52 protein-coding genes, 1 tRNA gene, 1 other RNA gene and 1 pseudogene (2 of these 55 running past the window's edge) are annotated in these 57,501 nt (G+C 73.2%); 17 read left to right on the top strand and 38 right to left on the bottom strand.

The annotated features are described in order from the left end of the window. The 3 genes in view from B5D80_RS07170 to B5D80_RS07160 are tightly spaced (at most 51 nt apart) and all read right to left on the bottom strand, a layout consistent with a single transcriptional unit that may run on beyond the window. Positions 1–256 carry the 5' portion of an ABC transporter permease gene (locus B5D80_RS07170; protein WP_088642985.1) on the bottom strand. 587 nt of this gene lie to the left of the window's left edge, so 256 of the gene's 843 nt are visible here — the first part of the coding sequence; the start codon lies at positions 254–256; its stop codon lies beyond the left edge, outside the window. Next, a complete protein-coding gene (locus B5D80_RS07165; RefSeq protein WP_088642984.1) occupies positions 253–1,104 on the bottom strand; it encodes an ABC transporter permease in 852 nt (283 codons plus the stop codon). The genes B5D80_RS07170 and B5D80_RS07165 overlap by 4 nt, the downstream gene beginning before the upstream one ends. Before the next feature lie 51 nt (positions 1,105–1,155). Continuing rightward, positions 1,156–2,121 (bottom strand): ABC transporter substrate-binding protein, encoded by a 966-nt coding sequence (locus tag B5D80_RS07160; protein ID WP_158224146.1) that lies wholly within the window; start codon positions 2,119–2,121, stop codon positions 1,156–1,158. Between the two features lie 511 nt (positions 2,122–2,632). On the opposite strand from B5D80_RS07160, the gene B5D80_RS34755 reads away from it, so the two are divergent. After that, entirely contained in the window at positions 2,633–2,761 is a 129-nt protein-coding gene (locus B5D80_RS34755; protein WP_255553766.1) for a hypothetical protein, read from the top strand. A gap of 449 nt (positions 2,762–3,210) precedes the next feature. Here the strand turns inward: B5D80_RS34755 and B5D80_RS07155 are convergent. Further along, positions 3,211–3,283 (bottom strand) — tRNA-Ala (locus tag B5D80_RS07155). An 85-nt stretch (positions 3,284–3,368) separates the two neighbouring features. Further along, a complete protein-coding gene (locus B5D80_RS07150) occupies positions 3,369–3,968 on the bottom strand; it encodes a YqgE/AlgH family protein (protein WP_088642982.1) in 600 nt (199 codons plus the stop codon). A 141-nt stretch (positions 3,969–4,109) separates the two neighbouring features. Between B5D80_RS07150 and B5D80_RS07145 the strand changes: the two genes are divergently transcribed. Together B5D80_RS07145 and mdlC are read left to right on the top strand one after the other, a co-directional pair. Further along, positions 4,110–4,913: an S-methyl-5'-thioadenosine phosphorylase gene (locus B5D80_RS07145; RefSeq protein WP_088642981.1), complete on the top strand. Its 804-nt coding sequence runs from the start codon at positions 4,110–4,112 to the stop codon at positions 4,911–4,913. A gap of 169 nt (positions 4,914–5,082) precedes the next feature. Then, positions 5,083–6,678, top strand: coding sequence for a benzoylformate decarboxylase (mdlC, locus tag B5D80_RS07140; protein WP_088642980.1), 1,596 nt, complete (start codon positions 5,083–5,085; stop codon positions 6,676–6,678). A 184-nt stretch (positions 6,679–6,862) separates the two neighbouring features. Here the strand turns inward: mdlC and B5D80_RS07135 are convergent, their stop codons facing one another. The 8 genes from B5D80_RS07135 to pruA form a co-directional block, all read right to left on the bottom strand. Continuing rightward, positions 6,863–7,843 carry a hypothetical protein gene (locus B5D80_RS07135; RefSeq protein ID WP_088642979.1) on the bottom strand — a complete coding sequence of 327 codons (981 nt, stop codon included), beginning with the start codon at positions 7,841–7,843 and terminating at the stop codon, positions 6,863–6,865. Positions 7,844–8,205: 362 nt separating this feature from the next. Next, positions 8,206–8,581: a transfer-messenger RNA gene (ssrA, locus tag B5D80_RS07130) on the bottom strand. Positions 8,582–8,685: 104 nt separating this feature from the next. Next, the gene (gene smpB / locus B5D80_RS07125) at positions 8,686–9,165 is read right to left on the bottom strand and encodes an SsrA-binding protein SmpB (protein ID WP_067306250.1); all 480 of its coding nucleotides are present in this window, start codon (positions 9,163–9,165) and stop codon (positions 8,686–8,688) included. A 136-nt stretch (positions 9,166–9,301) separates the two neighbouring features. After that, a complete protein-coding gene (gene ftsX / locus B5D80_RS07120; RefSeq protein WP_088642978.1) occupies positions 9,302–10,177 on the bottom strand; it encodes a permease-like cell division protein FtsX in 876 nt (291 codons plus the stop codon). Positions 10,178–10,247: 70 nt separating this feature from the next. Then, complete coding sequence (gene ftsE, locus B5D80_RS07115) at positions 10,248–10,928, bottom strand: cell division ATP-binding protein FtsE (RefSeq protein ID WP_088642977.1); 681 nt, start codon at positions 10,926–10,928, stop codon at positions 10,248–10,250. A gap of 118 nt (positions 10,929–11,046) precedes the next feature. Further along, entirely contained in the window at positions 11,047–12,168 is a 1,122-nt protein-coding gene (prfB, locus tag B5D80_RS07110) for a peptide chain release factor 2 (protein WP_088642976.1), read from the bottom strand. Between the two features lie 64 nt (positions 12,169–12,232). Further along, positions 12,233–12,748, bottom strand: coding sequence for a PadR family transcriptional regulator (locus tag B5D80_RS07105; RefSeq protein ID WP_067306179.1), 516 nt, complete (start codon positions 12,746–12,748; stop codon positions 12,233–12,235). Positions 12,749–12,969: 221 nt separating this feature from the next. Next, complete coding sequence (gene pruA, locus B5D80_RS07100) at positions 12,970–14,598, bottom strand: L-glutamate gamma-semialdehyde dehydrogenase (RefSeq protein WP_088642975.1); 1,629 nt, start codon at positions 14,596–14,598, stop codon at positions 12,970–12,972. A 421-nt stretch (positions 14,599–15,019) separates the two neighbouring features. Between pruA and B5D80_RS07095 the strand changes: the two genes are divergently transcribed. Then, positions 15,020–16,006, top strand: coding sequence for a hypothetical protein (locus B5D80_RS07095; RefSeq protein WP_088642974.1), 987 nt, complete (start codon positions 15,020–15,022; stop codon positions 16,004–16,006). A gap of 11 nt (positions 16,007–16,017) precedes the next feature. Here the strand turns inward: B5D80_RS07095 and B5D80_RS07090 are convergent, their stop codons facing one another. Further along, the gene (locus B5D80_RS07090; protein WP_088642973.1) at positions 16,018–16,527 is read right to left on the bottom strand and encodes a DUF6912 family protein; all 510 of its coding nucleotides are present in this window, start codon (positions 16,525–16,527) and stop codon (positions 16,018–16,020) included. 196 nt (positions 16,528–16,723) lie between these two features. Between B5D80_RS07090 and B5D80_RS07085 the strand changes: the two genes are divergently transcribed. Beyond that, positions 16,724–16,951: a helix-turn-helix domain-containing protein gene (locus tag B5D80_RS07085; protein WP_088642972.1), complete on the top strand. Its 228-nt coding sequence runs from the start codon at positions 16,724–16,726 to the stop codon at positions 16,949–16,951. A 101-nt stretch (positions 16,952–17,052) separates the two neighbouring features. After that, positions 17,053–17,634 carry an Rv3235 family protein gene (locus B5D80_RS07080; protein ID WP_088642971.1) on the top strand — a complete coding sequence of 194 codons (582 nt, stop codon included), beginning with the start codon at positions 17,053–17,055 and terminating at the stop codon, positions 17,632–17,634. 275 nt (positions 17,635–17,909) lie between these two features. Here B5D80_RS07080 and secA read toward each other — a convergent pair whose 3' ends face one another. Then, positions 17,910–20,837 carry a preprotein translocase subunit SecA gene (gene secA, locus B5D80_RS07075; protein ID WP_088642970.1) on the bottom strand — a complete coding sequence of 976 codons (2,928 nt, stop codon included), beginning with the start codon at positions 20,835–20,837 and terminating at the stop codon, positions 17,910–17,912. A 170-nt stretch (positions 20,838–21,007) separates the two neighbouring features. On the opposite strand from secA, the gene B5D80_RS07070 reads away from it, so the two are divergent. Together B5D80_RS07070 and B5D80_RS07065 are read left to right on the top strand one after the other, a co-directional pair. Further along, positions 21,008–22,162 (top strand): GNAT family N-acetyltransferase, encoded by a 1,155-nt coding sequence (locus B5D80_RS07070; RefSeq protein ID WP_088642969.1) that lies wholly within the window; start codon positions 21,008–21,010, stop codon positions 22,160–22,162. Next, a complete protein-coding gene (locus B5D80_RS07065; RefSeq protein ID WP_088642968.1) occupies positions 22,159–23,292 on the top strand; it encodes a GNAT family N-acetyltransferase in 1,134 nt (377 codons plus the stop codon). Before B5D80_RS07070 ends, B5D80_RS07065 begins: the two co-directional genes overlap by 4 nt. Positions 23,293–23,388: 96 nt before the next feature. Here the strand turns inward: B5D80_RS07065 and hpf are convergent, their stop codons facing one another. From hpf to mtrA, 5 genes are all read right to left on the bottom strand, one after another. Further along, positions 23,389–24,009 carry a ribosome hibernation-promoting factor, HPF/YfiA family gene (hpf, locus tag B5D80_RS07060; RefSeq protein ID WP_088642967.1) on the bottom strand — a complete coding sequence of 207 codons (621 nt, stop codon included), beginning with the start codon at positions 24,007–24,009 and terminating at the stop codon, positions 23,389–23,391. Between the two features lie 256 nt (positions 24,010–24,265). Next, positions 24,266–24,967: a ComF family protein gene (locus B5D80_RS07055; protein ID WP_088642966.1), complete on the bottom strand. Its 702-nt coding sequence runs from the start codon at positions 24,965–24,967 to the stop codon at positions 24,266–24,268. Between the two features lie 7 nt (positions 24,968–24,974). Continuing rightward, complete coding sequence (locus B5D80_RS07050; RefSeq protein ID WP_245854299.1) at positions 24,975–26,798, bottom strand: LpqB family beta-propeller domain-containing protein; 1,824 nt, start codon at positions 26,796–26,798, stop codon at positions 24,975–24,977. Beyond that, the gene (gene mtrB, locus B5D80_RS07045; protein WP_425437173.1) at positions 26,795–28,483 is read right to left on the bottom strand and encodes an MtrAB system histidine kinase MtrB; all 1,689 of its coding nucleotides are present in this window, start codon (positions 28,481–28,483) and stop codon (positions 26,795–26,797) included. The genes B5D80_RS07050 and mtrB overlap by 4 nt, the downstream gene beginning before the upstream one ends. Positions 28,484–28,559: 76 nt before the next feature. Then, positions 28,560–29,249, bottom strand: coding sequence for an MtrAB system response regulator MtrA (mtrA, locus tag B5D80_RS07040; RefSeq protein ID WP_067306208.1), 690 nt, complete (start codon positions 29,247–29,249; stop codon positions 28,560–28,562). A gap of 215 nt (positions 29,250–29,464) precedes the next feature. Between mtrA and B5D80_RS07035 the strand changes: the two genes are divergently transcribed. The 5 genes from B5D80_RS07035 to B5D80_RS07015 are packed head-to-tail and all read left to right on the top strand — an operon-like array spanning position 29,465 to position 34,626. Continuing rightward, positions 29,465–30,310, top strand: coding sequence for a hypothetical protein (locus B5D80_RS07035; RefSeq protein ID WP_088642964.1), 846 nt, complete (start codon positions 29,465–29,467; stop codon positions 30,308–30,310). Next, on the top strand, positions 30,307–30,906 hold the full coding sequence (locus B5D80_RS07030; protein ID WP_088642963.1) for a DUF4129 domain-containing protein: 600 nt from the start codon (positions 30,307–30,309) through the stop codon (positions 30,904–30,906). The genes B5D80_RS07035 and B5D80_RS07030 overlap by 4 nt, the downstream gene beginning before the upstream one ends. Further along, positions 30,903–32,333: a DUF4350 domain-containing protein gene (locus B5D80_RS07025; RefSeq protein ID WP_245854296.1), complete on the top strand. Its 1,431-nt coding sequence runs from the start codon at positions 30,903–30,905 to the stop codon at positions 32,331–32,333. The genes B5D80_RS07030 and B5D80_RS07025 overlap by 4 nt, the downstream gene beginning before the upstream one ends. Next, positions 32,330–33,319, top strand: coding sequence for an AAA family ATPase (locus B5D80_RS07020; RefSeq protein WP_088642962.1), 990 nt, complete (start codon positions 32,330–32,332; stop codon positions 33,317–33,319). Before B5D80_RS07025 ends, B5D80_RS07020 begins: the two co-directional genes overlap by 4 nt. Next, positions 33,316–34,626 carry a DUF58 domain-containing protein gene (locus tag B5D80_RS07015; RefSeq protein ID WP_088642961.1) on the top strand — a complete coding sequence of 437 codons (1,311 nt, stop codon included), beginning with the start codon at positions 33,316–33,318 and terminating at the stop codon, positions 34,624–34,626. The genes B5D80_RS07020 and B5D80_RS07015 overlap by 4 nt, the downstream gene beginning before the upstream one ends. Here B5D80_RS07015 and B5D80_RS07010 read toward each other — a convergent pair. Next, a complete protein-coding gene (locus B5D80_RS07010) occupies positions 34,604–35,674 on the bottom strand; it encodes a stage II sporulation protein M (RefSeq protein ID WP_088642960.1) in 1,071 nt (356 codons plus the stop codon). The genes B5D80_RS07015 and B5D80_RS07010 overlap by 23 nt on opposite strands. A 41-nt stretch (positions 35,675–35,715) precedes the next feature. Here B5D80_RS07010 and B5D80_RS07005 point away from each other — a divergent pair, with 41 nt between their 5' ends. After that, positions 35,716–36,711: an RDD family protein gene (locus B5D80_RS07005; protein ID WP_245854295.1), complete on the top strand. Its 996-nt coding sequence runs from the start codon at positions 35,716–35,718 to the stop codon at positions 36,709–36,711. A gap of 12 nt (positions 36,712–36,723) precedes the next feature. Here B5D80_RS07005 and efeB read toward each other — a convergent pair whose 3' ends face one another. Genes efeB through efeU form a run of 3 tightly spaced genes read right to left on the bottom strand, consistent with a single transcriptional unit; the run spans position 36,724 to position 40,211 of the window. Then, a complete protein-coding gene (efeB, locus tag B5D80_RS07000) occupies positions 36,724–38,025 on the bottom strand; it encodes an iron uptake transporter deferrochelatase/peroxidase subunit (protein WP_088642958.1) in 1,302 nt (433 codons plus the stop codon). A 52-nt stretch (positions 38,026–38,077) separates the two neighbouring features. Then, positions 38,078–39,211: an iron uptake system protein EfeO gene (gene efeO / locus B5D80_RS06995; protein ID WP_088642957.1), complete on the bottom strand. Its 1,134-nt coding sequence runs from the start codon at positions 39,209–39,211 to the stop codon at positions 38,078–38,080. 31 nt (positions 39,212–39,242) lie between these two features. After that, positions 39,243–40,211: an iron uptake transporter permease EfeU gene (gene efeU / locus B5D80_RS06990; RefSeq protein WP_088642956.1), complete on the bottom strand. Its 969-nt coding sequence runs from the start codon at positions 40,209–40,211 to the stop codon at positions 39,243–39,245. A gap of 300 nt (positions 40,212–40,511) precedes the next feature. On the opposite strand from efeU, the gene B5D80_RS33635 reads away from it, so the two are divergent. Then, positions 40,512–40,670 (top strand): DUF4175 domain-containing protein, encoded by a 159-nt coding sequence (locus tag B5D80_RS33635; protein ID WP_144081603.1) that lies wholly within the window; start codon positions 40,512–40,514, stop codon positions 40,668–40,670. 106 nt (positions 40,671–40,776) lie between these two features. On the opposite strand, the gene ahcY is transcribed toward B5D80_RS33635, so the two are convergent. From ahcY to B5D80_RS06945, 10 genes are all read right to left on the bottom strand, one after another. Next, entirely contained in the window at positions 40,777–42,264 is a 1,488-nt protein-coding gene (gene ahcY, locus B5D80_RS06985) for an adenosylhomocysteinase (protein ID WP_088642955.1), read from the bottom strand. 288 nt (positions 42,265–42,552) lie between these two features. Further along, the gene (gene manA / locus B5D80_RS06980; protein ID WP_088642954.1) at positions 42,553–43,788 is read right to left on the bottom strand and encodes a mannose-6-phosphate isomerase, class I; all 1,236 of its coding nucleotides are present in this window, start codon (positions 43,786–43,788) and stop codon (positions 42,553–42,555) included. Positions 43,789–43,790: 2 nt separating this feature from the next. Next, positions 43,791–44,798, bottom strand: a complete 1,008-nt coding sequence (locus B5D80_RS06975; RefSeq protein WP_088642953.1) for a cation diffusion facilitator family transporter — start codon at positions 44,796–44,798, stop codon at positions 43,791–43,793. Then, complete coding sequence (locus tag B5D80_RS06970) at positions 44,795–45,991, bottom strand: SIS domain-containing protein (RefSeq protein ID WP_088642952.1); 1,197 nt, start codon at positions 45,989–45,991, stop codon at positions 44,795–44,797. The genes B5D80_RS06975 and B5D80_RS06970 overlap by 4 nt, the downstream gene beginning before the upstream one ends. Further along, complete coding sequence (locus B5D80_RS06965) at positions 45,988–46,173, bottom strand: Trm112 family protein (RefSeq protein ID WP_088642951.1); 186 nt, start codon at positions 46,171–46,173, stop codon at positions 45,988–45,990. Before B5D80_RS06965 ends, B5D80_RS06970 begins: the two co-directional genes overlap by 4 nt. A gap of 63 nt (positions 46,174–46,236) precedes the next feature. Continuing rightward, a complete protein-coding gene (locus tag B5D80_RS06960) occupies positions 46,237–47,619 on the bottom strand; it encodes a phosphomannomutase/phosphoglucomutase (RefSeq protein ID WP_088642950.1) in 1,383 nt (460 codons plus the stop codon). A 69-nt stretch (positions 47,620–47,688) separates the two neighbouring features. Next, the gene (locus tag B5D80_RS06955) at positions 47,689–48,891 is read right to left on the bottom strand and encodes a hypothetical protein (RefSeq protein WP_088642949.1); all 1,203 of its coding nucleotides are present in this window, start codon (positions 48,889–48,891) and stop codon (positions 47,689–47,691) included. Between the two features lie 137 nt (positions 48,892–49,028). After that, entirely contained in the window at positions 49,029–49,736 is a 708-nt protein-coding gene (locus B5D80_RS06950; RefSeq protein WP_088642998.1) for an endonuclease V, read from the bottom strand. Positions 49,737–49,746: 10 nt separating this feature from the next. After that, positions 49,747–49,944, bottom strand: a complete 198-nt coding sequence (locus B5D80_RS32810) for a hypothetical protein (RefSeq protein ID WP_144081602.1) — start codon at positions 49,942–49,944, stop codon at positions 49,747–49,749. 34 nt (positions 49,945–49,978) lie between these two features. Continuing rightward, positions 49,979–51,418, bottom strand: coding sequence for an aldehyde dehydrogenase family protein (locus B5D80_RS06945; protein ID WP_088642997.1), 1,440 nt, complete (start codon positions 51,416–51,418; stop codon positions 49,979–49,981). 142 nt (positions 51,419–51,560) lie between these two features. On the opposite strand from B5D80_RS06945, the gene B5D80_RS06940 reads away from it, so the two are divergent. Together B5D80_RS06940 and gabT are read left to right on the top strand one after the other, a co-directional pair. After that, the gene (locus B5D80_RS06940) at positions 51,561–52,997 is read left to right on the top strand and encodes a gamma-aminobutyraldehyde dehydrogenase (RefSeq protein WP_088642948.1); all 1,437 of its coding nucleotides are present in this window, start codon (positions 51,561–51,563) and stop codon (positions 52,995–52,997) included. A gap of 5 nt (positions 52,998–53,002) precedes the next feature. After that, positions 53,003–54,274 (top strand): 4-aminobutyrate--2-oxoglutarate transaminase, encoded by a 1,272-nt coding sequence (gene gabT / locus B5D80_RS06935; RefSeq protein ID WP_088642947.1) that lies wholly within the window; start codon positions 53,003–53,005, stop codon positions 54,272–54,274. A 55-nt stretch (positions 54,275–54,329) separates the two neighbouring features. On the opposite strand, the gene B5D80_RS06930 is transcribed toward gabT, so the two are convergent. From B5D80_RS06930 to B5D80_RS06920, 4 genes and pseudogenes are all read right to left on the bottom strand, one after another. Further along, on the bottom strand, positions 54,330–55,025 hold the full coding sequence (locus B5D80_RS06930; RefSeq protein ID WP_088642996.1) for an RlpA-like double-psi beta-barrel domain-containing protein: 696 nt from the start codon (positions 55,023–55,025) through the stop codon (positions 54,330–54,332). Positions 55,026–55,197: 172 nt separating this feature from the next. Further along, a complete protein-coding gene (locus B5D80_RS06925; protein WP_211291419.1) occupies positions 55,198–55,932 on the bottom strand; it encodes an endonuclease domain-containing protein in 735 nt (244 codons plus the stop codon). 141 nt (positions 55,933–56,073) lie between these two features. Continuing rightward, a pseudogene (locus B5D80_RS34975) lies at positions 56,074–56,175 on the bottom strand (type IV toxin-antitoxin system AbiEi family antitoxin domain-containing protein); the annotation flags it as partial. Between the two features lie 292 nt (positions 56,176–56,467). Further along, positions 56,468–57,501, bottom strand: partial view of a saccharopine dehydrogenase family protein gene (locus B5D80_RS06920; RefSeq protein WP_088642946.1) — the 3' portion only. Its footprint extends 241 nt past the window's final position; the window shows 1,034 of its 1,275 coding nt (coding positions 242–1,275); its start codon lies off the right edge, out of view — the gene reads right to left on this strand; its stop codon occupies positions 56,468–56,470.

The following is a 57,501-nucleotide window of genomic DNA, read 5'->3' as shown; positions in this document are numbered from 1 at the left end:
CGAGCCGGACGAGGCTCGGCAGGACGTCGGCCCGGAACTGGGAACTGAGGAACAGCGACGACGGCGAGGCGGACAGCCAGGTGTCGACGAACGCTCCGAAGATCTGCGACACCGGCGGTACGAACAGGGAGCCCACCATCCGGGCGGCGACCTCCCACACCACCAGCAGCAGGGCGAGCAGCCACAGCGACCGTACCCCGCGTCCCACCGCCAGCGCCGACGTGACCACCGGCCGGCCCAGTCCCTGCCCGCTCATCGCCCACCCTCCCGCTGTGCCTGGCCCCACGGCACCACCAGGCGTTCGACCAGGTTGAAGCCGTAGTAGAGGCCCATCCCGAGCAGGCCGACGAGCAGGATGCCCGCGTAGACGAAGTCGGGTCGCTGCGCCTGCTGGTACGTGGTGATCACCGTTCCCACCCCGTTGGTGGCGCCGAGCAGTTCGGCGGAGAGCACCACGATGAGCGCCGTCGAGCTGGCCACCCGCAGCCCGGTGGCGATGGACGGGGCCGCCGACGGCAGCACCACCCGGGTCAGCAGCCGGGTACGCGTCCAGCCCATGCTGCGCCCGGTGGCCAGCATCAGCGGTTCGGTGTCGCGGACGCCGTACATCGCGTTGAGCAGGATCGGCCAGAAGATCGCGTAGATCGCCAGGGACACCTTCATCTGGGTGCCCAGGCCGAACATCAGGATGGCGATCGGCAGGAACGCCGAGGAGGGGATCGACCGGCCGGCGTGCACCACCGAGGACGACGGCCGGTAGAGGGCGGAGAAGTAGCCAAGCGTCAGCCCCAGCGGGATGCCGACGGCGCTGGCGGCGAGCATGGCGAGCAGCCACGCCCACAGGGTCTGCGCCACCTCGGTCAGGAACGTCACGTCGACGAGCAGTTCGCCGGCCCGTCGCAGGGTGTCCACCGGGTACGGCAGGGAGTCCACCGAGACCGCCCCGGCCCGGACCACCAGGTCCCACAGCACGAACATGGTCACCACGCCCGCCACTCCCAGCACCCAGTCGGGTGTGGGGCCCCACCGGCGGGCCGCGACGGGCCCTCCGGTGGGCCGGGCGTCCGCCTCGACCTGGTCAATCACGTGGACGTCCGACGCCATGTCACGTCCTCTCCCCTCATGGTGGCCCGCCTACCGGGACGACAGGACAGGTCAGGACCGCGCGAAGTCGGTGACGAAGGGCCCCAGGTCGGGCTTCTTCGGGAGCATCTTCAGGTCGACCATCTGCTGGGCCATCCGGTCCAGCGCGGCGACGTCGACGTCCGCTTCGAGGGCGTTCTGCGGTTGGGCGGCGAGGGTCTCCGCCGGCACCTTCTGGCACTCGGAGAGCAACCGGAACGCCTCGTCGGTGTTGGCCGGGTCGCTGAGCTGCTGCGCGGTCTCGGTGATCGCCTCGTGGAAGCGCTTGGCGGCGTCGCCCTTGCCGACGAAGCTCTTGGCGGCGACGTAGGTCGCGATGTAGATCTTGTCGCTGCTGGCGAAGGGGTCGGCGAGGCTGCGTACCTTGTCGTTGTTGTTGCCCAGCAGCGAGTAGCCCAGTTGCGCGGCGTCGACCCGTCCACTGAGCACGGCGGGGACCTGCTCGGCGAAGGGCAGCGCCACGAAGCTGACGCTCTCCGGGGCGACGCCGTTGGCCTTCAGCCAGCTCGCGGTGACGATCTGGTTGATGCCGTTGATCTCGTTGACCGCGATCTTCTTGCCGGCGAGGTCGGCGGCCGCCTTGATCGGGGAGTCCTTGCCGACGAAGACGCCCTGCGCGGGCTTGGCCGGCGGCAGCGCGTTGACGTTCACTCCGGACACCATCTGGATCGGGAAGCCGGTGTTGTAGGCGTTGATCGCGGTGTAGCCGTTGACGTAGCCGAAGTCGGCCGCCCCGGACAGGACCGCGGCGACCGCCGCCGAGCCGCCCCCGGAGCGGACCAGTTCGACGTCGAGGCGGTGCTTGCCGTAGACGCCCTTCCCGATCGCCCAGGTGTTCCAGATTTCGCAGCCGAACGTCGTGACGGAGACCTTCGTGGTGCCGTCCGCGTTGTCCGCAGCGCCTTCGGCCCCGCCGCAGGCGCTCGTGAAGAGCAGCGCGGCGAGGGCGACCAGCGCACCGGTACGTCGTGTGTTCATCGTGATGCTCCTATGTGCTTCGCGCGTGCCCCCGACGTCTCCCACCGCCGGCGTGGCCGGTGACGGGGATGAGGGCGTTCGGTGGATACGAAGGGACGGCTCCGCCGCGACGGATACGGCCGCCTGGCTGCTGCGGCGCGGGTCCGACGCGAACTGCATCGACTGGTGATGGTGCTGAATGCCTGAATTGCCGGATCAAGGGGATCAATCAGGGCCGCGAGAACCGCAGACGGCGTCACGGCATGGCCGGGCAACGCTGGTCACGGTCGGTTCGGGCGGTCGGGCTGCACCCCAGCAGCACCCTGACGCCTCGCCGACTTGCAGCGAAGGTACGGGGCCCGAAAACCCCTGTCAAGATGCGGAATGTTATCTCGCATTGCGTCACCGGCTGACCGTCGGCACGCCGGTCGGCCCGGCGAACGCGCAGGTAACGATGCGTCTCCCCTGGTTGACCGGGCCGGAAGCGGCGGCTAGCTTCTCCACCAGATGCCGTCGGCCCCCGGGAGTGGACATGAGCGTGGAAGAGCCCGTCGCGGCCGTTCCCGCCATCACCCGCGCGCCGATCGGCCACTGGAAGGGACCGGAGTTCCCCGCCATCCGCCCCGGCACCGGCGCGGGCAAGGCCCTCGTTCCGTTCTGATCGGCAGCTCCGCGCCCCGGCGCACCCTGCCCAGATCCGGTTACACCGTCCGCGTCGGCCGCTCCTGTCCACCCCGTGGCGGAGCCGCCCGTCGGCGGTGACCCCAGCACCCCGGAAGCTGCGGCAGCCGTCGCCCGTACCCGTGACGGCCCCTCCGCCGTCGCAGCCGGCCCCGGCGCAGGAGACCCGCCCACCCCCGCAACCCCAGCCGGGCAGGTGGGCCGGTCCCCACACCCCAGCGCGCGGGCGGCCGGCCCGGTACGGACGGACTCAGCACGACACCGGCCACCCCGCGCCACCAACCCCAGCCGACGCCGGGGTGGGCCGAGGTCGTCAGCCTTACCGTCGACTCGGCGTGCCCGGCCGACGGCGTCGTTAGGGCCGGGGGCGGACACGGAAAAGCGGCCCGGTCGATGCTCGACCAGGCCGCTGATCTGTTTGCTCAAGGGTGGAGCCGAGGGGACTCGAACCCCTGACCCCCACACTGCCAGTGTGGTGCGCTACCAGCTGCGCCACGGCCCCTTGCGGTCGTCCCCGGTCTCCCGGGCACGGAGAGAACTATACACACGCGGCCGAGCATGGTCATCTCGCGGGGGTCCCCGGCGGATCAGTTCAACGCCACGTCCGGCGGGAAGTGCGCGACCGCCGCCATCATGCCGCCCTGCCGGCGCAGCACCATCGGCCACAGGTCGTCCGGGCGGTCGACGAAGGCGTCACCGGGCAGCGCGTCGAGCACGAACCAGGAGCCGTCCTCGATCTCCTGCTCGAGCTGCCCGGACCCCCAGCCGGAGTAGCCGGCGAACACCCGGATGCCGCCGATGCTGTCGCGCATCCGCTCCGGATCGGAGGACAGGTCGACGGTGCCGACCGCGCCGGAGATCGGCTGGAAACCCTTCAGCCGGCGCATCGGATGACGCATCCGGGCCAGACAGATCGCCGACTCCGGCTGCACCGGGCCGCCCTCGAAGAGCACCGCCGGGTGCCGGGCGAGATCGCTCCACTCGCCGAGGACGTCCGCGACGGCCACCTCGGTGGCCCGGTTGAGCACCACCCCGAGCGCCCCGTTGGCCTCGTGGGCGACCAGCAGCACCACCGTACGATCGAAGTTCGGGTCCTTGAGGGCCGGCGTCGCGACCAGCAGCCGCCCGGTCATCGACTCCACGGCACGACCGCTGATCGCCGGTCCCTCCCCCTGCGTCTCGGACATCGTCAGCCGCGCCCCGGGGCCGACAACCGGGCACCACCGACCATCTGTGCTGTCACCGCCATGCCTGGCACCATAGCCTGCACCCGGTGCGGTGGCTAAGGTCTGACCGACAGGTGATCGAGGGCGGTCGAGGGAGGATCGATGGGTCCGACGGCGGACATCGCGGTGATCGGCGGTTCGGGGCTGTACGCGCTCCTCGACGACGCCACAGAACACCAGGTCGAGACCCCCTACGGCGCTCCCTCGGACGTGCTCACCATCGCCACCGTGGGCGGCCGGTCGGTGGCCTTCCTGCCCCGGCACGGGCGTGATCACCGCCACCCCCCGCACCTGATCCCGTACCGGGCGAACCTGTGGGCGCTGCGGTCGCTCGGGGTACGCCAGGTGCTCGCCCCCTGTGCCGTCGGCGGGCTGCGCCCCGAGTTGGGCCCCGGCACGTTCGTGGTGCCCGACCAGCTCATCGACCGCACCAGCGGCCGGGTGCAGACCTACTACGACCAGGGCGCGGTGCACGTGGCGTTCGGCGACCCGTACTGCCCGGTGGGGCGGCGTACCCTGCTCGACGCGGCGGCCGGGCGCGACGTGCCGGCGGTCGACGGCGGCACGGTCGTGGTGGTCGAGGGGCCGCGCTTCTCCACCCGTGCGGAATCCCGCTGGTACGCCGCGATGGGCGGCACGGTGGTCAACATGACAGGCCACCCGGAGGCGGTGCTCGCCCGCGAACTGGCCCTCTGCTACACCTCCATCGCCCTGGTCACCGACCTGGACGCCGGGGTGGAGGCGGGCGACTCGGTCACCCAGGAGGAGGTGTTCCGGGTCTTCGGCGAGAACACCGACCGGCTGCGCGGCGTGCTGCTGGACGCGGTGGCCGCCCTGCCCACCGACCGCGACTGCCCCTGCGGGCACGCGCTGGACGGCATCCGCACCCCGTTCCCCCTGCCCTGACCCGTCGCCGTACGGCCCGGACCGGCGCGACGCGCGCCCGGCACGCCCCCGGACAGGGCAATCGCCGGCAAAGCGCGCGGAGCGCCGCCTGCCGCCCGATAGATTCGGCAGGTCAGGGGTCCGGTCCCGGTGGACACCGGACGGGCCGGGGACACGGAGGCGGGGGGCGATGGCGACCGTCCGGGAGACCACCTACGACCTGCTCCGCGCCCTCGGCCTGACCACGGTCTTCGGCAACCCCGGCTCGACCGAGGAGCCGTTCCTCCAGGACTTCCCGGCCGACTTCCACTACGTGCACGCCCTGCACGAGGCGTCGGCGGTCGCCATGGCCGACGGGTACGCCCAGGCCACCGGCCGGCCGGCGCACGTCAACCTGCACACCGCCCCGGGCACCGGCAACGGCATGGGCAACCTGGTCACCGCCTGGCACAACCGGACGCCGCTGATCGTCTCCGCCGGGCAGCAGAGCCGGGAGATGCTGCTGATGGAGCCCCGGCTGGCCAACCGGCACCCCACCGAACTGCCCCAGCCGTACGTGAAGTGGAGCCACGAGCCGGTGCGGGCGCAGGACGTCCCGGCGGCGTTCATGCGGGCGTACGCCACGGCGGCGCAACCGCCGAGCGGCCCGGTCTACCTCTCCCTCCCGCTGGACGACTGGCACCAGCCGGCGGACCCGCCGCCGCAGGTGCGGACGGTGGCCACCCGGTTCGCCCCCGACCCGCGTCGGCTGCGGGAGTTCGCCGCGCTGCTCGCCGCCGCCCGCAACCCGGTGCTGGTGCTCGGCGCGGCGGTGGACCGGGCCGCCGCCTGGCCGGTGGCGGCGGCGGTGGCCGAGCGGCTCGCCGCGCCGGTCTGGTCCGCGCCGGCGCCGGAGCGGGCCGCGTTCCCGGAGCACCACCCGCACTACCGGGGGGTGCTGCCGTACGCGATCGCCCCGCTGGCCGAGAAGCTCACCGGGCACGACGTGGTGCTGGTGGTCGGCGCGCCGGTGTTCCGCTACTACCCGCACGTGCCCGGCGACCACCTGCCGCCCGGGGCCCGGCTGCTGCACGTCACCGACGACGCGGACGAGGCCGCGCGGGCTCCGGTGGGCGACAGCCTGCTCGGTGACGCCGGGCTGACCCTGGCCGCGCTGCTGGACCTGCTGCCGGCGGCCGACCGGCCGACGCCGACGCCCCGCCCGACGCCGGAACCGCCAGGCACCGGCGACCCGCCCGACGCGGACGCGCTCTTCGCCGCGCTGGCCGCCTGCTGGCCGGCCGACGGGGTGCTGGTACAGGAGTCACCGTCGAACCTCGCCGCGCTGCGTCGTCGACTCCCGGTGACCCGCCCGGCGTCGTACTTCACCATGGCCAGCGGCGGGCTCGGCTACGGGCTGCCGGCCGCCGTGGGCATCGCCCTCGCCGAGCGGGACACCGGGCGGGGCCGGCCGGTGGTCGCGGTGATCGGGGACGGTTCCTTCCACTACTCCGTGCAGGCGTTGTGGACCGCCGCGCGGCTGCGGCTGCCGGTGGTCGTGCTGGTCCCGGTGAACCAGCAGTACGCCATCCTCAAGGCGTTCGCCGAGCTGAAGTCCACCCCGGGGGTGCCCGGACTGGACCTGCCGGGCCTGGACCTCACCGCCATCGCCCGGGGCTACGGCTGCGCCACCCGCGTCGTCGACGCGCTGCCCGACCTGGCTGACGCGCTCACCGAGGCGTTACGCGCCGACGTCCCCACCGTGCTCCCCACCCCGATCAGCACCACGATCCCCACCCTCCTCTGACCCCGCACCTCTTCCGTCCCCCGTCCGCGCCGCCTCCAGCCCCGCCCCGCGCGCCCGCTCCCGTCCGCGTTGATCAAGAGGTTTGCGTCATCTTCACCCGCGCGAGGTGACGCAAACCTCTTGATCACCGGCCAACGGGCGACGCTCCGACGGGGAGCCCGGGTATGGCGGAAGGCCGGGCGGGTCAGTGGGCGGCGAGGGTGAGCACCCGGCCGGTGGCGACGTCGAGCACCGGGCGTTTCCCGAGCGGGGCCGCCAACGTCACGGTGACCGGCTTGAGCACCGCCAGCTCGATGCACTCCCCGGTGCCCCGGACCACCCCGCCGCCGACCACCACCACGTCGTCGCTCTCCCGCACCAGGGCAGTGGGTCCGCTGTCGCAGGCCCCCATGCCGACCGTGTACGTCAGCCGGGCCCCGTCGACCCGGCGGAGCTGGTCGGCACCGGCCACCCCGGCCGGCAGGGGCCGGTTCGGGGTAACCGGCCCCGGGGCGGCGGTGACCGCCCGGGGCGCCACCGCCAGGCGGGCCACCGGGCTGGTCAGCTCCGCCACGGTGAAGATCCAGGCGGGTACGGCGGCGATCCCCCGGCTGGTACGCACCTCGGCGGTCCCCAGGGTGACCCCGGTGACCGTGAGCGGGATGCAGGCGGCCTGGGTGGAGACGGGATCGTCCGGCCGGGTGCCGGCAGTGGGTTCGGCGGGCCGTGGTCCCCGGGGCCGTCCCTCGCACGGCGGCGGGTCGCCCCGGTCCAGCTGCCGGTACGCCTCGGCGGCGCTGATCAGCGGGACGGTCAGGGCCCCGTCGGGGAACCGGATCGCCCCGGCGGCGGGTACGTCGGTCGGCAGCGCGATCTGGTCCCGGTACCAGCCGGCGCGGAAGGCCGCCTCGGTGCCGGCGTCGAAGCCGGGCTGACCGGTGAGCACCGTGGCGTCCTGCAACGGCAGGTACCCGCCCGACCATTCGGGGCCGGGCCGCCACGCCCCGGCGACCTCGGCGGCCCGCTCGTCGAACGCCTCCCGCTGCCGCCCCGGATCACCCCCGACCGCCCCGCCGTCCACCGCACTGCCGTCCACCGCGCTGCCGGGCACCGACCCGGCCGCCGCACACCCACCCACCGCCATCAGGAGTCCCAACCCCCACGTCAGCCCTACGAGTCGCCGCATCCCCCTGAGACGCCCACCCGCTCCTCCCGGTTCCCTCCCCTCCCAGCACCACACCCCGCCCGCCCCGTTGATCGAGACCATCTCCCCGGGCCCGCCCCGTTGATCAAGAAGTTTGCGTCAAGTTGATCTCCAACTCTGACGCAAACCTCTTGATCACCGCGCGCCACGCGTCAAGGCCGGGTGATCAAGAGGTTTGCGTCATCCGCCGCGCCGGGTCTGACGCGAACCTCTTGATCAACGAGGCAAGGCGGGGCGGAGCAAGGCAAGGCGGGGCGGGGCGCAAGGCGGGGCAAGGCACGGCGTGCCGGGAGGGGGAACAGTGATGCGCCCCGGTCCGCGGGGACCGGGGCGCATCATCGAGGTGGTGGAGGTGCCGGGAATCGAACCCGGGTCCTTCGCCGGTTTGTCAGGGCTTCTCCGAGCGCAGCTCGCTATGCCTCTACTCGGCCCCACCGCTCACGCGAGCAAGTTGGTGTGACGGGCCCAGTCGCTGATTGATCTCGCCGCACGGACCCCGCGACCGGGTCCGATTGGCCAGCCTTCTAGCTGATGCCGGCTAACTGGGACGAAGGCGTTCCCAGGCCGACAGACTCACTACTCGCCTCAGGCGGCGAGAGCGAAGTCAGCGCGATTTTGCTTGGCGCTTATTGGTTTCCGACGACCGATTCTCGAGACGACGTCGGCTTCCTCGGCTCGCTTCCCCTGTCGCTGCGTACGAAGTCGAAACCAGTCACCCCCTCGACGGGCCACCGATGTGGCGGCACTGTCCAGACTAACGCCTGCCGCAACGGGTTTCATCCCGAGCCCCGGCCCGGCGCGCCGAGCCGGACAGACGGGACGAATCAGTCGTCCATCCCCTTGCCGCGGCGACCGGACACCCGGGCGATCTCCCGGTCGGCGTCCCGCTTGGCGAGGTCCTGCCGCTTGTCGTACGACTTCTTGCCCTTGGCCAGGGCGATCTCCACCTTGGCCCAGCCGTCGGAGAAGTAGACCTGCAACGGGACCATGGTCAGGCCGCCCTCGCGGGTCTTGCCGATCAACTTGTCGATCTCCAGCCGCTTGAGCAGCAGCTTGCGGGTACGCCGGGGCTCGTGGTTGGTCCAGGTGCCCTGGGTGTACTCCGGAATGTGCATCCCGTGCAGGAACAGCTCGCCGTCGCGTTCCTGGGCGAAGGCGTCGACCAGCGACGCCCGCCCGGCACGCAGCGACTTGACCTCGGTGCCGGTCAACGCCATGCCCGCCTCGTACGTGTCGAGGATGGCGTAGTCGTGGCGGGCCTTCCGGTTGGAGGCGACCACCTTGCGGCCCTTCTCCCGTGGCATCCGGCGCCACCTCCCTTCCACTACGCGCACCGACCACCCGGCCGGTGAGCGGGGATCATGCTACCCGAACGACAAGGACCCTCCCGCGCCGTTTCTTCCCGGCCCGGGAGGGTCCTCACGGAGAGCCCTGCGGTGACTAGACCCGCAGGTAGAAGCGGAGCGTGACCCAGGCGGTGGCGGCGCTGATCAGGCCACCGACACCGGCCATCAGCGGGAACATCAGGAAGATGTCCGACCACTGGACGGGCGAGAGCAGCCCCTCCAGCGCCTTCAGCGAGCCGCTGAACAGCAGTTGCTTCGCCCCGATCAGCGCGATCAGGCCCAGCACCGAGCCGATCAGGCCGGCGACCACCGCCTCCAGCACGAACGGCGCCTGGATGAACCAGTTCGACGCGCCGACCAGCTTCATGACCGCGACCTCACGCCGCTTGCTGTACGCGGCCACCTGGATGGTGTTCGCGACCAGCAGCAGCGCGGCGATCGCCATCACCACGGCGGCGGCCAGCGCGATGTTCTGGATCGCGGTGAGCACGTTGAAGATCTTGTCCAGCAGCCGGCTCTGGTCGACGATCACGTCGACGCCCTCGGTGCCCTGGTACTGGTCGTAGATGTTCTTGTACTGCTCCGGGTTGACCAGCTTCAGCCGGAACGACTCGGGCAGCAGGTCCGGCTTCACGGCGTTCACCAGGTCGGGCGCGTCCTGGTACATCTCCTTGAAGGTCTTGTACGCCTCGTCCTTGTTGACGTAGAGGACCTCCTTGACCAGGGGGTCGCTCTTCAGCTTGGCGTCGAGGTCGGTGCGCTGCTGCTCGGTGACGTCGGTCTTGAGGAAGATCGAGACTTCGACGTTCTTGTAGTAGAGGTCCTTCATGTCGCCGACCTGCTTGTACATCAGGCCACTGGCGCCGAGCATGGTCAGCGAGACCGCCATCGTGATGATCATCGCGACGGTCATGGTGACGTTGCGCCACAGTCCGACCAGTACCTCGGACAGGACGTACTTCATCCGCATCGGGTGTTCCTCCGGCTCTCCGGCGTGAGGTGTTCGTCGTCAGGTCGTACGGCAGGGGTGGAGCGCCGGCTCACCCGTAGACGCCGCGGGCCTGGTCGCGCACGATGCGGCCGCTTTCGATCTCGACGACGCGACGGCGCATCTGGTTCACGATGTTGGAGTCGTGTGTGACCATCACGACGGTCGTGCCGGTGCGGTTGATCCGGTCCAGCAGGCGCATGATCTCGATCGAGGTGTCCGGGTCCAGGTTTCCGGTCGGCTCGTCCGCCAGCAGGATCAGCGGACGGTTCACGAACGCCCGCGCCACCGCGACCCGCTGCTGCTCACCACCCGACAGCTCGTGCGGGTACCGGTGCTCCTTGCCACCGAGACCGACCAGCTCCAACACCTCGGGCACGACCCGGCGGGCCACCGCCTTGGTCTTGCCGATCACCTCCAGGGCGAACGCCACGTTCTCGTAGGCGGTGCGGTTCGGCAGCAGCCGGAAGTCCTGGAAGACGCAGCCGATGGAGCGCCGGAAGTGGGGTCGCTTCCAGGAACGCATCGACGTGACGTCCTTGCCGTTGACGATGACCCGGCCCTTGTTGGGGGCGACCTCGTGCAGCAGCATCTTGATGATCGTGGACTTGCCGGAGCCGGATGGCCCGATGAAGAAGACGAACTCGCCCTTCTCGATCGAGACGGACACGTTGTCGAGCGAAGGCCGGGACGCCTTCGGGTACGTCTTCGTCACTTGCTCAAGCTGAATCACGGGTGGTGAGTCTACGCGGTGTAACCGCAGAGCCAAGTGGCACGCCCCGCCGATACGGGGCGCGTCATCGATTCGCCCGGTCAACCCGGCATCGACGACGCGCCCCGTTCACACTCGATCACGCAGCGTCGTTGGCGAGCTGCTGCTGCTTGCGCCAGCGGATACCGGCTTCGATGAAGCTGTCCAGCTCACCGTCGAAGACCGAGGACGGATTGCCGGTCTCCTGCTCGGTTCGCAGATCCTTCACCATCTGATAAGGATGCAGGACGTACGAGCGCATCTGGTCGCCCCAGGAGCTGGTGCTGCCGGTCTTCAGGCCGGCCAGCTTCGCCTCCTCCTCCTGCCGCTTGCGCTCCAGCAGCCGGGACTGGAGCACCCGCATCGCGGAGGCCTTGTTCTGTAGCTGGGACTTCTCGTTCTGGCAGGTCACCACGATGCCGGTGGGGATGTGGGTGAGCCGTACCGCCGAGTCGGTGGTGTTGACGCTCTGCCCACCCGGCCCGGAGGAGCGGTAGACGTCCACCCGGACCTCGTTCTCCGGAATGTCGATGTGGTCGGTCTGCTCGGTGACCGGCAGCACCTCCACCCCGGCGAAGCTGGTCTGCCGGCGGCCCTGGTTGTCGAACGGGCTGATCCGGACCAGCCGGTGGGTGCCCGACTCGACGCTGAGCGTGCCGTAGGCGTACGGCACCTTGACGGTGAAGGTGGCGGACTTGAGGCCCGCCTCCTCGGCGTACGAGGTCTCGTAGACCTCCGTCGGGTAGCCGTGCCGCTCCGCCCAGCGCAGGTACATCCGCAGCAGCATCTCGGCGAAGTCGGCCGCGTCCACCCCACCGGCGCCCGCCCGGATGGCGACCAGCGCCTCCCGGGAGTCGTACTCGCCGGAGAGCAGGGTGCGGACCTCCATCTCCTGGATGGCCTTGGTCAGCGTGGCGATCTCGGACTCGACCTCGCCCAGCGCCCCGGAGTCGGCCTCGTCCTCGGCCAGTTCCAGCAGCACCCGGGCGTCGTCGAGCCCGGAACGCAGGCTGCCCAGCTTGCTGATCTCGCCGTTGACGTACGACAACTGCGAGGTCACCTGCTGTGCCTTGGCCTGGTCGTCCCAGAGATCCGGCGCGGACGCCTGCTCCTCCAGCCGGGCCTTCTCCTCCCGCAGACGGTCGAGGTCGAGCACCGACTCGATGTTGCGCAGGGTCGCGTCGAGTTCCTTGAGCTGTTCGGCGTAATCGGCAGCGGTCACGACAGACAAGCGTACTGTGCGTGCGGCGGTCCGCTCACGTCACACCACCTACCAGGGCGGATGATCAGCCGACCGGGGCGGTCTTGAGCCAGGACAGCGCGGCCTTGTGGTAGGCGACGGCGAACTCGAGCGCGCTGGCATCGTACTCGTCGCCCTCCTTCTTGGCGGTCTTGACCTGTTCCCGGACGTAGGCGAGGGCCTCGGTGTGGTATTCGTTCGCCGAGGCGTAGAGGTTCTTGAGCTGACTGGCCGAGTGCAGGTTGCCGAACGCGATCCGCAGGGCGATCGGGTTGCGGATGGTGTCCCGACCGGGATTCTCCGCCAGCCAGCGGGAGAAGGTCCGCTTGCCGGCCGCGGTTATCGCGTAGGGTTGACTCATCCGCGGCCCGGGCTTGCCCAGCCGCACGAAACCACGCTCAGCCAGCACCGGCAACTCACGGTAGACCTGGCTGCGTGTCATCGACCAGTACGGCGCCAGTCGGCGCTCAGCGGCGGCCATCAGTTGGCCACCTGTCATCGGCCCCTCGTGCAACAGACCCAGCAGGGCCGCCGCGGTGGGGTTGACTCCGGAATCCGCCATGCCCTCTAAGCTGCCACTTTGCCGTCCCGGCGTCCAGGATTTCCGGATTTGCCACCCGGGAGGATTTCCAATGTGCACTGTCGGCCGACGACAGTGCTCCCAGGACCACCCCCGACCGCCGCCCCGGGCCCGACCGCCGGGGGTGCGCCGGCCCCGTCGCCGGGTCGGGCGGGCCCGGCCGGCGGGGACGTCGTCGCACGCCACCGCCGGCCGTCGCCGGTTCAGCCCATGTGCGGGTACGTGTGGTCGGTCGGCGGCACGAACGTCTCCTTGATGGTCCGGGGGGACATCCAGCGGACCAGGTTGTGCCACGAGCCGGCCTTGTCGTTGGTGCCGCTGGCCCGCGCACCCCCGAACGGCTGCTGCCCGACCACCGCCCCGGTCGGCTTGTCGTTGACATAGAAGTTGCCGGCCGCGTACCGCATCCGCTCGGCCACCGTGTCGATCACCCGGCGGTCGGTGGCGAAGACCGACCCGGTCAGCGCGTACGGGGCGATCGACTCGGCCTGGGCGACCACGTCGTCGAACCGGGCGTCGTCGAAGACGTGCACGCCGAGGATCGGACCGAAGTACTCGGTGGTGAACGTCTCGTGGGCCGGGTCGGCGCACTCGAACAGGGTCGGCCGGACGAACCACCCGACCGAGTCGTCGGCGGTGCCGCCGGCCAGCACCCGGCAGCTGTCGTCCCCGCCGATCAGCTCCAGCGCGGCGGTGTGCCTGTCGAACGCGCGGGCGTCGATCACCGCACCGCCGAAGTTGGCGAAATCGGTCACGTCGCCGTACGTCAACGCGTCGGCGGTGGCGGCCAGCCGGTCCCGCAGCCCGCCCTCCCACAGCGACCGGGGCACGTACGCCCGTGAGGCGGCCGAGCACTTCTGGCCCTGGTACTCGTAGGCGCCCCGGATCAGCGCGGTGTGCAGGGCGTCCACGTCGGCGCTGGTGTGCGCGACGACGAAGTCCTTGCCGCCGGTCTCGCCGACCAGCCGGGGGTAGCCCCGGTAGGAGGCGATGTTCTCGCCGACCGTGCGCCACAGCTGCTGGAAGACCTTGGTGGAGCCGGTGAAGTGGATGCCGGCCAGGTCGGGGTCGGCGAGCACCACGTCGGAGACCTCCTCGCCCCGCCCGGTGACCATGTTGATCACGCCGGGAGGCAGGCCGGCCGCCTCGAACAACCGCATGGTGAAGTGCGCCGCGAACTGCTGGGTGGGGCCCGGCTTCCAGACCACGGTGTTGCCGAGCAGGGCCGGCGCGGACGGCAGGTTGCCGGCGATCGCGGTGAAGTTGAACGGGGTCACCGCGTAGACGAAGCCCTCCAGCGGGCGGTGGTCGAACCGGTTCCACACCCCCGGCGACGAGTTCGGCTGGGCGGCCAGCAGCTCCCGGGCGAAGTGCACGTTGAACCGGAGGAAATCGATGAACTCGCAGGCCGCGTCGATCTCGGCCTGGACCGCGGTCTTGGACTGGCCGAGCATGGTGGCCGCGTTGAGGGTGTCCCGCCACGGCCCGGCCAGCAGCTCGGCGGCGCGCAGGAAGACCGCGGCACGTTCCTCGAACGGCAGCGCCCGCCACATCGGCGCGGCGTCCTTGGCGGCCCGCACGGCGGCGCGGGCGTCGTCGTGGGTGGCGTGACCGGTGACCCCGAGCACGTGCGCGTGCCGGTGCGGCTGGACGACGTCGATCGGGTCACCACCGGCCATCCGCTGCTCACCGGCGATGGTCATCGGCAGGTCGATCCGGTCGGCGGCCAGCTCGGTCAGCCGCCGCTCCAGCCGCTCCCGGTCGGCGCTGCCCGGCTCGTAGGTGCGTACCGGCTCGTTGCGCGGCTCGGGTACGGAGAACACGGCGTCCATCACAGGCTCCTGGGCGATCTCGACAGCGGCGGCGAAATCGGACCCGCAGGCACCGACCGGACGGCCGGACGCCGGACACCGCGCGGGGTAGCTGTTCGCGGCGGCGGGACCTCCGGCGATTCTCCCACGCCCGGCTCGGCAGGCCCACGCCCCGCCCGCCCCACGCCGTGGATCACGAGGCGGCCACCCCATTCCCGGCGACGATTCCCCACCGGAAGCGCGATCCGGACGAAGAAAAGCAGGGAGACCGATCCGGTCGGCCGCCCCCGGCACGCCCGGGCGTCGGTGCCGGCGGTGCCGCGTCCCCGGCCGGCCGGGGCCCTCCACGCCCAGCCCGGGGCGGTCCGGCCCGCCCGCGTACGCTGGTTCGCGCGAGGGGCCCGTCCCGGTGCCGGGGTGGCGCCGTGTCGAAGGGGAGACGATGAGCAACCAGCCCGGCAGCTCGACGGCCGAGTCCATCGACCGGTCGCCGGAGCAGCCGGCCGGGCGCACGGGGTACGCCCCGGGCACGCCAGTGCTGGCGGTGCTGGCCCTCGGCTGGCTGGCGGCGATGCTGTGGTCCACCCGGGAGGCGATCCACTCGGCGGCGGTCGGCCTCACCGCGATCACGCTGTCCGCGTTCGCCCTGCCCGGGGTGATCTCCGCCGCCCTGGTCGCCGGGGCGGCCGTCGCGCTGGCCGCGAGCGAGCTGACCGCCCGCCGGCTCGGCGACCGGGCCGCGCTGCGCTTCGCGGCGGCGATCGGGGCCGGCATGCTGGTCGGGCTGGGCACCGCGCTGGCGATCAACCTGACGTACGCCGACAACGCCACCACCAACACCATCGCCGGCACCAGCGCGGCGGCGGCCATCATCGGTGGGGCGCTCGCGGGTGCGCGTACCCCGGCCCCGGTCGGCGCGGTGGTCACCGCCACCCTGGGCACGCTGCTGTTCGTGGTGCTGTTCAGCCAGGCCCGGGACCCGCTGTTCGACCTGTTCGGGGCCGGTGACTCCCAGGCGTCGCTGGTCGGTGCCGCGAAGTGGGTCTCCCGCACCGAGTCGCTGCTCGGCGGGCTGGTGGCCGGGCTGCTCGCCTTCGGCTACCTCACCTGGGCCCGCCGCCGGGCCGTCCGGCACGCGCCGGACGCCACGGCCCCGCGCTGGCCCGCCTACCTGCTCGCCGGGGCCGGGCCCGGCCTGCTCCTGCTGCTCACCGAGGTGATCATCCGGATCGGCGGGCGGACCCTGCTGGACCTGGCGGGCGCGTTGAGCGAGGCGGACGCGGTGGCCCAGACGAGCATGGGCACCTCGCGGATCGACAACGGCATCTGGGTGCTGTTCGTGGGCGCGTTGACCACCGTCGTCCTCTTCGGCCGCACCCTCGGCCCTGCCCCGCGTGACGACGACCCGGAGGACCCCGCCGGGGACTGAACCGGCCCCGGTCAGGACGCGGTGCGCAGCAGCAACTCCCACTCGGACGGGTCGTACCACTCCAGCTCGTGATCCTCGGCCCCGTCGACCGTGAACTGGGCGTCCGGGTCACCGGCGAGCGCCTCGGCCACCACGTCCACGGCGGCGGCCACGTCCCCGACCGCTTCGGCCCCGTCCACGTGCAGCGCGGCCACCGCCGACGCCGGCAGCGGCCCGTCGAGGTCCACCACGCTGGAGCCCAGCTCGCCGTCACCCCGGCCGACGGCCCCGGCGGGCAGGTCCACCGACACGACCACCCGGCGGCGGGGTGCGTCGGCGTCCTCCCGCAGCAGTTGCAGGGCGTCCTGGGCGGCCCGGGTGAAGGCTACGTACTCCAGTTCCTCCTCGTCGCCCTCGGCGTACCACTCGCGCAGGGCGGGGGTGACCGCGTGGCCGCCGCTGGCCGGCAGTCCCCGCTCCCGCAGCAGGGCCAGCATCGGCACGGTCGCCGGCACGTACACCCGGACCAGCTCGTCGCCCACCGTCGTCTCCCCTGGTCGTCTCCGCTCACCGGGACGGCGGGTGGCCGCCCCGAACGCCGATCATGCCGTACGTCCAGACCGTCATACACCGCGCACCGCCCCGGGGGAAGCCGCCGCACCCGTCGGCGGGCGGTGCTGGGCGGGGAAGGCTGTCGGTGGCAAACTGGGCCGAACGACGCCAAGCCGAGGGGTTTCCGTGGAGCCGAGGTTTCTCCTGCTCTCCGACGTGGCCACCGAGCTGAACGTGTCGGACTCGCAGGTCTACCACATGGTACGCAGCGGGGAGCTGCCCGCCATCAAGATCGGTGGACGGGGACAGTGGCGGGTCGAGCGGGCCCGGCTGGAGGAGTACATCCAGCTCAAGTACGCCGAGACCGCCGAGTGGGTACGCGGCAACCCGCTCACCGACCGCGACCCGGAGTGACCGGACCATCCCGCTGAGCATTGACCCTGGGCGTTGCCGTGCCCGACAATCGACGCTGTCGTAAGCAAACGAAGGTAAACGCACACAACGAGGGGGCAGCGATGGCCGACTCCCGCCGTCCGGGGCCGACCCGACCGCCGATCCGGTTACGCCCGGCCCCCGTCGCCGACCCGCCGTACGTCGACGAGGTCCCGGATCTCTGGCCCCGGCCACCCGGACAGCTAGCCCTCGACCTGTTCGGCACGGGCCGGCCCGCCGTCGGCCGACCGACCGGCCGCCGACCCGACCCCCGACCCCGCCCCGGGCACCCGGCCGCCCCGCCCCTGCCGCCGCCCGCCACCACCACCCCCGAGGCGACGCGGGCCGCCCACCGTTTCGTCGGCACCTGCCTGGAGATCCTCAACGGCTACCGGCCACCCGGCCAGATCCGGGCCCTGGTCGAGCCGGGGCGTACGGTCGAGGTGACCGAGCAGCTCGCCCGCGCCGCCGCCCGCACCCCGCCGGTCCGCCGACGCTCCACCCGGCCCGCAGTCCACCTGCGCCGGCTACGGGTGTGCCAGCCGCGCCCGACGGCGGTCGAGGTGGCCGCCGTGGTCACCGGCGGCGGCCGGAGCTGGGCGATGGCCCTGCGCCTCGAACACCACCGGGGCAACTGGCTCTGCACCACCCTCCAGGTCATCTGACCCACCCGGGGCCGCCTGGCCCGGTGTGGCCGCCTGGCCATGGGGCCGCCTGGCCATGGGGCCGCCTGGCCGTGGGGTTGCCTGGCCGTGGGGTTGCCTGGCCGTGTTGATCAAGAGGTTTGCGTCATTTCGATCTTCAAAGTTGACGCAAACCTCTTGATCACCGCGCAAACGCGGGGGCGCAAAGGCGGGGGCGGGGCGGCAGCGGGACGGGAACGGGGACGCCCTCCCGCTCGACAGAGCGGGAGGGCGTGCCCGGATCAGGCTGGGGTGGGTCAGGCGCCGCCGTTGGGGGCGCCGTGGCAGCGCTTGTACTTGCGGCCGGAGCCGCACGGGCAGGGGGCGTTGCGGGACGGCCCACCCTCGGCGGCCCGGTCGACCGGGCCGGTGTTCCGCCGGGCGGTGCCGGCCGCGGCGGCCTGACCGCTCGCCCCGGCAGCAGCCGGCCGACGGGACCCACCGGCGGCCGGGCGGGCCTGCGACGGAGCCTGCGGCTGCCCACCGCCGATGCCGAGTGCCGGCGCGGACGGCTCGGGCTCGGGCCGCTCCACGGCCACCGCACCGGCGCCCGCCTCACCGTCGATCGTCGGGGCGGAGTATTGCAGCCCCTGCTGCTGCGGAGCCCGGTTGAGGCCCTTGGCCCGGATCTCGACCGGCTTCTCCAGCAGCTGGACCTCCTCGGCCTCCGGCTCCGGCTCCTGGACCTGCACCTCAAGGTTGTAGAGGAAGCCGACCGTCTCCTCCTTGATGCCCTCCATCATGGTGGCGAACATGTCGAAGCCCTCGCGCTGGTACTCGATGACCGGGTCGCGCTGGGCGTACGCCCGCAGGCTGATGCCCTCCTGGAGGTAGTCCATCTCGTAGAGGTGCTCGCGCCACTTGCGGTCGATGACCTGGAGCAGCACCATCCGCTCCAACTGGCGGGTGGCCTCCTCGCCGAGGCTCTCCTCCCGCCGGTCGTACGCGGCGTTCGCATCCTCCCGGAGGCGGGCGAGCAGGAAGTCCTGGTCGAGGCCGGCCCGGGAACCGACCTCCTCCTCCAGCTCCTCGACGGTGACACCCACCGGGTAGAGCTGCTTGAGGCTGGCCCAGAGCTGGTCGAGATCCCAGTCCTCGGCGTAACCGTCGCTGGTGGCACCCACCACGTACGCGCCGACGGTGTCGTCGATCATGTTGCGGACCTGGTCGGAGAGATCCTCGCCGTTGAGCACCCGCAGCCGCTCGGCGTAGATTACCTGGCGCTGCTTGTTGAGCACCTCGTCGTACTTGAGGACGTTCTTACGGATCTCGGCGTTCTGGCCCTCGATCTGGGCCTGGGCGTTCTTGATCTGCCGGGTGACCATCTTCGACTCGATGGGCACGTCCTCCGGGATGTTGAACCGCTCCATCACCGCCTCGACCGCGCCGGCCCGGAACCGCTTCATCAGCTCGTCCTGGAGGGAGAGGTAGAACCGGGACTCGCCCGGGTCGCCCTGCCGGCCGGCCCGACCGCGTAGCTGGTTGTCGATCCGGCGGGACTCGTGCCGCTCGGTGCCGAGCACGTAGAGCCCACCGGCGGCGGCGACCTCCTCGGCCTCCGCCTCGCACGCCTGCTTCCAGGTAGGCAGGACCTCCTCCATCGCCTTGGCGTACTCCTCCTCCTGCTCGGCCGGGTCGAGGCCGCGCTGGCGCAGCTCGCTGGCGGCGAGGAACTCGGCGTTGCCACCGAGCAGGATGTCGGTGCCCCGGCCGGCCATGTTGGTGGCGACGGTGACCGCGCCCTTGCGGCCGGCCTGGGCGACGATCTCGGCCTCGCGGGCGTGGAACTTCGCGTTCAGCACGGAGTGCGGGATGCCCCGGCGGCGCAGCAGCGTGGACAGGATCTCGGAGTTCTCCACCGAGACCGTGCCGACCAGCACCGGCTGGCCGGCCTGGTGCCGCTCGGCGATGTCCTCGATGACCGCATTGAACTTGGCCTTCTCGGTCTTGTAGATGACGTCGGCCTTGTCCTCGCGCACCATCGGCCGGTGCGTCGGGATGGTCACCACGCCGACCTTGTAGACCTTGTTGAACTCGCCCGCCTCGGTCTGGGCCGTACCGGTCATGCCGGAGAGCTTCTCGTAGAGGCGGAAGTAGTTCTGGAGGGTGATGGTGGCCAGGGTCTGGTTCTCCTGCTTGATCTCCACCCCCTCCTTGGCCTCGATCGCCTGGTGCATGCCCTCGTTGTAGCGGCGGCCGTGCAGGATGCGCCCGGTGAACTCGTCGACGATCAGGACCTCGCCGTCGCTGACGATGTAGTCCTTGTCGCGCTTGTACAGCTCCTTGGCCTTGATCGCGTTGTTGAGGTAGCCGACCAGCGGGGTGTTCACCGACTCGTAGAGGTTGTCGATGCCGAGCCGGTCCTCCACCTTGGCCACGCCGCGCTCGGTGACCGCGATGGTGCGCTTGGCGTAGTCGACCTCGTAGTCGCCCTCGCCGTCCTTGCCGGCCTGGAGCCGGCCCACCACGGCCGCGAACTCGCCGTACCAGCGGGCGGAGTGCTCGGCGGGGCCGGAGATGATCAGCGGGGTGCGGGCCTCGTCGATCAGGATCGAGTCGACCTCGTCGACCACGGCGAAGTTGTGCCCGCGCTGGACCAGCTCGTCGCGGGACCAGGCCATGTTGTCGCGCAGGTAGTCGAAACCGAACTCGTTGTTGGTGCCGTAGGTGATGTCGCACTCGTAGGCGGCGCGGTGCTCGGCGGCCGGCCGGTTGGGCAGCACCACGCCGACGGTCAGGCCGAGGAACTCGTGCACCTGACCCATCCAGGCGGCGTCACGCTGGGCCAGGTAGTCGTTGACCGTGACCACGTGCACGCCCTTGCCGGAGAGCGCGTTGAGGTAGACGGCCATGACCGAGGTCAGCGTCTTGCCCTCACCGGTCTTCATCTCGGCGATGTTGCCGAAGTGCAGCGCCGCGCCACCCATCACCTGGACGTCGTACGGCCGCTGGCCGAGCACCCGGGCGGCCGCCTCGCGCACCGTGGCGAACGCCTCGGGCAGCAGGTCGTCGAGGGTCTCACCGTCGGCGAGCCGCTCCCGGTACTGGTCGGTCAGTGACCGCAGCTCGTCGTCGGTGAGGTTGACGTAGTCGTCCTCGATCGAGTTGACGGCGGCGGCGATGGCCTTCAGCCGACGCACCATGCGGCCCTCGCCCGCGCGGAGGACCTTTTCCAGAATCGACACGGATCAACGCTCCCCTAGACAGTCTCGAACCATCGTAGGCGCTCAGTCGGCGCGATGGTCACTGGTGGCGGCGGTCCGACCCGACCAAACCGACATAACGCTCGGCTCAACCCGCCGCCCGGCGGTTATCCGGTTACGCCCACCGCGAACGATCCGGCACGATGACTCGGATGGAGCCTGTGGAGATCATCGAGGACGGCCTGCTGCTGCGTCCGTGGCTCGCCTCGGACGCGGACGACGTGCACCGGGCTTGCCAGGACCCGGACATCCAGCGCTGGACCACCGTACCGCGTCCGTACCGGCCTGAACACGCCCACGGCTTCGTCACCGGGATGAGCGCGCGCGCCTGGGCCGACGGCAGCGGCGCGCCGTTCGCGGTCTGCGACGCGGCCAGCGGGGAGCTGCTCGGCTCCTGCGGCCTGGTCACGATCGACCGGGCCCTCGACTCCGGCGAGATCGGCTACTGGACCGCCCCGTGGGCCCGGGGCCGGGGGGTCACCGTCCGCGCCGTTCGGGCCGTCGCCCGCTGGGCCTTCGACGCGTTGCCGCTGCACCGGCTGATCTGGCAGGCCGAGGTCGGCAACCACTTCTCCCGGCTGGTCGCCCTGCGGGCCGGCTTCCAGGTCTCCGGCGAGCTGCGGCTCGCCCACCCCGCCGGCGACGGTCGGGCCGAGGGCTGGGTCGGCTCGCTGCTGCCCGGCGAGGTGCCGGCGGTCGGCGCGGACGGTCCGGCCGGGCCGGGCACCCTGGACGCCCGCCGGGCCGCCGTCTTCGGCCGGCCGCAGCCCGTCCTGTTCGCCACCGCCGGCGACGTCGAACTCCGGCTGCGGCCGATGGAGGAACGCGACCTGGACGGGGTGGTCGCCACCTGCCAGGACCCGGACACCGTCCGGTGGACCGGCGTGCCGCACCCCTACCAGCGCACCGACGCCGAGGGCTACCTGACCTACGGCGGGCTGGCCTGGGCGCGGGGCACCAGCGCGTGCTTCGTGCTGGCCGACCCGGACGACGCCTTCGCCGGCACCGTCGACCTGCGGTTGAACCCCGTCGACCCGCTGCTGGCCGAGGTGGGTTTCATGACCGCGCCGCACGCCCGGGGCCGGGGCTGGATGCCGGCCGCGCTCGGCGCGCTCGCCGCCTGGGGCGTCACCGGCCTCGACCTGACCCGGGTCGAGTGGAAGGCCCACGTCGGCAACACCGCCTCCCGGCGGGCCGCCGAGAAGGCCGGCTTCACCGTCGAGGGCACCCTGCGGGGCGGGGTGTCGCAGCGGGGTCAACGCGTCGACGCCTGGGTCGGCGCGCTGCTCGCCGAAGACCTGACGTGACGCCGGAGGTCATCGGGGCAGGACCGGTGCGGCTGCGACCGTTCCGGCCGGACGACGCCGAGGACCTCGCCGCCGGCCGCGACGATCCGGTGAACCTGCGGTTCAACCCGGTGGGGATGCCGCATCCCTACACGGTCGCCGACGCGCACTGGTGGATCTCCGAGGGCGCCCCGGCGGCGTGGCGCAGCGGCGGGGCCGCGTACGCGATCGTCGATTCCGGGACCGACCGGCTGGTCGGCGGGGCCGGGCTCAGCCAGGTGGTGCCGGGCCGGGGGCAGGCGGAACTGGGCTACTGGGTGGCACCGCGGGCCCGGCGGCGCGGGATCGCCACCGCCACCACCCGGGCCCTGGCGGCGGCCGCGTTCCAGGCCGGCCTGGCCCGACTGGAGCTGCTGATCAGGGCCGAGAACCCGGCCAGCCAGCGGGTCGCGCTGGCCGCCGGCTTCCACCCCGAGGGGGTACGCCGGTCCGCCGGGCTGGACCGCGACGGCAGCCGGTACGACCTGCTCGCCTGGGTACGCCTCGCCGACGACCCGCCCGACCCGGTACCGCGCCTGCTGCCGGACCTGCCCGACGGGCGGCTCACCGACAAGGTGGTGACCCTGCGCCGGCTCGCGCCTGCCGACGCCGAGGCGCTGCACCGGTTGCACACCCGCCCCGAGGTGGTGGCGACCCGGGTCCGTCCGGTTCCACCGACCAGGGCGGACATCGACCGACGCTGCGCCGTCGCCGAGAGCGAGTGGCTGACCGGCCGGGCGGCCGACTTCGCGTTGTGCGACGCGGCGACCGGCACGATGGTCGGCGGTTGCGCCCTGGTCCACGACGAGCCGGCCACCGGCCAGGCGATGATCGGCTACAGCCTGCTGCCCGAGGCGCGGGGGCGGGGGCTGGCCACCCGGGCGGTCCGGCTGCTGGCCGGCTGGGCGTGCGGCCCGGTGGGCCTGGCCCGCGTCTGGGCCGGCACGGCCACCTGGAACACCGCCTCCCAGCGGGTGCTGGACCGGGCGGGCTTCCACCGGGAGGGCGTGATGCGCGCCCGCCTCCCCGCCCCGACCCCCGGCGCCCCCCGCCCCGACACCGTCCTCTGGTCCTTCCTCCCCACCGACCCCCACCCCCTCCCACCGCGGTGATCAAGAGGTTCGCGTCAACTGGATCTCCGAAATTGACGCGAACCTCTTGATCGACACCGCCAGGCGGGGGCGGGCGGGCAGAGCGGGGTGGGTGGGTCAGGTGTCGAGGGAGATGATGCCGTAGTCGTAGGCGTGGCGACGGTAGACGACGCTGGGGCGGCCGGACTCCTTGTCGTGGAACAGGTAGAAGTCGTGGCCGACGAGTTCCATCTGGAACAGGGCGTCGTCGACGGTCATCGGGTCGGCGGGGTGCACCTTGGCCCGCGCGATGTGCCAGGGCTGGTCGTCGTGCTCCTCCGGGCGCTCCTCGACGGCGGTGGCCGTGCCACCGGCGGACACCTTCGCGTCGTCCAGACCGGCCACCGGCAGACCGGCGGTGGCGGCGGCGACCGAGATCGGCGCGTGCCGACCCCGGTGTACGCGGCGGCGGTCGGCCGCCCGGCGCAGTCGGGTGTCCAGCTTGGCGATCGCGGCGTCCAGTGCGCTGTAGAAGTCGTTCGTGCAGGCCTCGGCCCGGATCACCGGGCCACGGGAGACGCAGGTGATCTCCACTCGCTGGCAGGTGTCGGACTGCCGGGGATTGCGTTCGTGGAACAGCTCCACATCGACCCGGATGAGCTTGTGATCGTAGCGTTCGATTTTTGCGAGTTTCTCCGCTACGTGTACCCGGTAATGGTCCGGCACTTCGACGTTTCGACCCTTGACCACGATGTCCACGTGACCTCCCTTTTCCGGATGGCCGGCTGATCTTCGAATCCGGCCGCGCGACCTCGGGAGGGCCCCTGGGAGCGTCGACCGGTCAGGTACGGCTACGCCTCCTTCCACCGTCGGGGGCGGGTGGGAAACCTTCCTACCCCCGACACGAAAACGCTAACTCCTGTTCGGTCGACAGTCACCCCCGGTTGCGGGAAACCCTCAGAGAATTAACAGCAAGCAACACCATGGGGTGAAACGGAAACACGAAGCGTCACCATCACCGCCGTTTTTGCGTTGCACCCAGCACGGCCGCGCCGTATGGCGTCATTCCCGCCGCGCGCAAAGTCCGACTCACCGCCGCCAGGGTCGCCCCGGTGGTGAGGATGTCGTCAAGCACCACCACCGCCCGGCCACCGGCACCCCGCCCGGCCCAACCGGGCCGCAGCCGGAACGCCGACTCGGCCGCCGCGGCCCGTCCCGCCCGGTCCAGCTCCACCGAATCCGGCCGGGGCAACGCCCGCACCGGCACCGCCGTCCGCACGTCCCAGCCGGCCCGCCGCAACCGGACCGCCGCGTGCCGGGCCAACCGGGTCAGGTGGTCGCCGTAGCGTTCCCGGGCCGCCGCCGCCCGGTCCGGCACCGGCACCAGCAGCACCGGCCGGGCCGCGCCCACCGAGGCCGCCACCACCTCCGCCAGCAACCCGCCCAGCGGCCGGGCCAGCCCGTGCCGACCCCGTTCCTTGTACGCCAGCAGCGCCTCCCGCAGCGGCCCCGCGTACGGGCCGAGGGCGTGGCACGGGGGCAGGTCGGGCGGGGCCGGGGTCGGACGCGCCGGCACCGGGCGCAGGGCGGCGAGCCCGCGTACGCACTGCGGGCAGCAGCCCTGCCGCAGGCGCGCGTCCCGCCGGCCGCACCCCGCGCACCCGGTCGGGAAGACCAGATCGGTCAGATCGGCCCAGAGCCCGCCCACGTCCGGCACGACCGGCTCAGAACAGGAAGAACGGCGCGGTCGGGCTGCCCGCCCGGCCACCGGCGGGCGGGGGCGGCACGTCCAGCACCTGTTCGCCCCGGATCGTCTCGGCCGACGACGAGCGGAAGCGGTAGGAGACCCCGTTGGCCTCGTACATCATCATCACCGTCGGCAGCACGTACGTCGGGTTGGCCGGGTACACCGCCAGGTGGGTCACCCGGGCGCCCACGTCGGTGACCAGCGGGGTCTGCAGCACCCCGTCCACGCCCACCTCGTACACGGCGGAACGGTTGGTGGAGCCGGCCACGGCCAGGGTGTTCTCCTGCGCCCAGTCCACCGCCGACAGGTCGGTCAGCGTGGTGGCGACCTGCCGCACCGGCCCGAGCGAGACCACCCCGCCGTCGAGGCTCGCCGCGCTGAGACAGAGCCGCCCACCGACGATCAACGCGATCCGGTGCCCGTCGAGCGAGGCGGCCACCGCGCTGACCGGACCCGCCGTGCCCACCGGCACCGGCACCATCCGCGCCCGGTCGTCGAACCGGTAGAGCCGCCCGTCGGCCACCACCAGCCCGTACGGCTGGGCCGCGCCCAGCGGACGCAGCCAGACCGGCCGGCCGATCGCCGCGAAGGTCTGCGGCCCCGGCGTCATCACCTGCACCGGCGCCACCCCCGACCCGGTGACCAGCCGCTGCCGGCCGCCACCGGCGGTGGTGACCAGGGCGGCGAGGGTCTTCTCGGCGGCCCGCCGCACCGCGGCCGAGACGATGTCGTGGTTGTCCTCGGTGCGGATCGGCACGGTGCCGATCGCCTCGGCCTCGAAGGCGAGCGGATGGATCGCCCCTGCGTAGACGGTGAACCGCTGCGGCCCCTCGGTGAGCGGGTAGACCGGGTTGGCGAGGCGGTGCGCGGCGAGGTCGTCGATGGTCACCCGGGACTGGTTGCGGGTGGTGAGCTGGAGCGGCCCGTCCAGGTCGGACAGCGACCAGGCCAACTGGATGCCCAGCTTCTCCAGCTTGCGCCGGTCGTCGCCGGGCAGGTCGAGGTTGACCTCCCACCGGCCGTCGGTCTTGACCGCGTTGTTGATCAGGGCGGTGCGGTCCGGCAGGCCGCTCACCCCCTGCCGCAGCCACTCCGACGGGCCACCGATCAGCCACTTGACCGCCTCGCTGACCAGCCGCTCGGACGGCACGGCCACCGGCAGGTAGCGCTGGTCGGCGACCAGCCGGGTGGCGTCGGAGTTCCAGAAGTAGACCGTCCGGGTCTGGTAGTACTCCCGCAGGGACAGCGTGTCCAGCAGCAGCACGCTGGGCGGATCGGTGACGTAGTAGCCACCGGCCTCGGTGCCCTCCTGGCCCGGCTCGGCGGAGCCGCGCAGCGAGAACCGGTATTCCGTGTCGGTCACCACCGGCGGGCCGAGCACCCCGTTGGCCCGCAGCACCCCCACCTGCTGCACCGGCACCCGGACGGTGAGCAGCCCACCGGCGTTCTCGGTGATCACCGGCTTCTCGGTCAGCCGGACCACGTTGATCGCGACCTCGCTGCCCTGCTTCTCGGCGAGCCGGTTGCGGTCCTCCCGGGCGATGAACTGCTTGACCCGGGCGTACGCCCGCTCGGGCTCGCCGGCCGCGGCGGCCAGGAAGTTGAGGACGAACGCCTCCCGGTCGGCACCGCTGGCGGTCCGGGTGGGAGGCTCGCCGCGCCCGAAGCTGGACGAGCCCGCCGACACGGCCGGCCCGGAGCCGTCCACCTGCACGTCGGTGCGGTCGGGGATGCCGCAGCCGGCCACGGCGGCCAGCAGCCCGGCGCAGAGCAGCCCGGCCAGGCCGCGCAGCCGGCTCACGACCGGACCTCCGCCCGCTCGTCGGCAGTGGGTCCGGGGCCGATGGCCAGCACACCCCCGCCGGCCGGACCGATGGCCAGCAGGTCGCCGTCGCGGGGGCCACCGAAGGGCAGGGTGGCGTCGGCGGGCACCAGCCGCAGCGGCGAGGTGGTGAGCCGGTCCCCGGAGCGGACCGGCAGGGTGAGCCGGAACTGTGCGCCCTGCCCGGGGGCGCCCCACGCCTCCAGCCAGCCGCCGTGCAGCCGGGCGTCCTCCAGGCTGATCGACAGGCCCAGCCCCGTGCCGCCGGTCTGCCGGGCCCGGGACGGGTCGGCCCGCCAGAACCGGTTGAAGACCAGCTTCTCCTCGCCCGGCTTGAGCCCGACGCCGTGGTCGCGGACGGTGACCGCGACGGCGGTCTGGTCGACGCCGAGGGTGATCACCACCGGCTTCGCCTCGCCGTGCTCCACGGCGTTGCCGACCAGGTTGCGCAGCACCCGCTCGACCCGGCGCGGGTCCACCTCGGCGATCACCGGGGTGGTCGGCACGGCCAGCTCGATGGTGACGCCGACCCGTTCGGCCAGCCCGGCGAGGCGGTCGGCGACCCGGTGCACCACCGGCACCAGGTCGGTCGGCTCGGAGTCGAGCATGGCGAAGCCGGCGTCGAAGCGGCTGATCTCCAGCAGGTCGGTGAGCAGTTCCTCGAACCGGTCCAGCTCCGCTTGGAGCAGCTCGGCGCTGCGCGCCACCGCCGGGTCGAACTCGTCGCGCTCGGCGAAGATCAGGTCGGCGGCCATCCGGACGGTGGTCAGCGGGGTCCGCAGCTCGTGCGACACGTCGGAGGTGAACCGGCGTTGCAGGCGGGACATCTCCTCCAGGCGGAGGATCTGCCGTTGCAGGTTGGTCGCCATCTGGTTGAACGAGGCGGCGAGCAGGGCGAGGTCGTCCTCGCCGTCGACCACCATCCGCTGGTCGAGCAGGCCGGCGGAGAGCCGTTGGGCGGTGCGTGCGGCGACCCGGACCGGGGTCACCACCAGCCGGGTGACCAGGGCGGCGAGCAGGCCCAGCAGCAGCACCAGGGCCACCCCGGTGGCCAGCACGGTGGCCCGCGCGTCGGCGGCGGTGGCGTCCTGCCGGTCGAGCGGGACGAGGTAGTACAGCTCGAGCTGGCCGAAGCGGGTCGGCACCGGGGAGCCGTAGACCAGGTACTTCGTCCGCTCGCCGGCGAGTCGTCCGGTGCGGATCTGGTGGGCCACCTTGCCGTCGGCGACGGCGGCCCGCAGCTCCCGGCTGACCAGCGGGCGGACGTCCGTCGCCGGTGAGGTGCGGGTCTCGATGATGCCGGCGTAGTTGTCGGCGGTGATCGCCACCACCACCCCGCTGGTCTGCTGCGGGTCACCCCCGGCCAGGTAGTTGACCGTGCCCTCGATGGTGTCCTGGAGCTGCGCCTCCTGCGGCTGGCTGTAGAGGAAGAACTGCTTGGCCGAGTAGTCGCTGCCGTTGCGTAGCCGCAGCAGCACGTCGGTCTCGGCGTTGTCGAGCAGGATGTTGGTGATCTTGTCAGCGATGAGGTAGGCGAAGCCGCCGACCAGCAGGCTGGACACCACAAGCGTGATGGTCACCACCCGGACCTGCAGGGACCGTCGCCAGGTCTGGCGCAGGCCGGCGGTCACCCGCAGCGTACGGCCCACCAGCACGCGGCGCAGCGCCCGCGCGGCGGGACGCCAGCCGGCGGTGTGCTCGGGGGTGGGGTCGGGTGCACTGGTCACGGTGCAGCCCAGGCTATCCGGTACCCGCCTTGTAGCCCACGCCCCGCACGGTCAGGATGATTTCCGGTCGCTCCGGGTCCGGCTCGATCTTGGCGCGTAGCCGCTGCACGTGCACGTTGACCAGCCGGGTGTCCGCCGCGTGCCGGTAGCCCCAGACCTGCTCCAGCAGGACCTCCCGGGTGAAGACCTGGCGCGGCTTGCGGGCGAGCGCGACCAGCAGGTCGAACTCCAGCGGTGTCAGCTTCACCTCCTCGCCGTCGCGGCTGACGGTGTGCGCCGGCACGTCGATGGTGATCTGGTTGCCGGGCGGGCCGATGGTCAGCATCTCCGGCGCGACGTCCTCGCCCCGGCGCAGCCGGGCCCGCATCCGGGCCACCAGCTCCTTGGGCTTGAACGGCTTGACCACGTAGTCGTCGGCACCGGACTCCAGGCCGAGCACCACGTCGACGGTGTCGCTCTTGGCGGTCAGCATGACGATCGGCACGCCCGATTCGCCGCGGATCGCCCGCGCCACGTCGATACCGCTCATTCCGGGCAGCATCAGGTCGAGCAGCACGATATCGGGGCGACTGTCCCGGAACGCGGCCAACGCCCGTTCCCCGTCGGCGACGAAGGAGGGCAGGAAACCCTCGCTGCGCAGGACGATGCCGAGCATCTCGGCGAGCGCGGGGTCGTCGTCGACCACCAGTACCCGGGCTCTCATGGGGTTTATGTTTCCATCCCCGTTCAGTTGGTGGGATCGGCGTCTGGATGGCACGGTACTGCCGGGAGAGGTGCCACCGCACGTCCCACGCGCGATATCTCCCCCGATGGCCGCATCGCGTGGGCCGCACGGTGGGTCCACCCGGCCGGTCGTGCCGTGTCACCATGATCCCCGGGCAGGTCGCCGCCCGCCAGCCACCATCCGCAGGAGTACGCGTGCCCGACGTCGGCCCGACCGCCGTGCTCCCCCGGCGTCCGCTCACCGTCGGCGAACTGCTCGACTCCGCCGTCCTGCTGCTGCGCGCCCAGGGCCGGGTGCTGGTCCCGCTGGGCGTCCTGCTCGCCGCCGGTGAGCAACTGCTGCTGTACCCGCTGCGCCGCCTCGCCGACGCGCTGCCCCCGGTGTGGTGGAGCGACAGCGGGGTGTTCCCGCTGTGGTGGCAACTGCTCGCGGTGGGCGCCGCCGCCGAGGCAGTGATCGTCCTGCTGCTCGGCAACCCGGCCGCGCGAGCGGCCGGCGCGGCGCTGCTCGGCCGCCGGGCCACGGTGGCGGAACTGCTCCGCCCGGCCGGTGCCCGCTGGGGCGTCACCCTGCTGCTCGCCCCGGCGGTGGGCCTGCTGATGCTGATCGCGGCGCTACTCGGCCCGGCCTGGCTGGTCGGCTACGGGCTGCTCGGCTCGGTCGCCGCGGCGGTGGTGCTGGACCGGGTGCCCGGGGTGTCGGCGGTGCCCCGGGCCGCCCGCGTCGCGGTGCGTGGCCGGGCCGCCGCCGTCCGGCTGCTGGGCTACCTCGGCTGGTGGGTGCTGCGGATCGGCCTGGCCCTCGGCCTCTTCTTCGGCGTCGAGTCGCTGCACCTGGTCGACCTGGCCGACCCGGGGGTACGGGTCGCCGCCACCATGCTCGCCTTCGGCGCGGTGAACAGCGTCGCCTATCCCGCCCTGGCCTGCCTGGACGCGGTGATCCACCTGGACGCCCGGATGCGCACCGAGGGGCTGGACATCCAGCTCGCCCGTACCCCCGTGGGGCTCGTCGCGGCCGGCCTGCCGGCGGTCGACAGGTGAGCCGGTGGTGGACGGAGGCCGCCGCCGCGCTCGGCGACGTGCTGCCGCTGCCGCTGGCGGCGCTGCTGGTGGTGCTGCTGGCCGGGGTGGTGGCGCTCGCCTGGTACCACTTCCCGGCCTGGGTGCCCCGCCGGCTGCCCCGGCTGCGGCTGCCCCGCCTCCGGTGGCCCCGGTGGCGGCTGCCCCGGCGGCGACGCCGGACGGCCGACGGGCCGGTCTCCGTGGCGGTGCCCCGCCCCCGCGGCACCGACGACGACCTTCCGGCCGACGCGGCGCGTTCCCTGGCCGACCGGCTGGCGGCCGAGGGCCGGTACGCCGAAGCCGTCCGGGAACGGCTGCGCGCCATGGTCCGCCGGCTGGTGGCGGTCGGCGCGGTGGCCCCCCGGCCCGGGATGACCGTCACCGAGCTGACCGACGCGGCGGCCCGCGCCCGGCCCCCGGTCGACCCGCCGCTGCGCGCCGCCGGGGCCCTCTTCGCCGAACTGTGGTACGCCCAGCGCCCGGCCGCCGCCGACCACGACCGGCGGATGCGGGAACTCGCCGACGACCTGGACCGGGCGCTGGCCGCCCCACCACCGGACGGGGGCACCCGGTGACCGGCCCCGCCACCGCCACGGTCGGCGGCCCGCAGCCGGCCCAGCCGGCTGCGGACGGCCCACCACCGGCCGCGCCCGTGCGACGTCGCCGCCGCCGGCACCGGGTGCTCGTGCCGTTGGCGCTGGCCGCCGCCCTGCTCGCCGGCACGATCGCCGCCCACGAGCTGGACCAGCCCGACCCGGGCGACCCCGGCTTCCTCTCCCCGGTCGCCACCGACGACGACGGGGGCAGCCGCCTCGCCGACGCGCTACGCGCCCGGGGGGTCACCGTCGCCCGGGAGACCGACCTGCTGCCGGCCCTGCTCGGCCTCGACCGTGGCCCGGCCACCCTGTTCGTCCCGGCGGCGGAGCTGCTGCACCCGGACACCCTCGGCGCGCTGGGCGAGCTGCCGGCCGGCCGGCGGCTGGTCCTCGTCGACCCGTCCCGCCGGGTGCTCGAATCCGCCGGCCTGCCGCTGGTGCCGACCGACCGCCGCTGGGCCACCCGGGCGGTCGGCCCGGAGGCCGGCGGCCGGCCCTGCGCGGTGCCCGAGGCGACCCGCGCCGGGGTCGCCGCCGCCGGACTCCAGCGGTACGCCGCCGCGCCCGGCACGGCCGCCGCCCTCGACCGTTGCTACGCCGACGGCCTGGTCCGGCTGCCCGGCCGGGCCGAGGTGGTGGTGATCGGCGCCAGCGACCCGTTCCGCAACGACCGGATCGCCGAACACGGCAACGAGGCGCTCGCCACCGGACTGCTCGGCGTCCATGGGCGGGTGGTCTGGCTGGACCTGGACGGCCCGGCACCGGCCCCCACGTTCGGCCGTCCCGGCGGCACCGGCGAGCCCGCCTGGTCACCCACCCCCGGCGGGTCCACCGGGTACGACGGCGACGGCACCGGTGAGGGCGGTCCGGGTGGTCCCGGCACCGCCACCGGCGACGGCGACGGTTCGGGTGACGCCCCCGACTCGGCCGGTCCCCCACCACCCGACGACCATCCGCTGCTGGACGCCTTCCCGCCCTGGTTCTGGGCGCTGCTGCTCCAGCTCGCCCTGGTCGCCCTGCTGATCGTGTTGTGGCGGGCCCGCCGGCTCGGCCCACCGGTGACCGAGCCGCTGCCCGTCGAGGTCCGCTCCGCCGAGACCGTGCTCGGTCGGGCCCGGCTCTACCAGCGGGCCCGCGCCCGGGGCCCGGCCGCCGCGACCCTGCGGACCGCCGCCCTGGGGCGGTTGCGCGGCCGGCTCGACCTGCCCGCGACGCTCGGGCCGGCGGAGGTGGCGGCCCGGGTGGCCGGGCCGGCCGGCGGCACCCCGGAGCAGATCCACGAGCTGCTCTTCGGCGCGGCCCCGCAGACCGACGCCGAACTGCTGGAGCTGGCCCGGTCGCTGGACCGGCTGACCCGTACCGTGGCGGCAGCCCCCGGCCGTCCGACCGAAGGAGACCCCCGGTGACCCGACCCGCCACCACCGCCGAGCCCACGGCCGGCCCGGACGACGCCCGGGCCGCCCTGCACCGGCTGCGCACCGAGGTGGCCAAGGCGGTCGTCGGTCAGGACCCGGTGGTCACCGGCCTGGTGATCGCCCTGCTCTGCCGGGGCCACGTCCTGCTGGAGGGGGTGCCCGGGGTGGCGAAGACGCTGCTGATCCGCACCGTCGCCACCGCCCTGGACCTGGACTCCAAGCGGGTCCAGTTCACCCCCGACCTGATGCCCGGCGACGTCACCGGTTCGTTGATCTTCGACCCGCGCACCGCCGCGTTCACCTTCCGGGAGGGCCCGGTCTTCACCAACCTGCTGCTCGCCGACGAGATCAACCGGACGCCGCCGAAGACCCAGTCGGCGCTGCTGGAGGTGATGGAGGAGCGCCAGGTGTCGGTCGAGGGCGCCCGCCGGCCGCTGCCGGACCCGTTCATCGTGGCCGCCACCCAGAACCCCGTCGAGTACGAGGGCACCTACCCGCTGCCCGAGGCGCAGCTCGACCGGTTCCTGCTCAAGCTGACCGTGCCGCTGCCCAACCGGGACGAGGAACTGGGGGTGCTGCGCGCCCACCACGCCGGGTTCGACCCGCGTGACCTCGGCGCGGCCGGCGTACGCCCGGTGGCCGACGCCGCCGACCTGGCCGCCGCCCGGGAGGCCGTCGGCCGGGTGCACGTGGCCGAGCCGGTGCTCGGCTACATCGTGGACCTGTGCCGGGCCACCCGGGCCACCCCCGCCCTGGAGCTGGGCGCGTCGCCCCGGGGGGCCACCGGGCTGCTCAGCACGGCGAAGGCGTGGGCCTGGCTGGCCGGCCGCGACCACGTCACCCCCGACGACGTGAAGGCCACCGCCCGGCCGACGCTGCGGCACCGGCTGCGGCTGCGCCCCGAGGTGGAGCTGGAGGGGGTCGGGGTGGACGCGGTGCTGGACACGGTGCTGGCCACCGTGCCGACCCCGCGATGACCTGGCGGGCGGCCGTCCTGCTGCTGGCGGGCGTGCCCACCCTGCCGTTCTGGCCGGACCCGGTGCCCGCCGTCGCCGTGATGACCGCCGTCGTGCTGCTGCTCACCGCCGTGGACTGGGCGCTCGCCGCCCCGCTGCACGGGCTCACCGTCGACCGGGAGGGTGACCGGTCCGTCCGGCTCGGCCACCACGCGACCGTCACCCTGCGCCTGGCCAACACCTCCGGCCGTACGCTGCGCGCCCAGGTGCGCGACGGGTGGGTGCCGTCGGCGGGGGCCCGGCCGGACGTACCGCCGGACCGGGTGTCCCGGGTCGGGCCGGGCGGGGTGCTGCTGCTGCCCAACCGGCTCACCCCCACCCGGCGCGGCGACCGGCCGGCGGTGACGGTGACGGTGCGGTCGTTCGGGCCGCTCGGGTTGGCGTTCCGGCAGCGGGCCGGGCGTCCCGCCACCCCCGGCTGGACGCTGCGCGTGCTGCCCCGGTTCGACTCCCGCCGGCACCTGCCGGAGAAGCTGTCCCGGCTGCGGGTCATCGACGGCACCCAGGTCACCCGGGGCCGGGGCCAGGGCACCGAGTTCGACACCCTGCGGGAGTACGTGGTCGGCGACGACGTGCGCTCCATCGACTGGCGGGCCAGCGCCCGCCGCTCCGACGTGCTGGTCCGCACCTGGCGGCCGGAGCGCGACAGGCGGTTGGTGTGCGTGCTGGACACCGGCCGCACCTCGGCGGTACGCGTCGGCGACGTACCCCGGCTGGACGCCGCCATCGACGCGGCGTTGCTGCTGACCGCGCTGGCCGCCCGCGCCGGGGACCGGGTCGACCTGCTGGCCGCCGACGCCGCGATCCGGGCCACCGTCACCGGCACCGGCCGGCGGGACCTGCTGCACCGGCTGGTCGACGCGCTCGCGCCGGTGCACCCGGCGCTGGTGGAGACCGACTTCGACCTGATCGTCGCGGAGATCCTGCGCCGGCACCGGCGGCGCAGCCTGGTGGTGCTGCTGACCGCGCTGGAGCCGGGGGCGCTCGCCGAGGGGCTGCTGCCGGTGCTGCCCCGGCTGGCCGCCCGGCACCGGGTGGTGGTGGCGGCCGTGCACGACCCGGTGCTCACCGCGTTGACCACCGCCCCGCCGGTACGCCCCGAGGACGCCTACGCCGCCGCGGCCGGCTGGCGGGCGCTCGCCGAGCGGGACCGGGTCCGCGCCGCCCTCGGCCGGTACGGCGTGACCGTGGTGGACGCCCCGGCGGACCGGCTCGCCCCGGCCCTGGCCGACACCTACCTCCGGCTCAAGGCGCTCGGTCAGCTCTGACCCGGGCAGGAGGGTGCGGGCGCGAGGTGGGGTGCCAGGCGCGGGCCGGGTCGGTGGTGGGCCAGAGTTCGGCGAGCCACGGGTCGACCCGTTCGGCAGGTGCCCGTTCGGCCGCGACGGCCCGCCGGCCGAGCAGCACCACGTAGGTGAAGAAGCCGAGCCAGACCGTCGCGCCGACGCCGACCCGCAGCGCCACCGGCACCGGTGCCGGGGTGACGAACGCCTCCAGCAGCGCGGAGACCGCGAACAGCCCGACCAGACCCACCGCGACCAGGATCGCCGACCGGCCCGCCTCGGCGACCGACCGGCCCCGGCCCAGGTGCTCCGGCGGCGAGATCCACGCCCAGGCGGTACGCAGCCCGACCCCGGCGGCCACGAAGACCCCGGTCAGCTCCAGCAGCCCGTGCGGGGTGATCAGTCCGAAGAAGACGTCGGAGCGACCGTAGGAGACCATCACGCCGCCCACCACCCCGATGTTCAGCGCGTTCTGCCACAACAGGTAGAGCACCGGCACGACGAGCACCCCCGCGGCGAGGCACTGGGCGGCGATCCAGGCGTTGTGGGTCCACAGGTGGAAGGCGAAGGTCGGTGCGGAGAACTCGGTGTAGTAGCCGGCGAATCCGGAGTCGACCAGGTCGGCGGCGGCGTCCGGGCCGACGAACGCGGCGGCGGTGCCCGGGTTGCCCGCGACGTACCAGATGAGGAAGCCGCTGAGCAGGCTGAACCCGGTCGCCACCGCGCACCACCACGGCCAGGCCCGGTAGACCGCGGCGGGGAATCCGACGGTGAGGAACCGCCCGACGGCCGACCAGGAGGCCCGCCGCCGGCCGGTGATCCGCGCCCGCGCCCGCAGCACGAGCTGGGAGAGCCGGCTGACCAGGGCCGGGTCGGGCGCCCGGCTGCGCAGCGCCGACAGGTGGGTGGCGGTGCGCTGGTAGAGGACGATCATCTCGTCGATCTCGTCGACGTCGAGCCGGCGACGGTCGCAGAACAACTCCAGCCGTCGCCACTCGTGGCTGTGCTCGGCGACGTACGCGTCGAGATCCACTGGTCCTCCCCCGTCCCGCGACCATAGTGTTCACTGTCCGGGTGAGCGCGCAACCACCGGTGCCGGCCGGCGCCGTCCCGTCCGGCGTCGACCCGGCGGGGCGCTGGGCGGACGCGGGGCTGGTCAGCGGCGAGGCCGTCGCGCTGGACGTCCGGGCGGCACGGCTCGGCTCCCGGGTGCTGGCGCTGCTGATCGACGTCGTCGGACAACTGTTCTGCGCGGCGCTGCTGGCCCTGACGCTGACCCCGCTGGTGCTGATCGTGCTCCCCGACCAGGTGGTGGACCGGGCGCTGACCGGCGCGTTGGAGACCCTGGGCCTGGTGCTGGTGGTGGTCGGCTACCCGGTGCTCTGGGAACGCCTCAACCACGGCCGGACGCCCGGCAAGCTCGCCGTGGGGCTACGGGTGGTCAGCGCCGACGGCGGCCCGGTGCAGTGGCGTCAGTCGCTGACCCGGGCGCTGGTCGGCGCGGCCGTGGAGTGGCCGGGGCTGGTGCTGCCGCTGCTGAGCTGGGTGGCCGGGGCGACGGTGATGCTGACCGACCCGCGTGGCCGACGGCTGGGTGACCTGGTGGCCGGCACGATGGTGGTGCACACCCGCACCACGCACCCCTGGCGGCCGGCCCCGGCGATCGTCGCGCCACTGGTCGGCTGGGCCGCCACCCTGGACCTGACCCGGCTGGACGACGCGCTGGCCCTCGCGGTGCGGCAGTACCTGACCCGGGGGCAGCAGATCGTCGAGCCGTACCGCAGCCGGCTGGCCCGGGAGCTGTGGCGCGAGGTGGCGGCGGTGACCGCACCGGTACCGCCGCCCGGCGTACCGGAGCCGTTGCTGTTGGCGGCGGTGCTGGCCGAACGCAACAGGCGCGGCTCGCTGCGGCTGCGCCACCAGCGGGCGCTCACCGCCGCCCTCTGGCCCGACCCGGCCCCGGCCACCCCCGCCGTCGTCGCGCCGGCCGCCGCCGACCCACCGGCCCCGGCCGGGGTACGACCGGCTGCGCCGGTGCTCCGGTCGGCGTCGCCGGACCGCCCGGCCTGACCGGTACGCCGGTCAGCCGAACAGGGTGCGGCCCCACCAGTCGGCGGCGTCGCGGACCCCGGGCGGGCAGGCGAACAGCCCGCTGGAGACGTGCCGCAGGTACTCGTTCATCGCGTCGTTGCGGGCCAGCCGGGTCTGGATCGGCACGAACTGCCGGCGCGGGTCCCGCTGGTAGGCCATGAAGAACAGCCCGGCGTCGAGCCGGCCCAACCCGTCCGACCCGTCGACGTAGTTGTAGCCCCGGCGCAGCAGCCGGGCGCCGTCGTTCTGGGTGGGGTGGGCGAGGCGCACGTGGGAGTCCACGGCGATCACCGGCTGGCCGTCGTCGCCCTTCGCGGCGAAGTCCGGCTCGTCGAACTCGTCCCGGCGGCCCAGCGGCGCGCCGCTGCCCTTGGTCCGGCCGACGATCTGCTCCTGTTCGGCCAGCGAGCTGCGGTCCCAGGTCTCGATCTGCATCCGGATCTTGCGGGTGACCAGGTAGGACCCGCCGGTCATCCAGTCCGCACCGTCCTCGGGCTGGGCCCAGAGCTGCTCGCGGAGCAGGCCGGCGTCCTCGGCCTTGAGGTTGGCGGTGCCGTCCTTGAACCCGAAGAGGTTACGCGGGGTCGCCTGGTCCCGCGACGTCGACGAGGTACGCCCGAAGCCGAGCTGTGACCAGCGGACGCTAACCACGCCCATCCCGATCCGGGCCAGGTTGCGGATGGCGTGCACCGCCACCTGCGGGTCGTTCGCGCACGCCTGCACGCACAGGTCGCCGCCGGAGATCTCCGGGCGCAGCGCGTCCCCGGCGAAGTGCGGCAGGTCGGCCAGGGCGGCGGGGCGGCGACCGGCGATGCCGAACCGGTCCCGGCCCTGCGCGTCGCGGAACAGCGTCGCGCCGAAGCCGACGGTCAGGGTGAGCTGCGACGGGGGCAGGCCCAGCGCCTCGCCGGTGTCGTCCGGCGGGGCCTCCGGCATGCCGCCGACCGCACCGATGACCCCGGCGTCCTTCCCGCCGGTCATCCGGGCGGCGGCGGCCGTCCACTCCTGGAGCATCGCGACCAGCCGGTCCCGGTCCTTGGTGATCACGTCGAAGGCGACGAAGTGCAGCCGGTCCTGGGCCGGGGTGGTGATCCCGGCCTGGTGCTCACCGTGGAACGGCACCGCACCGGCGGCCCCGTCGTACGCGGCGGCCCGGTCGCCGTCGCGGGTCAGCGCGCCCGCTCCGGCGGCCACCCCGGCCACCCCGGCGACCCCGACCCCGGCGAGGGTGATCGCCCGCCGCCGGGACAGCCGGCGGCGTCCCCGGCCGGCGGTGCTGCTCTGCTCGCTCATCGACTCTCCTGGGAGGGACCGGCCGCGGTACAACGGCCGTGCTGACCCGTCGTCACCGGGCGACGGCGGCGGCGACCTTGCTGACCGGCTCGGCGAGGGCGTTGATGCTGTCCGACAGTTCCTTGAGGTCGGCCTTGCTCAACTGGGTGTGCAGCTTCCAGCCGTCGCCGTCGCGGTGCTTGCCGAGCGCCGCCTCCACGTTGGCGAACTCCTTGTCGAGCTGGGCGACCAGCTCCGGGGCGCGCTGCTCCAGCGCCGGCCGCAGCGCGGCGACGGCGGCCTTGGAGCCCTCCAGGTTGGCGTTGAAGTCCCAGAGGTCGGTGTGCGAGTACCGCTCCTCCTCGCCGGTGATCTTGCCGCTGGCCACCTCGTCGAGCAGGGCCTTCGCCCCGTTGGCGAGCTGGAGCGGGGTGAGCTTCTCGGCGTTGGCCCGGGTCACGATCTCCTTGACGTCGACGAGCAGCCGGTCGGCGATCGGACCGTCCTTACTGATGTCGCCGGTGGTCCAGAGGTCCTTCTCGATCCGGTGGAAGCCGGTGAACTCCATGCCCTCCTCGATGACCTCCTCCCGCCCGTCGATCTTCGGGTCGAGGTCGCCGAAGCTCTCCGCGACCGGCTCGATCCGCTCCCAGTAGGTGCGGGCCACCGGGTACAGGGCCTTGGCCTTCGCCACGTCGCCGGCCTTGACCGCGGTGACGAACTCCTCGGTCTTGGTCAGCAGGGCGGCGGTCTGACTGGTCACGTACCGCTGGTAGCTGGCGGTGGCCTCGGTCAGCGCGGCGTCCGGGGCGACGGTCGCGGCGGTGCCGCTCACCTTCAGCGCGCCCCGGATGCCCCGGCCGCTCATGCCGGGCTTGCAGGCCGTCTCGTACGTCCCGGCGGGCAGTTCCACCCGCAGCTCCCGGCTCAGCCCCGGGGCGATGTTCTCCACCTCGCCCATCACCCGGTCACCGGCGGCGTAGACGTAGAACTCGTTGACCTTGCTGCCGGAGTTCGTCACGGTGAAGGTCGCCTGGCCGGCGTCCAGTTCGGTGACGTCGACCTCGCACACGCTGTCGGTGGCCTTCACCTTGACCGTGTTGCCGGCGCCGGCGTCGGGCTGGTCGTCCTTGCCACCGCAGGCGGTGACACCGGTGACGGCGAGTGCGCCGACGGCGGCGAGCACCAGGAAACGGGTGGTACGCATCGTTGCTTGTCTCCTTGCAGAGGGCGGTGGATCAGACGCGCCGCGACCCGGCCGGCTGCGCGGCGGCGGGGCCGTCCGGCGCGGCGGTGGCGTCGGCGGCGGTGGCCGGGGGGCCGTCGGTGCCGGTGGCCGGGGGGCCGTCGGTGGGGGCCGGGGGGCCGTCGGTGGGGGCCGGGGTGGGCTTCGCCGGGGCGGCCGGTCGGCGCAGGAACAGCACCAGCACCGGTACGGCGTACGCGACCCAGGCGACCGTCTCCAGCACGCTCGGCGCGGCGGTGACGTTGAACATCCCGGCGAGCAGGGCGGCGTACCAGGTGTTGGGGTCGAGCACGCCGGTGATGTCGAAGGCCAGGTCGTTCAGGCCGGGCAGCACCCCGGCCTCCTGGAAGTCGTGCACGCCGTACTTGAGGATGCCGGCGGCGACCAGGATCAGCAGTGCGCCCGTCCAGGTGAAGAACGTCGACAGGTTGATCCGCAGGGCGCTGCGGTAGAGCAGGAAGCCGATCCCGACGGCGGTGGCGATGCCGCCGACCAGGGCCAGCAGCGGCCCGGAGCCGGTGCCGCCGGTCGCGCTCTGCGCCGCCGAGTAGAAGATCAGCGCGGTTTCCAGGCCCTCCCGGACCACCGCGAGGAACGCCATCCCGGCCACCGCGAGGGAACCGACGGCGAGCGCCTCGCTCAGCTTGCCGCGCAGCTCACCGGCGATCGTCCGGGCGGCCCGACGCATCCAGAAGATCATCCAGGTCACGAAGACCACGGCGGCGACCGAGGTGACCGCCTCGAAGAGTTCCCGGTCCTCGGAGCGGGCCAGCAGCGAGGTCGAGGTGTACTCGATCAGCCAGCCGAACAGGACCGAGAGTGCCACGGCGAGCCCGACGCCGGCCCACACCTGCGGCAGCCGGTCCCGACGCTGCGACTTGACCAGGAAGGCGACCAGGATGCTGACGACCAGCGTCGCCTCCAGGCCCTCCCGCAGGCCGATCAGGTACGTGGCGAACATCGGTGCTCCGTGTCGTGGTAAGGCTTGCCTCAGGCAACTTAGGGCAGCCATACCTTCCTCCTGATCGGGGGTTCCGTCAAGTTGTTCTTGACAGCTTCACCCTGGTCGGGAGGGTCGGCCTGGACCCGCCGGCAGGGGGTGCCGACCTGCCGCCCGACGTGGCAGGATTCGACGTACCCCCAGGACAGGACGCCCCGTGGACGACGCGCCCCGCAGCCCCACCCTCCGCCCGATCCACGCCCCCGCACCAGGGACTTCCGGCCCCTGTGCGCTACGCCACCGTCGGCCGGGCGGGCACCGGTGAGGGGCTTCGGCCCGTGGCTGGCCGTCCTCGCGGTGGTGATCGTCCTCAGCGCCCTGCGGCTGCGCCCGCTGGCCGTGGCCGTCTCCCTGGCCTGGCTCGCCTGGTGCGTGTGGACCTGGGTCCGCCCGACCCGCCGTGGCCCCGGCCCGTCCTGACCCGGCCGCCCCTGCGGCTGTCCTGATCCCGTCGGCTCCGCCCCGACCCGCAGACGGGTGAGGGGGCCGGCCACGTCGTGGCCGACCCCCTCCGTCCGGGGTGTGCTCAGTAGCGATAGTGCTCCGGCTTGAACGGGCCCTCGGGCGAGACGCCCAGGTAGGCGGCCTGCTCCTTGGTCAGCTCGGTCAGCCGCGCGCCAAGCGCGTCCAGGTGCAGCCGGGCGACCTTCTCGTCCAGGTGCTTGGGCAGCACGTAGACGCCGACCGGGTACTCGTCGGTCTTGGTGTACAGCTCGATCTGGGCGATCGTCTGGTTGGCGAACGAGTTCGACATCACGAAGCTCGGGTGGCCGGTGGCGTTGCCCAGGTTCAGCAGGCGGCCCTCGGAGAGCACGATGATCGCGTGGCCGTCGTCGAAGCGCCACACGTCGACCTGCGGCTTGATGTTCTCCCGGGTGACGTCCGAGCGCTTCGCCAGGCCGGCCATGTCGATCTCGTTGTCGAAGTGGCCGATGTTGCCGACGATGGCCTGGTGCTTCATCCGGGCCATGTGCTCGTTGGTGATGACGTCGAAGCAGCCGGTCGCGGTGATGAAGATGTCGGCCTGCTCGACCACGTCCTCCAGGGTGGCGACCTGGTAGCCGTCCATCGCCGCCTGGAGCGCGCAGATCGGGTCGACCTCGGTCACCACGACCCGGGCGCCCTGGCCGCGCAGCGACTCGGCGCAGCCCTTGCCCACGTCGCCGTAGCCGAGCACGACGGCCATCTTGCCGCCGATCAGCACGTCGGTGGCCCGGTTGATGCCGTCGATCAGGGAGTGCCGGCAGCCGTACTTGTTGTCGAACTTGCTCTTGGTCACCGAGTCGTTGACGTTGATGGCCGGGAAGAGCAGGGTGCCGGCCCGGTGCATCTCGTAGAGCCGGTGCACGCCGGTGGTGGTCTCCTCGGTGACGCCCTTGATGCCGGCGGCGATCCGGGTCCAGCGCTGGTTGTCCTCGGCGAGGCTGCGGTGCAGCACCTGGAGGATGACCGCGTACTCCTCGGAGTCGGCGGACTCGACCGCCGGGACCGCGCCGGCCTTCTCGAACTCGACGCCCTTGTGCACCAGCAGGGTGGCGTCACCGCCGTCGTCGAGGATCATGTTCGGGCCCTGCCCGTCCGGCCAGGCGAGCACCTGCTCGGTGCACCACCAGTACTCTTCCAGGCTCTCACCCTTCCAGGCGTAGACCGGGACGCCGGACGGGGCCTCCGGGGTGCCCTCGGGGCCGACCACGATCGCCGCGGCGGCGTGGTCCTGGGTGGAGAAGATGTTGCAGGACGCCCAGCGGACCTGCGCGCCGAGGGCGACCAGCGTCTCGATCAGGACGGCGGTCTGGATGGTCATGTGCAGCGAACCGGTGATCCGGGCGCCGGCGAGGGGCTGGGCGTCGGCGAATTCGCGGCGGATCGCCATCAGGCCGGGCATCTCGTGCTCGGCGAGGCGGATCTCCTTGCGCCCGAACTCGGCGAGCGACAGATCCGCCACCTTGTAGTCGCCCTCGGCGAGGGTGCTCGGCCGGGCGCCGCTGTGCGACGCCGGGAGGGTGCTGGTCATGAAGGCTCCTGTCGAACGATGGCTGCGCGACCATCAACCTTACGCCCGCCTCCTCGCGGCGCACTGTGGGCCGCCTCGAGACAGCGCACGGGGCGGTCGGCGTGGGACGAAACCTCCGTCCACCTGCCGGCCGCCCCGTGCATCCCCCCGGTTTGGTTACCCCCGCGCGCCGCCGGACCTTCGTCGCGACAACGCTGCGTACTCATGAGATTACCGTGAGACACGGATCAGTCAAGCAATTCGGGAAAGTCGGACTTGCGGCGTGGCGCAGGTCGCTGCGCGGCGCGGTCAGCTACCGCAGGTGGCGACGAACGCCGAGCCCGTACCCGAGAGGACCAGCGCCGCGCCCGCGGCCGTGCCCACGGCGGCCTGCCCCGGGCCGAGCATCACCGCGCCCGCCCCGTCGTCCACCCCGACCTTGCCGTGGTGGCAGAACACCACCCGGGGACCGGGCAGCGCCAGCCGGACCTCCGGCCCGGTCGCGTCCACCGTCACCCCGTGCAGCGCGAAGTCGTCCACCGGCACCGGCCAGCAGACCACCCCGGGCGTCACCGGCCGGGCGACGAGCACCGGATCGTCAAGCACCTCGAACCGCAGCACCCGCAGCAACTCGTCGACGTCCACGTGCTTCGGGGTCAGCCCGCCGCGCAGCACGTTGTCACTGGCCGCCATGATCTCCACGCCGGTGCCGCTCAGGTAGGCGTGCAGGTTGCCGGCCGGCATCCAGATCGCCTCCCCCGGCGTCAGCCGCACGTGGTGCAGCAGCAGCGCCACCAGCACCCCCGGGTCCGCCGGGTAGCGGGCCGCCAGGTCCCGGGCCAGTTCCGCGTCCGGCCCGGCGGCGTCCGCCGTGCGCACCGCCTCGACCAGCCCGGCACGGTCGGCGTCCGGCCAGCTCAGCAGCGCGCGTACGGCCTCCCGCAGCCCCGCCGGCCCGGCCCGCAGCGCGGCCACCACAGGCGACAACTCCGGTACGCCGAACCCGGCCAACGCCGTCGCCGACACCTGCGGGTCCCGGAACCCGCAGAGCGCGTCGAACGGCGTCAACGCGACGAGCAACTCCGGCTTGTGGTACGGATCGACGTAGTTACGCGGCCCCCGCGCCCGCCCCGCCACCCCGTCGACCCACCCGTCACCGGCCTGCCCGTCACCTGCCCGCTCGGCGTCAGCCTGCTCGGCGTCAGCCTGCTCGGCGGCGTAGCCGGCGCGGGCCTGCTCGGCGTCGGGGTGGGCCTGGAGGCTCAGCGGGGCGTCCGCGGCGAGCACCTTCAACAGGAACGGCAGCCGGGTGCCGAACCGGCCGACCACCTCCTCGCCGAGCCAGTGGTCCGGCTCGGCGACCAGCAGGTCGGTCAGGCTCACCCGCTCGCCGTCCCGGTCGACCATGGCCGGGCTGCCCGGATGGGCACCCAGCCACAGTTCCGCCTCCGGGCCGTCGGTCGGCGCCGGTCGCCCCTGCAACTCGGCGAGCGCCGAGCGGGACCCCCAGGCGTAGTCGCGGATCGACCCGTGCAGCAGTTCCACGGTCAGCCTCCGGCCCGCCCGGCCACCTCACTCGACCCACCCGACGCCGGAGCCGCGGCGGTCGGCGCGGCCGTGCCGGTGCCCGCCCGCTCCGCGGCGACGCTGTAGATGTCCGGCTCCAGATAGATCACCCGGGCGATCGGCACGGCCGCGCGGATACGCGCCTCGACCGCGTTGATGCCCCGGGCCAGTTCCTCGGCGCTCTCGCACGGCGGGACGCCGATCTTCGCGGCCACCATCAGCTCCTCCGGGCCGAGGTAGAGCGTCTTCATGTGGATGATCCGCTCGACCTCGGGACCGTCGGTGACGGCCCGCTCGATCGTCGCCAGGTCGCCCGGGTCGGCACCCTCGCCGAGCAGCAGGCTCTTCGTCTCGATCGCCAGCACGACCGCGATGATCACCAGTAGGACGCCGATCATCGCGGTGCCCGCGGCGTCCCACATGCCGTTGCCGGTGATCAGCGTCATCCCCACGCCGAACAGCGCGAGCACCAGGCCGACCAGCGCGCCGAAGTCCTCCAGCAGCACCACCGGAAGCTCCGGCGCCTTGGCCCGACGGATGAAGTTCACCCAGGACTGGTTGCCCCGGGTGTGGTTCGACTCCTTGATCGCCGTACGGAAGGAGAAGCCCTCCATCACGATCGCGGCCAGCAGCACCGCCACCGGCACCCACTGCCACGAGGTGATCGGGTGCGGGTCGGCCGCCTTGTGCCACGCCTCGTACAGCGCGAACAGGCCACCGAGGCTGAACAGCACGATCGACACGATGAACGCGTAGATGTAGCGCTCCCGGCCGTACCCGAAGGGGTGCTGCGGGGTGGCCGCCCGCTTGGCCCGCTTGCCACCGAGCAGCAGCAGCGCCTGGTTGCCCGAGTCGGCCACCGAGTGGATCGACTCCGCCAGCATCGACGACGAACTGGTCAGCAGGAAGGCGATGAACTTGGTGATGGCGATACCGACGTTCGCCAGCAGGGCGGCGATGATCGCCTTGGTACCGCCGTTCGCGCTCACTGGTTCGACAGCTCCTTCATCTCGGTGACGGCCGGAACGGCCATCGGGTCCAGCCCATGTGCCAGGGCCAGATAGATCGACGCGAAGTCGGGCACCGCGACGAGGGAGGCGAGCCGTTCCAGCGCGGAGCCGCCCTCGGCGGTCACCACGTCGCAGCGCACCCCGCGCCGCTCGGCGAGGGTCTGCACCGCGTCCGCGCGACGCTCCTCGACGGCCAGCGGCTCGTCGGTGTCCTCGTCGGCGTTGAGGCCGCCGTCGCGCAGCAGCACCAGCCGCAGCCGGGTCGGATCGGGCTCGACCTCGTCGGGGTCGGCGAAGATGTCCCGCGTCGACTCCACCAGCCCGCCGAAGACGCCGTCGAGCAGGCCGACCCGGCCCCGGCCGGCCTCACCGAGCGCCCCGGTCACCACCGGGTAGCGGGCGTTGGCCGACAGCGTGTCGCCGAAGCGGCGGGCCGCCACGGTGGCCAGCGGGGACGAACCCCAGACGATCGGAATCGACCCGGCCAGCCCGAGGGCCAGCGACTTCGCCGGGTTGACGAAGGACTCGGCGGCCGACCGGCACCGGTCGGCGTCGGCGTCCAGCCGGGCCGCCGTCTCGGCCAGATCCGCCTCGTTGACCTTCACCAGGCCGAGGGTACGGGCGGCGAGCAGAACCGGCACGGTGAGCGCCCAGAGGCTGGCCCGGGCCGGGGCGCGACGGGGCACCGGGATGAACGGCGCGCGGGCCCGTTCGGCCACCGACTGCAACTGCGAGTCGGGCGCGCCCACCGCGACCAGCCGGGCACCGCGGCGGTGCGCGGCCTCGGCGGCACCCAACGCCTCCGGGCTACGGCCGGACGCGCTGACCGCGATCACCACGTCGGCCGCGCCGACCCAGCCGGGCACCCCGGCGCTGCGGTGCGGGATCACCGGTACCGGGCAGCGCGGCCCGGCGACCGTGGCCAGCACGTCACCGGTCCGCCCGGCGGTGCCGATGCCGGCGATGACGACCGCCCGTGGGCGGCCCTCGTCCTCCAGCAGCGCCAGGTTGGCCTCGGCGGCCAGCGCGGCGGACTCCCGCACCTGGGCCCCTGCCGAGGCGGTGAAGCGCAGCATGCCGCCCGGGTCGTGGGCGGCGACCGCGTCCGGGTCGTCCAGGATCGACTCGTCGGCCACCCGCCGGCCGCTGACGCCGGCCGTTCCGTCCATCACCGCTGCGCCTCCGGCCCGCCACGCGCCTCGTCCAGCAGCAGCACCGGCACGTCGTCGCGCACCTCGAAGATGCGACCGCACTGCGTGCAGGTGAGGGTCTGGGCCTGAGCGTCGTAGTCCAGCGGTGCGTGGTGTGTGTCCGGGCAGGCGAGGATTTCGAGCAACTGCGGGTCCAGGGCCACGGCGCGGCTCCTTCCACGTGTGTGGTCTGTGCCGGTCGGCGGTGCCGACCGGCGGAGGGGATCTTATCGGCGAACCCGCTCCAGCACCTCGTCGCGCAGCGAGGTCATCCGCTCCTCGGTCGGTCCCTCGACGTTGAGCCGCAGCAGCGGCTCGGTGTTGGAGGCGCGCAGGTTGAACCACGCGCCGTCGGGGAACCGCAGGGTGAGCCCGTCCAGCTCGTCGGCCTCCGCCTGCGGGTACGCCGCCCGCACCGCCGCGACCCGGGCGGCCTGGTCGGTGACCGTGGAGTTGATCTCGCCGGAGGCGACGTACCGCTCGTAGACGCTGGCCAGCAGGGACAGCGGCTGGGACTGCTCACCCAGCGCGGCCAGGGTGTGCATGGCGGCGAGCATGCCGGTGTCGGCGAACCAGAAGTCCCGGAAGTAGTAGTGCGCGGAGTGCTCCCCGCCGAAGATCGCGTTGGTCCGGGCCATCTCGGCCTTGATGAAGGAGTGCCCCACCCGGGCCACCACCGGCACGCCCCCGTGCTCGCGGATGATCTCCGGCACGGCCCGGGAGGTGATCAGGTTGTGGATCACCGTGGACCCCGGGTGCTTGGCCAGCTCGCGGGCGGCGACCAGGGCGGTGATCGCCGACGGGGAAACCGGCTCGCCCCGCTCGTCGATCACGAAGCACCGGTCGGCGTCCCCGTCGAAGGCCAGGCCGAGGTCGGCGGAGTGGGTCACCACGGCCCGCTGGAGGTCGACCAGGTTCCTCGGGTCGAGCGGGTTGGCCTCGTGGTTGGGGAAGGTGCCGTCCAGCTCGAAGTAGAGCGGCACGATCTCCAGCGGCAGGGCCGGCAACGCCGCGTCGCCGAGCACGCTCGGCACCGTGTAGCCGCCCATCCCGTTACCGGCGTCCACCACCACCTTGAGCGGGCGGATGGTCGACAGGTCGACCAGTTTGCGCAGGTGGGCCGCGTAGTCGGGGAGCAGGTCACGCCGGTCGGCCGGGGCCGGCGAGGCAGCGGCCGGCCTGGTGCCGGCGTCCAACAGCGCCTGGGCCCGGGCCCGGATGTCGGCCAGGCCGCTGTCCTGGCCGATCGGGCGGGCCCCGGAACGGCACATCTTGATGCCGTTGTACTGCGCCGGGTTGTGACTGGCGGTGAACATCGCCCCGGGCAGGCCGAGCGCGCCGGAGGCGTAGTAGAGCATGTCGGTGGAGGCGAGCCCCAGCTCGATCACGGCCCGCCCCTCGGCCCGCACGCCGTCGGCGAAGGCGGCGGCCAGCCCCGGGCCGGTGGCCCGCATGTCGTGCGCGATCAGTACGGCACCGTCCGGCTCGCCGGCATCGTCGAGCACCCGGGTGAGGGCGGCACCGAGGGCTTCGGCGACCCGCTCGTCCCACTGGTCGGGCACCGTCCCACGGACGTCGTACGCCTTCACGATCTGGGACAGGTCAGACACCGGTTTCAGCTCCTCGACAGGGGTCGTCAACGACCCTGAGCGTATCGGAGCGGTGGCGTCCGTCCCCTCCTAGCCGGGGAGCTCGGGCATGATCGTCGTCGCTCCACCGCCGGTGGCGGGCGGTGACGCCGGCTGACCCGGTGCGGGCGGAGCGGAGACCGGCGGGGTCGGCGCGGGTGGCGCGGAGACCGGCGGGGTCGGTGCGGACGGGGCGGGTGGCGCGGAGACCGGACCACCCTGGGCGGGCGGGACGGCTGCCGGGCGGCTGCCGTACACCCCACCGGCCGGGCGCGGGGTGGGCGTCACCGTCGGGTAGGCGGCCGGCGCCCCGTACAGGCCACCCGGGCGGGCGGGCGCGGACGGCTGCGGTTGCGGCTGCGGCTGCCCGTACACCTGGCCGGAGGGTGCCGGGGCCGGGGCACCCGCCGCGCCCCCGGAGCGGTAGGTGGTCGGGCCCGGGTTGCGGGGTTGCGGCAGGACCGGCAGGTCGACGGGGTCGGTGGCCCGGCCCGGGTCGACCGCGGCCCGGTCGGCGCGGGACCGGAAGATCAGCAGGGCGATGAGCCCGGCACCCAGGATCACCAGGGCGATGCCGGCAAACATGGTCATGGATCCTCCGGAGGTCTCTGCGGCGGCGGTGCCGGTCGGGCCGGCCACCGGGGCGGCGAGCGCGGCCCCGGTGGTCGCCGTCGTCGGCGCGGGCGCGGACGTGGTCGCGTCGGGGGTGGGCGTGGGTTTCCTGGTCGGGGTGGGACTCGGCGTGGGGGAACCGGCGGCCCGTCCGCCGACCCGGGACGTGTCGGCACCCCGGCCGATCAGCCGGCCGACCGCGGTCGTCGCCTCACCGACCACGTCCAGCCGGCCCGCCGGCGCCCCGGCGAGGAACGCCACCCGGTAGCGGACGGTGCTGCTCTTTCCCTTGCACAACGGTGGACCCGCCGACGAGGTACGGGAGACCTGGAGCACGCCACCGCCACCGGTGACGGGAACAGTGGACCACCGCCCCCCGACATTCACCTCTACCCGCACCTGGTCCGCGCCAACCCCGGCCAGGCTCAGCCCCAATGCGGTCCGCAGCAGCACACACCCGTCGGTGCGTTTGCGCACCTCGATCGCGACCCCGCCCGGGGAGCCCCCGGCGGAGAAGCCGCCCGAGGCCCGCACCCGCACCCGGTCCTCGTCCGCGTGGGCGGGGAGCGCGCCGACGGCCACCAGGCCGGCGAGCAGCGCACCGACGGTCACCACCCGGCCCACCTGCCGACGCACGGACATCTCCCACCCCCTCCGCCCCGGCGGGGGCCGCCGGCCAGGTTACTACCAGCGCGACAGGGCACCCGGTGACAGAGCGCCCCGCATGTGGGCCGCGTTACCCCCTCGACCCGACCGCCCAGCTCCGGCCGTCCCGCCCCTCAGCCGGTGGCGCGGGCCGGGCCGGTGGCGGCGGCGAGGGTCTCGCGGCAGAGCCGGTCGGCGGTACGGGTGGTCTCCGGCAGCCGGTACCGCGGCGTCGACGCGAGCACCTGCGCGACGGCGTTGTCCAGGCCCATCCGGTGCCCGACGCTGACGAACACCGGCTTCACCCCGTCTCGGGTACGCAGCACCCGGCCGACCACCTCACCGGCGTCGACCAGCTCGGCGGTGTCCCCCCGGCGCGGGCCCGGCCCGGTCCACGTGCCGACCAGCGGGGTCTTGCCCACCCCGATCGCGGGGAGCCCGGTCACCACGCCCAGGTGGCAGGCCAACCCGAAGCGGCGCGGATGGGCCAGCCCGTGCCCGTCGCAGACCAGCAGCTCGGGCCGGACGGTCAGCCGGTCCAGGGCGGCCAGCAGGGCGGGCAGCTCACGGAAGGCGAACAGCCCCGGCACGTACCCGAACGCGGGCCGACCGACGCTGACCGCGTGGTCCACCACCGTCAGGGTGGCGGTGTCGAGCACGGTCACCGCCGCGGCGAGCAGGTCGCCGTCAGGCGCGTACGCCACGTCGAGGCCGGCGACCGTCGCGGGCCGGCGCGGCCCCGGCCCGACCAGGTCCGCCCGGGGCCGCAACCGGTCCTGTACGGCCACCGCCTCGGCGACCGTCAACCCCGGCGACCCGGCGGCACCGTCCCACTGCGGCAGTTCGGCGCTCTCAGCCGGGCTCACCGTCGCGCCCGTCCTCCTTCTTCTTGTCGAAGGCACCGAAGGCGATGGCGAAGGCGATACCGATGGAGATCCCGAACGCCACACCGACGGCGTCCCGGAACATGATCAACCCGATGACGATGCCGATGGCCATGCCCGACACCCAGGCGGTCGTCTGACGCTTCTTGGCAGCAGGGTCCGTCATCGCCCCACCCTAATCGGGCACCGCCGGTCAGGCGCTACAGCGGCATCCCGGTCAGCACCAGCACCCTCGGCTCGGTGTAGTCGTCCATCGCCGCGCGTACCCCCTCCCGACCGACGCCGCTGCCCTTGACACCCCCGTACGGCATCTGGTCGGCCCGGTACGACGGCACGTCGCCGACGATCACCCCGCCCACCTCCAGCACCCGGGCGGCGGTGAACGCCACGTCGAGCCGGTGGGTGAACACGCCGGCCTGCAACCCGTACGCCGAGTCGTTGACGGCGGCGAACGCGGCGTCGTCGCTCTCCACCGGGGACACCACCAGCACCGGCCCGAAGACCTCCTCCGCACTGACCCTCGCCGAGGGTGGCACCCCGGTCAGCACGGTGGGCGGGTGGCTGGCGCCGTCGCGGCGGCCCCCGACCTCGACGGTGGCCCCGGCGGCGACGGCCTCGTCGATCCACGTCTCGACCCGGCGGGCGGCCTCGACGGAGACCAGCGGCCCGACGTCGGTCGACTCGGCGGTCGGGTCGCCGGTGCGCAGCGCCCGCACGGCGGCGACCAGCCGGGGCAGGAAGGCGGCGTAGCGTCGCTCGTGCACGAGGACCCGCTGCACCGCGATGCAGGACTGCCCGGCCTGGTAGTTGCCGAAGGTGGCGATCCGCCGGGCGGCGAAATCCAGGTCCTCGTCGGACGCCCAGTCGGCGCAGACCACCGCCGCCGCGTTGCCGCCGAGTTCCAGGGTGACGTGCTTGTCCGGCACCTGACGGCGGATCTGCGCCCCGACCGGCCCGGAGCCGGTGAACGACACCACCGGCAGCCGGGGGTCGTCGACCAGTGCGGCGGTGCGGTCGTTGGGCAGCGGCAGCACCGACACCATGCCGGCCGGCAGGTCCGTGCCGGCCAGGATCCCGCCGAGCAGCAGCGCGGACAGCGGTGTCGCCGGGGCCGGCTTCACGATGACCGGCGCGCCGACCGCGAGGGCCGGGGCGACCTTGTGGGCCACCAGGTTGAGCGGGAAGTTGAACGGGGTGATGCCGAGCACCGGCCCCCGGGGCACCCGCCGGACCAGGGCGATCCGGCCGGTCGCGGCGGGGTCGGTGTCGAGCCGCTGCAACTCGCCGGAGAACCGTCGGGCCTCCTCGGCCGCCCAGCGGAACGTGGACACCGCCCGGCCCACCTCGGCCCGCGCCCAGATGATCGGTTTGCCGTTCTCGGCGGTGATCAGGTCGGCCACCTCGGCCGTCCGGGCGGCGAGTTCCCGGGACACGTGGTCCAGGGCCGCCGCCCGGACGTGCGCGGGCAGGGCCGCGGCCTGCGCCGCCACCCGGGCCGCCGCGGCGACGGCGGCCTCGACCTGGTCGGGCGTGGCCCAGCTGGTACGCCCCACCGCCCGACCGTCGTACGGGTGGGTGACGGTCACCTCGTCGTCGCCGTGCACGGCCCGACCGGCGACCCAGAACGCTCTCGGCTCCACGTCGGCAGCGTAGACGACACGCAGTCGCACGGAAACAGTCGCTCAAGCCCTTGTCTGCCGCGAATTCAGTAGCCAAGATGGCAGTCAGACTGCGATTACGTCCGCTGACTCCACTCCCAGCCACCCCTGGAGAGACCTCACCATGAGCGACCAGCAGCAGCTACGCAACTTCGTCGACGGCGCGTACGTCGACCCGGTGGACGGCGGTCACGCCGACCTGATCGACCCCTGCACCGGTGACGTCTTCGCCCAGGCCCCCGTCTCCGGCGCGGCCGACGTGGACGCGGCGATGCGGGCCGCCGCGACCGCCTTCGAGACCTGGCGGGACACCACCCCCGCCGAGCGGCAGCGGGCGCTGTTGAAACTCGCCGACGCGGTGGAGTCCCGGGCGGCCGAACTGGTCGACGCGGAGGTGCGCAACACCGGCAAGCCGCGCCAGCTCACCGCCGAGGAGGAGCTGCCGCCGGCGGTGGACCAGTTCCGGTTCTTCGCCGGGGCGGCCCGGCTGCTGGAGGGCCGCTCGGCCGGGGAGTACCTGGCGGGGCACACCTCGTACGTGCGGCGGGAGCCGATCGGCGTCTGCGCGCAGGTCACCCCGTGGAACTACCCGCTGATGATGGCGGTGTGGAAGATCGCCCCGGCGTTGGCGGCCGGCAACACGGTGGTGTTGAAGCCGTCGGACACCACGCCGGTGTCGACGCTGCTGCTGGCCGAGATCGCCGCCGAGTTCCTCCCGCCGGGGGTGTTCAACGTGGTCTGCGGCGACCGGGACACCGGCCGTACCCTCGTGGCGCATCCGACCCCGCAGCTGGTGTCGATCACCGGCTCGACCCGGGCGGGCATGGAGGTCGCGTCCGCCGCCGCCCCGGATCTCAAGCGGACCCACCTGGAGCTGGGCGGCAAGGCCCCGGTGGTGGTCTTCGACGACGCCGACGTGGCGGCGGCGGCCGAGGCGATCGCGACGGGCGGCTACTTCAACGCCGGCCAGGACTGCACCGCGGCGACCCGGGTGCTGGCCGGGCCCGGCGTGCACGACGACTTCGTGGCGGCCCTCACCGAGCAGGCCCGCAACACCCGCACCGGCGGCCCGGACGACGCCGACGTGCTCTACGGTCCGTTGAACAACGCCAACCAGCTCGCCCGGGTCAGCGGCTTCGTCGACCGGCTGCCCGACCACGCCGACCTGCACACCGGTGGTACGCGGGTGGGCGGGCGCGGCTACTTCTACTCCCCCACCGTGGTCTCCGGGGTACGCCAGGCCGACGAGATCATCCAGCAGGAGGTGTTCGGCCCGGTCATCACCGTGCAGCGGTTCACCGACGAGGACGAGGCGGTGCGCTGGGCCAACGGCGTCGACTACGGCCTGTCCGCCTCGGTCTGGACCCGCGACCACGGCCGGGCGATGCGGATGACCCGCCGGCTCGACTTCGGCTGCGTCTGGGTGAACACCCACATCCCGTTCGTCTCGGAGATGCCGCACGGCGGCTTCAAGCACTCCGGCCACGGCAAGGACCTGTCGGTCTACAGCCTGGAGGACTACACCCGGATCAAGCACGTCATGCACCACATCGAGGGCTGACCCCCATGGTTTCCAGTGCGGAGCTGCACCGGCGGCGGGGTGCCGCCGTGGCCCGGGGCGTCGGCAGCGTCATCGACTCGTACGTGGACACCGCCAGCGGCGGCACGATCGTCGACGTCGAGGGGCGGGAGTGGATCGACTTCGCCGCCGGCATCGCCGTCACCAGCGTCGGCAACGCCGCCCCGCGGGTCGTCGAGGCGGTACGGGCACAGGTCGAACGGTTCACCCACACCTGTTTCATGGTCGCGCCGTACGAGTCGTACGTGGCGGTCTGCGAGCAGCTCAACGCGCTGACCCCGGGCACCTTCGCGAAGCGCTCGGCGCTGTTCAACTCGGGCGCCGAGGCGGTGGAGAACGCGGTGAAGATCGCCCGGCACGCCACCGGACGGCAGGCGGTGGTCGTCTTCGAGCACGCCTACCACGGCCGGACCAACCTGACCATGGCGTTGACCGCGAAGAACATGCCGTACAAGCACCGGTTCGGGCCGTTCGCCGGGGAGGTCCACCGGGTGCCGATGTCGTATCCGTTGCGCGACGGCGGGCTGTCCGGGGCGCAGGCGGCGGCGCGGGCGCTGGAGCTGGTCGACAAGCAGGTCGGGGCGGAGAACGTGGCCGCGCTGCTGATCGAGCCGATCCAGGGCGAGGGCGGTTTCGTCGTACCGGCGACGGGTTTCCTGCCGGCGCTGCGCGAGTGGGCGACGGCGGCCGGGGCGGTGTTCGTCGCCGACGAGATCCAGACCGGTTTCTGCCGCACCGGCGACTGGTTCGCCTGCGACCACGAGGGCGTGGTGCCGGATCTGGTCACCCTGGCCAAGGGCATCGCCGGCGGGCTGCCGTTGGCGGCGGTGACCGGTCGGGCGGAGCTGATGGACGCGGTGCACGTCGGCGGCCTCGGCGGCACCTACGGCGGCAACCCGATCGCCTGCGCGGCAGCCCTGGCCAGCATCGCCACCATGCGGGAGCTGGACCTGGCCGCCGCCGCGCGGCGGATCGGGTCGGTGCTCGCCGACCGGTTGCGGGCCGTCGCCGCCCGCGATCCCCGGATCGCCGAGGTACGCGGCCGGGGCGCGATGCTGGCCGTGGAGCTGGTCCGGCCGGGCGGCCTGGTGCCCGACCCGGCCGCCGCCAGCGCCGTCTCGGCGGCCTGCCACGCCGCCGGCCTGCTCACCCTCACCTGCGGCACCTACGGCAACGTGCTGCGGTTCCTGCCGCCGCTGGTGATCTCCGACGACGAGCTGGCCCGTGGGCTGGACATCCTGGACGCCGCCTTCGGCTGACGTCCAGCCCTCTGCCGTCCGGGGCTCCGGCCGCCGCCGGGTGTCCGGGGTGCGCTCAGCGCACCAGCTCGACGAAGTTGCGGCGGATCACGTTCTTGCCCGGTTCCCGCAGCAGCTCCATCGCGGCGGCGTTGAGCAGCACGCAACTGCCCGACGGCCCGCTCACCGACACCGTCGCCACCTTCCCGTTGTCCAGGTTCGTCACCCGCAACCGGGTCCCCACCGGAAACCGGTCACTCGTCGCGGCCGGCGCGCCGGTCTCGGCGGAGAAGGTGACCGAGCCGGAGCACGCGCTGGGCATGGCCGCCACGCCGGTCGCCGGTGGCGTCGGCCGCTGGGTGACCGGGGGCTGGGCGGCACCGGGCCGGGTCTCACCGGGAGCGGGGGCGGCCGGTGCGTCGGCACCGACCCGCTCGACCACGTTGCGGCGGATCACGTTCTTGCCCGGCTCCCGGACCAGTTCCATCGCGGCGGCGTTGAGCAGCACGCAACTGCCCGACGGCCCGCTCACCGACACCGTCGCCACCTTCCCGTTGTCCAGGTTCGTCACCCGCAACCGGGTCCCCACCGGAAACCGGTCACTCGTCGCGGCCGGCGCGCCGGTCTCGGCGGAGAAGGTGACCGAGCCGGAGCAGAGGCTCGGCCGGGCGGACGTGGTGTCGGCGAACCCGAATCCGGTCCCCACCGCGACCACCGCCGTGGCGACCACCGCCACCCCCGCCGCCAGTACGTGCTTGCGCTGCACCTTCACCACGCCTCCCGTTCGTCGCCGTTACCTGCACCGCCTGGTACGGCCCGAACCCGCCCCCCGTTCAACCCAACCCGCCACCACCCCGCACTTTCGCTGTCGATCAAGGAGTTATGGTGGCCTTTCCGCCCCTTTGAGGCCGATTTCCGCTCACCACAACTCCATGATCGACGGGTCAGGTGCGGAGGAGGGCGGCTATCTGGGTGGTGATGAGGGAGGGGCGGTGGTAGAGGTCGCGGGCGGTGAAGTGGCGCATGCGCCAGCCGTGGGTCGCCAGCCAGTTCATCCGGGCGCGGTCGTGGTAGAGACGGTCGCGGTCGAGATGGGACAGGCCGTCGTATTCGATGCCGACCCTCGATCGTCGGTAGCCGAGGTCCAGTCGGTAGCGCCGGAAACCCTCGTCGTCCGACACCCAGATCTGGGGTTCCGGTGCCGGCAGCCCGCCGTCGATCAGGACGAGCCGGAGTTGGCTCTCCTGCCGGCACTCCGACCTGGGGTCGGCGAGCCGCACCAGCTGCCGCGCCTGGTCGACACCCCGCAACCGGGCGTGCCGGGCAAGCTCGGCGGTCAACCCCTCGGGGCGACAGGCTCCCACCCGCAGGCACAGGTCGAGAAGTGGCAATGCGTCCAGCCGGGCGACCGTCCGGGCCAGGTCCACCGCGCACCGGTCCGCGGGTGCGCACGGCAGGCCGGCCAGCAGGACCGGCTCAGGTACGGCGAGCACCGCCTGATGCACCACGACGCCCCGGACCTGCGGCACCCTCCCACCGGCCGGCACGATCACATGGAGATCGTCGCTGGGTACGGCACCGAACCCGTGCAGGTGAGCACCCGACTGGAAGCCGACGACCGCCCCCTCCGGAAGCCGACGCAGAAGCGCCTGCCACCGCACACCCTGCTCACCCCCCACCCCACCCACACCCCCCGGCCGCCGCTCCTCCCCCGCCGCCCGGACACTCCCGGGCTGCCGACTGCTCCCCGCCCCACCGACCTCCCCCGCCCCACCGGCTTCCCCAGGCCCTCCGACTTCCCCGGGCCCGTAGACGCCCCGCGACCACCGGCGCAGCTCCCCCGCATCGACCGCCCGCCGAACCCCCTCCCGACTCCATCCAGCCGACAACAACTCCGAGTACCGAATCAGCCGCCCCGCCACACTCACCAACCCTGCCCACCACCCCACCTCCCCACCACCCCCTGTGGACAACCCCCACCCCTCCCCATCCACAACCGCACCTCACCCAGCCCTGCCTCACCCCACGCCACCCACCCTGCCCGGCCCATCCCAAGCCCCCGCCCCCACCCCACACCCCGTCGATCTTGGAGTTGTGGTGCCCCGCAAAAGCCATGGAAACCAACCAATCGCCCACCACAACTCCATGATCGACTGAGTGGGGTGGCCGTGAGCCCGGTCGAGTGGTGGGCGCGAGCGACGGACGGGACGGTGGTCAGCGTTCTTCCATTGCCCAGGGGGAGCCGTAGGTGGTGAGCAGGTCGAGGAAGGGGCGGGGTGGCAGCGCCTCCGGGCCGAGCACCCCGACCCCGGACCAGCCGCCGGTGGCGAGCAGTTCCAGCGCCACCACCGGGTTGACCGCGGTCTGCCAGACGACCGCCTGGTGGCCGTACTCGCGCATGGACCATTCGTTGTCGACGACGTGGTAGAGGTAGACCTTCCGGGGTCGGCCGTCGACGCCGGTGCCAGTGACGTACGTGCCGGCGCAGGTCTTGCCGCGCATCCGGTCGCCGAGGGTGGCCGGGTCGGGCAGGCTGGCGGCGACGACGTCGCGGGGGGATACCTGCACGCCGCGCACCGACACCGGGGTGGCCGGGTCGGGCAGGCTGGCGGCGACGACGTCGCGGGGGGATACCTGCACGCCGCGCACCGACACCGGGGTGGTCGAGTCGAGGCCGACCTTGTGCAGGGCCCGGAGCACCTCGATGAACTCGTTGCCGAGCCCGTACTTGAAGGTGACCCGCCGGGCCCTGACCCAGCGCGGGATCAGCAGCACCTCCTCGTGCTCGACGTTGACGCACTCGACCGGGCCGATGCCGGCCGGGAAGTCGAAGACCTCCGGTTCGCTGAACGGTTCGGTGGTGAACCAGCCCCGGTCCCGCTCCCAGATCACCGGCGGGTTGAGGCATTCCTCGATGGTGGTCCAGATGGAGAACGACGGGGCGAAGTCGTAGCCGTCGACGGTGAGGTTCGCGCCGTCGCGGATGCCGATCTCGTCGATCTCGGCGAACAGTTCGTCGGCGGCGTACCTGGCGAACACGTCGGACAGGCCCGGTTCGATGCCGATCCCGCACAGCGCCAGCCGGCCGGCGCGAGCCCAGGTGGTGGCGGCGGCGAACTGCGCGTCACCGAGCTTCACCCCGGTCTCGGCGTACGGTCGGGCCGGGTGCGGGTGGGACAGCGACATCGCCATGTCCAGGTAGTCCGCCCCGGCGGCGAACGCCCCGTCGAAGATCGGCATGACGAAAC

The organism is Micromonospora wenchangensis, from assembly GCF_002210435.1.
Classification (GTDB): Bacteria; Actinomycetota; Actinomycetes; order Mycobacteriales; family Micromonosporaceae; genus Micromonospora; species Micromonospora wenchangensis.
Note: the sequence above shows the minus strand (reverse complement) of the source record. Positions and strands in the feature narration are given on the sequence as shown.

Coding starts and splice junctions, on each gene's coding strand:
- B5D80_RS07165 (WP_088642984.1), bottom strand. CDS start 1,104: ATGGCGTCGGACGTCCACGTGATTGACCAGGTCGAGGCGGACGCCCGG.
- B5D80_RS07160 (WP_158224146.1), bottom strand. CDS start 2,121: ATGAACACACGACGTACCGGTGCGCTGGTCGCCCTCGCCGCGCTGCTC.
- B5D80_RS34755 (WP_255553766.1), top strand. CDS start 2,633: ATGAGCGTGGAAGAGCCCGTCGCGGCCGTTCCCGCCATCACCCGCGCG.
- B5D80_RS07150 (WP_088642982.1), bottom strand. CDS start 3,968: ATGTCCGAGACGCAGGGGGAGGGACCGGCGATCAGCGGTCGTGCCGTG.
- B5D80_RS07145 (WP_088642981.1), top strand. CDS start 4,110: ATGGGTCCGACGGCGGACATCGCGGTGATCGGCGGTTCGGGGCTGTAC.
- mdlC (WP_088642980.1), top strand. CDS start 5,083: ATGGCGACCGTCCGGGAGACCACCTACGACCTGCTCCGCGCCCTCGGC.
- B5D80_RS07135 (WP_088642979.1), bottom strand. CDS start 7,843: ATGCGGCGACTCGTAGGGCTGACGTGGGGGTTGGGACTCCTGATGGCG.
- smpB (WP_067306250.1), bottom strand. CDS start 9,165: ATGCCACGGGAGAAGGGCCGCAAGGTGGTCGCCTCCAACCGGAAGGCC.
- ftsX (WP_088642978.1), bottom strand. CDS start 10,177: ATGCGGATGAAGTACGTCCTGTCCGAGGTACTGGTCGGACTGTGGCGC.
- B5D80_RS07105 (WP_067306179.1), bottom strand. CDS start 12,748: ATGGCGGATTCCGGAGTCAACCCCACCGCGGCGGCCCTGCTGGGTCTG.
- pruA (WP_088642975.1), bottom strand. CDS start 14,598: ATGGACGCCGTGTTCTCCGTACCCGAGCCGCGCAACGAGCCGGTACGC.
- B5D80_RS07095 (WP_088642974.1), top strand. CDS start 15,020: ATGAGCAACCAGCCCGGCAGCTCGACGGCCGAGTCCATCGACCGGTCG.
- B5D80_RS07080 (WP_088642971.1), top strand. CDS start 17,053: ATGGCCGACTCCCGCCGTCCGGGGCCGACCCGACCGCCGATCCGGTTA.
- B5D80_RS07070 (WP_088642969.1), top strand. CDS start 21,008: ATGGAGCCTGTGGAGATCATCGAGGACGGCCTGCTGCTGCGTCCGTGG.
- mtrA (WP_067306208.1), bottom strand. CDS start 29,249: ATGAGAGCCCGGGTACTGGTGGTCGACGACGACCCCGCGCTCGCCGAG.
- B5D80_RS07015 (WP_088642961.1), top strand. CDS start 33,316: ATGACCTGGCGGGCGGCCGTCCTGCTGCTGGCGGGCGTGCCCACCCTG.
- efeB (WP_088642958.1), bottom strand. CDS start 38,025: ATGAGCGAGCAGAGCAGCACCGCCGGCCGGGGACGCCGCCGGCTGTCC.
- efeO (WP_088642957.1), bottom strand. CDS start 39,211: ATGCGTACCACCCGTTTCCTGGTGCTCGCCGCCGTCGGCGCACTCGCC.
- efeU (WP_088642956.1), bottom strand. CDS start 40,211: ATGTTCGCCACGTACCTGATCGGCCTGCGGGAGGGCCTGGAGGCGACG.
- ahcY (WP_088642955.1), bottom strand. CDS start 42,264: ATGACCAGCACCCTCCCGGCGTCGCACAGCGGCGCCCGGCCGAGCACC.
- B5D80_RS06955 (WP_088642949.1), bottom strand. CDS start 48,891: ATGTCCGTGCGTCGGCAGGTGGGCCGGGTGGTGACCGTCGGTGCGCTG.
- B5D80_RS32810 (WP_144081602.1), bottom strand. CDS start 49,944: ATGACGGACCCTGCTGCCAAGAAGCGTCAGACGACCGCCTGGGTGTCG.
- B5D80_RS06940 (WP_088642948.1), top strand. CDS start 51,561: ATGAGCGACCAGCAGCAGCTACGCAACTTCGTCGACGGCGCGTACGTC.
- gabT (WP_088642947.1), top strand. CDS start 53,003: ATGGTTTCCAGTGCGGAGCTGCACCGGCGGCGGGGTGCCGCCGTGGCC.